This window comes from Seonamhaeicola sp. NFXS20 (genome assembly GCF_049132085.1).
Lineage (GTDB): Bacteria > Bacteroidota > Bacteroidia > Flavobacteriales > Flavobacteriaceae > Seonamhaeicola.
In genome coordinates, this window is the sequence record NZ_JAFMPU010000001.1 from 519,043 (window position 1) to 576,713 (window position 57,671).

Below are 57,671 nucleotides of genomic sequence, written 5' to 3' on the forward strand. Positions count from 1 at the left end.
TATAGTTTGGGTAATAAAGACGCTGTAAAACCGTATGCAGACTGTGCTGTTTTAGCCAATAATTTAGGTTTGGGTATTAATGCAGGGCATGATTTGTCATTAGATAATATTCAATTTTTTAAAGAAAATATACCTGGGCTTTTAGAGGTTTCTATAGGGCATGCCTTGGTAGCAGAAAGCTTATATTTAGGTGTTGAAAATGTTATTCAAATGTATTTACATAAGTTGAAATAAATGATTCTATATTCAAATATTATAGGTGAAGGAAAACCATTTATTATTCTTCACGGGTTTTTAGGAATGAGTGATAACTGGAAAACACTTGGACGACAATTTAGCCAGCAAGGGTTTCAAGTACATTTAGTAGACCAACGTAATCATGGACGCAGTTTTTGGGATAATAATTTTAATTATGAATTACTTGCAGAAGATTTAAAAAACTATTGTGAAGCTCATAATTTAAATGATGTTGTTCTGCTTGGTCATTCTATGGGAGGTAAAACAGCTATGATGTTTTCTGCACTCTATCCAAACCTTGTTTCAAAGTTGTTAGTAGCCGATATTTCACCAAGATTCTATCCTGTACATCATCAAACCATATTAGAAGGCTTAAGTGCTTTAAATTTTGATGACATAAAAAGCAGAGGAGAGGCCGATAAAGTTTTAGGTGCATATGTAACTGATTTTGGAACTCGACAATTTTTACTTAAAAATTTATATTGGGTAGAAAAAGGAAAATTAGGATTACGTATTAATTTAGAAGTTTTAAAAGCCGAAGTTGCCGAAATTGGAGAAGCATTGCCATCTTATTTAAGGTTTGAAAAAGACGTATTATTCTTAAAAGGAGACCGTTCAGAATATATAGGAGTAGAAGATACACAACTAATATTAAACCAATTTCCAAACGCAAAAATTGTTACTATAGCCAATTCTGGTCACTGGCTACATGCCGAAAACCCTAAAGACTTTTTTGAGGCAGTTATAAAATTTGTTGGTTGATATTTTGTAACTTGTAAGAATTAAACATAATTCTATGAAACTCATTATTAAACTTTTATTAAATGCCTTAGCAGTATTTGTTTTAGCGCATATTTTATCGGGTGTAACGGTAAATGACTACGTTACAGCAATAATTGTAGCAGTGGTTTTATCGGTTTTAAACCTCTTTGTAAAACCAATTTTAGTAATTTTTACATTGCCAATAACCATTGTAACATTAGGGCTATTCTTACTTGTTATTAATGCTTTAATTATTTTATTAGCAGACAAATTAATTGATGGTTTTTCGGTAAGTAGCATTTGGGTAGCCATACTTTTTAGTATACTACTTTCAATATTACAATCAATACTACATTCACTTTTAAAAGAAGATAAAAAATAGCCTTATAATCAGGGTGTTAAAAACTTTGTTGGGATGCAAAAATGTATTACTTTTGCGTCCCAATTTTAGTTATACTAATTAGATTATTTAAAATGAATATTACAAGAGAAAACCTTGACGCATTAAATGCTGTTGTAAAAGTAGATATTGCTAAAGAAGATTACAGCGATAAAGTAGAGAAAATCTTGTCAGATTATCGTAAAACAGCAAATATTCCTGGATTTAGAAAAGGGCATGTGCCAATGGGGATGGTTAAAAAACAATACGGAAAAGCTGTATTGGTTGATGAGGTGAATAAATTACTTCAAGATGCGTTGAATAAATATTTAACCGAAGAAAAATTAGATGTTTTAGGGCAACCGCTACCAAAACCTCAAGATGATATAGATTGGAATGCAGACGGGTTTACTTTTGAATTTGAGTTAGGTTTAGCACCAGAATTTGAAGTAAATTTAAAAAGTAAAAAAGCCATTACCCACTATAACATTATTGCTGATGATAAAATGATTGATGAGCAAATAGAGCGTATTCAAAAGCAATATGGTAAATTAGTATCTCAAGACACTGTTGAAAAAGACAGTGAAATTACGGGTACTTTTAAAAACGAAGAAAAAGAAATAGAGAATACTGTAACCATTACCTTAGATAAATTTAAAGGAAAAACTACCGAAAAACAATTTATAGGAGCTAAAGTTGGTGATGTAGTAACTTTAAAAACTAAAGGACTTTACAGTGATGAGCATGAATTAATGCACGCTTTAAAATTAGGTCATGATGAGGTTCATGGTTTAGATATTGAAGTAACCTTTACAATTACTGAAATTAATAAACGAGAATTAGCAGATTTAGACCAAGAGTTATTTGATAAACTTTTTGGGAAAGACGTTGTAAAAACCGTTACAGAATTAAAAGCTAAAATAAAAGAAGATGCCGAAAAACAATTCGTTCAGCAATCAGACCAAAAGCTTTTAAATGATGTTACAGAGTATTTAATTGAAAATACAAAGTTTGATTTGCCTGCTGAGTTTTTAACAAAATGGATGGCAACTGCAGGAGAAAAAGAAATGGACGAAGCTCAGGCTAAAGAAGAATATGAAAAGTCTGAAAAAAGCTTACGCTACCAGTTAATAGAAGGTAAATTAATTGAAGAAAACGATATCAAAGTAACTATGGATGATATTAAAAATCATGCAAGAGAAATGATTAAAGGTCAAATGGCACAATTTGGTCAAATGAACCCTTCAGATAAAGAGTTAGATGACATTGCAGCAAGAGTATTATCTAACCAAGATGAAGCTCGCAGAATTTCAGAACAATTAGTTAGCCAAAAATTATTAGAACTTTATAAAGAAAAAGCCAATATTAAAGTAAAAGAATTAAGTTACGAAAACTTTGTTAAAGAAGTGTACGGAGACAAATAACTAAAAGAATATTCATTATATTTAAGCGCTTAATCATTAGGGTTAAGCGCTTTTTTATTCAAAAAGAATGTCTTAAAAAACCAATTTTGGTTTTATTTTGATGTATATCAAGGGATTAACAATATAAAGTATCAAAGAACAACTATGGATTACGCAAAAGAATTTGAGAAATTCGCTATAAAAGACCAAGGTATTAGTAGTACATATTACAATAAAATAATTAGCAGTATGTATCCTACTAGCTTAACACCTAATATTATAGAAGAGCGCCAAATGAACATCGCTATTTTTGATGTATTTTCTCGTTTAATGATGGATAGAATCATTTTTATGGGAACTGCAATAAATGATCAGGTGGCAAACATAATACAAGCTCAATTATTATTTTTAGAAAGTACAGACCCTAATAAAGACATTCAAATCTACATTAATTCACCAGGAGGTAGTGTATATGCAGGTTTAGGAATTTATGACACAATGCAGTTTATAAAGCCAGATGTAGCAACCATTTGTACAGGTATGGCGGCATCAATGGGTGCTGTATTATTATGTGCAGGAGCTAAAGGAAAACGTAGTGGTTTAACACATTCTAGAGTTATGATTCACCAACCATTAGGCGGAGCCCAAGGACAAGCAAGTGATATTGAAATTACAGCTAGAGAAATTTTAATTTTAAAAGAAGAACTTTATAAAATTATAAGTAAGCATACGGGGCAAGATTACGACAAAATATATGAAGATAGTGATCGTGATTACTGGATGAAAGCCGATAAAGCCAAAGAATATGGCATGATTGACGAGATTTTATCAAGAGATTAAATAAAAATTTGTAATTTTAATTAATTGTTATGAAGGGATTTACAATTAATTATTCTTAAAATTGAATTAGATTAATGGCAAAAGAAGAGTTAGAATGTTCGTTTTGTGGTAGAAAAAAACCAGAAACCAACCTATTAATAGCAGGTTTAGATGCTCATATCTGTGATAGATGTATAGAGCAAGCACATGGTATTGTGTTAGAAGAATCTAAGCAAAACGACAGTAGTGATTTATCAGCAGAATTAAAACTTCGTAAACCACAGCAAATTAAGTCGTTTTTAGATGAGTATATTATTGGGCAAGACACTACTAAAAAGGTAATGTCTGTAGCAGTATACAATCATTATAAGCGTTTATTACAACCACCATCTCAAGATGATATAGATATTCAAAAGAGTAATATCATTATGGTTGGGCAAACTGGTACCGGAAAAACATTAATGGCAAAAACGATTGCTAGAATGTTAAACGTGCCTTTGGCAATTGTTGATGCTACAGTTTTAACAGAGGCTGGTTATGTTGGTGAAGATGTAGAAAGTATTTTAACTCGTTTATTGCAAGCAGCAGATTATAATTTAGAAAAAGCAGAGAAAGGTATTGTTTTTATAGATGAAATAGATAAAATTGCTCGTAAAAGTGACAACCCATCTATAACAAGAGATGTTTCTGGCGAAGGTGTACAACAAGCACTACTTAAACTTTTAGAGGGAACCGTGGTAAATGTTCCGCCAAAAGGAGGAAGAAAGCACCCAGACCAGAAATTTATAGAAGTAAATACAGAAAATATTTTATTTATTGCAGGTGGTGCTTTTGATGGAATTGATCGTGTTATTACTAAACGTTTAAATATGCAAGCTGTTGGTTACAGTGCTTCAAAGTCTGATGACATTATAGATCCTGATAATTTATTGCAATATATTATTCCAAAAGATTTAAAAGACTTTGGATTAATACCAGAAATTATAGGTCGTTTACCTGTTTTAACACACATGGATCCTTTAGATGCTGATACGCTTAGAGCTATATTAACAGAGCCCAAAAATGCCATTATTAAGCAATATAAAAAGTTGTTTGCAATGGATGATATTGACTTTTCAATAACCCCAGGGGCGTTAGATTTTATTGTAGAAAAGGCTATTGAGTATAAGTTAGGAGCAAGAGGATTACGTTCACTATGTGAAGAAATTTTAACAGATGCTATGTTTGAATTACCGAGTTCTGAGGAAAAGAGTCTTAACGTTACAAAAGCATATGCAGAAGATAAACTAACCAAAACTACATTAAAGAAGCTTAAAGCGGTTTCTTAACTCAATTAAATACAGTCATAAAAAAACCACGCTTGTAGCGTGGTTTTTTATTTTTATGGATGTGTTAATTAATAATAAACATTATGGATAAGTTCCAATATTTCATTTAAGATACTTTAAAAGTATATTTATTTATTAGTGCATCAAAATGAATTTTTGGCTTTTAGATGATTAGACAAAATACTCGTTTAAAACCTTTTTTTACTTGTATTTAGTCGAATTAGCCTTTCATCTATTCTAAAATAATAAATTCTACTCTTCTATTAGTTTGGTGTTCATCATTAGAACATTTTTTAGATTTACAATCAATTAATGGTTTAGATTCACCAAATCCTTTAGAAATTAATCTGTCTTTTTCAATACCAAGGTTGGTTAAATAATTCAAAGCAGACCAAGCACGTTTATTAGATAGTTTTAAATTGTAAGCGTCATTTCCTCTAGTATCAGTGTGTGCGTTTATGGAGATTTTCATTTCAGGATGTTCTCTAAGAACTTTTACAATCTTATTTAATGAAATGGTAGACTCTTCCTTAATACTGTACTTAGCGTAATCAAAATATATATTCTCTAAAACAATATGCATTCTATCTTTAACTTTAGCAATAACAGGCTTTGTTGTGTTTAGTTTGTATTTTTCATTGTAAGTAGTGTCATAACCTCTGTTAGCTAAAAATTTAAAAGTTTCATTTTTAAATCCATCCTTTTTTGTGGTTATAGTATATGTTTCAAAAGGTTTAATGTTGTTAAATTTAAATTCGCCAAATTCATTAGTAGTTTGTCTAGCTATTTCAATATTGTCTTCATCTATAAGAACAACTAGGGTGTTTGGTAATTTAATATTGGTCTCTAAATCTAAAATAGTTCCTTTTAAAGATTGTGATATGCCTTTGTTTTCTACTGTATAAATATCAAAACCACCTTTGCCATTAGGTTTATTAGATGATACATACCCTTTGTTTTTAGTGGCAAAAAAGAAAGCTACTTCATCATAAGGGGTATTAATAGTATTTCCTAAATTTCTAGGAGCTTTATATTGGTTGTTGTTTAGTATTTTGCTAACAAATAAATCATGACCTCCAAGTCCTTCATGTCCTTTTGAAGAAAAATATAACTCTTTCCCATCTACAGAAATTGATGGGTATTTTTCATCGGCTGCGGTATTAATTGTAGGGCCTAAATTTACAGGAGTATCTAAATTACCATCTTCAGTTATTTTAGAAACATAAATATCATATCCTCCATAGGAGCCTTCCATATTAGATGAAAAATAAACTTTTGTTCCACTTGGGTTTATGTATGGAGTTTCTATTGATATGCCATCAGCATTTATACTTAATAATTGGTTGTCAACCCAATTACCATGTGAGTTTTCCTCTAGAGTAGCTTTGTAAAGCTTATATTCCATAGAGTTTTCTTTACTGCTTCTAGTATAATATGCGGTTTTTTCGTTACGGGTAAATGTAAGTTGTCCTTCGCTATTGTTGGTGTTTAAAATTCTAGAAAACAATAGAGGATGACTTAACTGACCATTTTGTGAAACATCTAAACAAAATAAATCTTTAAAAGCTTCATTGGTGTTTGGGTCTATTTTAGCTAATCCGCCAATTTTTTTTGAAGAAACCATAATAAATTTATTCATAAAAAAACCAGAGCCAAATTCAGAAAATTTAGTGTTTATACCAGCGTCTAAGACTTCAAAATTAAAACCATTAGTACCTATTGTGGTTTCTGATTTAGAAGAAATACTAGTTAAAATAGAGTTGTTTTTGATTGTGTTGTTGGCTACAATGGCACTTTGAGAGATTACAAAATTTGTAACCAAGCATACAGTAAGTAGTAGCTTAGCTTTCATTTTTTGAGGGTGTTTTGAATTAATTAGCGGTTTAAATATAAGCTAGAAATTATATATGAAAATAATTTCTTAGATGAAATGTAATATAAATCGTTAAGCAATTTCTTATAATTTAACCTTTAGCCATTTAATTTTAATAGCTCCTCTAAATAGTCTCTAGAATTAGAAAGTCTAGGTACTTTATGTTGACCACCTAATTTGTTATTTTGCTTTAACCAGTCGTGAAATAATTGGGTACGTGCAACGTTTATTTTAGGCTTGTTTAGTGTTATGTTATTGTAACGTTTTGCTTCGTAATCTGAATTTAAAGCTTTTAGCGCATTATCAAATAATTCATTAAAGTAGTTAATGTCTTTGGGGTGGGTTTTAAACTCAATTAACCACTCATGAGCTCCTTTTTTATTGCCTTCCATAAAAATGGGAGCAGCTGTAAAATCTACAATTTCAGATTTTGTACGTTTACATACTCTTTTTAGTGCTTCTTCAGCGTTTTCAATAATGAGTTCTTCTCCAAATACATTTATATGGTGTTTGGTTCTACCAGAAATTTTAATTCGGTATGGGTTTAATGAGGTAAACCTAACGGTGTCTCCAATTTTATAGCGCCATAATCCAGCGTTGGTAGTGATAATAACCGCATAGTTTTTGTTAAGTTTAACTTCGCTTAGTGGTATTGCTTTTTCTTCTGGAGTAGCATATATATCCATAGGAATAAACTCGTAGAAAATACCGTAATCTAACATTAGTAGTAATTCGCTAGAGTTATTTTGATCTTGAATAGCAAAAAAACCTTCGGAAGCATTATAAGTTTCGTAGTATCTAAAATCGTGCTTCGGTAATATTTTTTTGTATTGGTCTATGTAAGGTGTGAAACTAACACCGCCGTGAAAATAAACTTCTAAATTTGGCCATACATCAATTAAATTACCTTTTCCTGTAGTTTCTAGTACGTTATTAAGTAATACTAACATCCATGATGGTACACCAGCTAAACTGGTTACATTTTCGTTAATAGTTTCATTAACAATGGCTTGCATTTTATATTCCCAATCGCTCATTAAAGATACCTTATTGCTAGGGGTGCTGCTAAATTCTGCCCAAAAGGGCATATTATCAATTAAAATGGCAGATAAATCGCCAAAAATAGTTCCGTTTTCTTTGTATAATTCTTTGCTGCCACCCAAACGTAAGCTCTTACCGGTAAATAATTGAGAGTCTTCATTGTTATTTAAGTACATACACAATAAATCTTTACTAGCTGCATAATGACAGTCTTCTAAAGATTCTGTGCTTACAGGAATAAATTTACTTTTGGCTCTGGTTGTACCACTAGATTTTGCAAACCATTTAATAGGTGTAGGCCAAAAAATATTATTTTCACCACGTCTAGAGCGTTCAATAACATCTTGCCAACCGTCGTAATTTTTTATAGGGATTCGTTCAGCAAAGGTTTTATAGTTTTTAATAGATGAAAAATCATATTGCTTGCCAATTTCGGTATCTTTTGCAATTTCTAAAAGATCTAAAAGTAATTCGTTTTGGACTTCATTGGGATATTTTAAAAACAATTCAATTTGATGGAAACGTTTTTTAAGAAACCAAGATGCAATAGAATTTACTAAAGGGAATGCCATATTTATTCTATCTTTAAGGTTTTAAAAATAATACTTTTTTTCATGTTCTACCAAGGTGTTTTAACAAAAATGAAGACAGAATTTTCAAACCCTATTCAGTATTATTTAGAGTTTGAAAACGATTTTATTAATATGAATCAATTGCTAAGTAAAACTATTACTATGCAATTTGTTAAATATCAATGCTTAAATTGTGGCTTAGACAAAACTATTTACAGACAAGGGTTTTGTAAAAGTTGTTTTTTTGATATTCCACAAGCAGCAGATTGGATAATGAGACCAGAGCTTAGTAAAGCACATTTGGGTATAGAAGACCGTGATTTGGAGTATGAAAAGAAAGCTCAATTACAACCTCATATTGTGTATTTAGCAAATTCTAGTAATGTTAAGGTAGGGGTTACAAGAAAAAGTCAACTACCTACAAGATGGATTGACCAAGGGGCACATGAAGCTATTGAAATTGTTGAAGTACCTAACAGGTATTTAGCAGGAGTTACTGAGGTAGCTTTAAAGGAACAAGTAGCCGATAAGACCAATTGGCGTAAAATGCTTAAAAATGATATTGAAGACGAAAACTTAGTAGAATGGCGAGACCGATTAAAAGATTTTATTCCCGAAGAAACAAGAGATTATTTTATAGAAAGTAATACAGAAACCAATTTAGAGTTTCCTGTAATTGCATATCCTGAAAAACCAAAAAGCTTAAATATTGTAAAAACTCAATCTTATACTGGTAAATTAGTGGGGGTTAAAGGGCAGTATTTAATTTTTGAAGATCAAACCGTTTTTAATGTTAGAGCTAATGAAGGTTTAGTTGTTAAAATTACTATTGAATAAAAAAAATCCACATTTTAAAATGTGGATTTTTTTTTTATGATATAAAGTAGAATTCTAAAATTCTTCTTGGTCTCTTAAGTTTTGTATATAAGCAGCCTTTTGAATTTCTCTGCGTCTTTTAACTGATGGTTTTGTGAAAAACTGATTTTCTCTTAAATTCTGCATCACCTGTACATTTCTGTGCTTTCTTTTGTAGCGTTTTAATGCACGTTCAATGTTTTCACCATCTTTTATAATAATTTTAATCATATGGAGTTTTTTGAGTTAATCCGCCTTTTAGGGTCTTCCTAAACGCGATTGCAAAAGTTAAGCTTTTTATTAGAATAACCTAATAAATACCATATTTTATTAAATAAAATGCTGAAAAACATGTGTTAACTAGTTTTTAGTATCCTTTTTTTTCTTACTTAACAAGCCACCAAGCACATTTTTAATTTCGTCTTTTATTGTTTTTGTAGAGTCTGTTTTTTCTGTGTTGGTTTCATTAATTGAATCTGTGTTTTTTGTGTCTTGGTTACCTAAAATGCCTCCAAGTAAATCTTTTACTTTATCTTTTCCTGTGTTAACCAGTTTTTGTTTTTCAATCTCAATGAGTTGCTTAGTTAGGTTAGAAACAGCACTTTGTAAATCTGTTTTTACAGTAGGAGAGGTATAACTACCACCTATATTTGCTGTAACAGGAATGGAAATATTGTTGGTTTCTTCAGAATTTATTTGTCCTATAAGGCGGTTTACTTCACTGCCTAAATATTTTGCTGGTACATTAAAAACAGCGTTGTAACTTAAAGTTTGGTCAAACTTATGACTACCAGAAACAGTTATAGCAATATCTTCATATTTTAATTCAAAAGGTTTTACATTAACGCCACCATTAGCAAATTCTAATTGGGTTTTAACATCATTTAAATCTAGCTTGTCAAAATCAATAAAGTTTAATGAGCTTTCTAAGGCATTAAATAATTCACCTTTATTAGCATTTACCTTAGTTGTTAATAATTCGGCAAGCGCCATACCAGAAACTGTAGATAATTCTGGTGAAAATTCATCATCTAAATTCCCAGAAATATTAATTGTAGAATTTAATTTTCCTTGAAACAGTTTTGCAACAGGTGCTAAATTTTGTAACAATTCCATATTGGTAAAAGACTGTGCTATATCAAACCCATCAATACCTAAATTTATATCAAAAGTAGGGGTGTCGTTTTGGGTAGATACGTTGCCAATTATAGCTAAAGAGCCATCAAACAAACTAGATGTTACGTTTTTTAACGTAGCTTTTTGGTCTTTAATTACAAGGGTTCCAGATACGTCTTTTAAGTTTAAATTGTCATAAACAACCGTGTTTGCTTTGGCGTTTATAGTGCAATCTAGAAAAGCAGGTATTTTTAAAGATTCTTCTTTTGTAGTTTCATTTTCTTTGGAAGCCGATTCGTCTTCAGTCATAAAATCACTTACCTTAAATAGGTTTGAATTAAGATTAAAATTACCCTTTAAAGTATTATTGCTTAATAAAAACCCTAGTAGGTTTGTTATTTTACCAGTAGCGTTAATGTCGCTATCACCAGTTTTGGCTTTAAAGTTATTTAACGAAACGGTTTCAGGGCTAAAATTCATATTAGCTGAAGAAATGTGTATGGGGTTTATGACATCTTCTGAAGAAAAAATAAAGTCTGAAATACTAACAGAACCACTGCTTTTTATGCGTTCATAAGCATTGGTTTCTATAGCATTCATATCAAAAGAAGTATTTATATCTCCTTTTAAAATACCGCTTAAAGTTTTATCAAATTCTATAGGATAAACCTTACTGATGTTAGCCAAATTTAAAGAGCCATCAATATGAGCGTTTACCAACATGTTTTTGGTTATATTTTTTAGAGAGGCTGATGATTTAAAAACATCTTCATCAATTTTAAAGTTTAATTTTTCAATATCTACATAGGTATCATCAATATTTCCAGTGGTGTTTTTTATGGAGGTGTTAATTGAAATTTGCTCAACACGTTTTGGTAAGTCAGGATATTTAAATGATGCATTGTTTGATGTAATATTAATGTCTAAGTTAGGAATAGTTTCATCAGAGCTAAGTCCTTTAACAATACCTTTTACATTAAAGTTTCCGGTAGTAACAATATCATCTAAATTTTCGGTATAAGCTTTAGGCATTACTGCAAGAAAATCTTTAAAAGAAGCCTGTGGGTTTTCAAAAGTAATGTCTATTTTCTGGCCATTTTCTAGCAGTTGTACAGAACCGTCAAACTCAATAGGTAATTTGTTTATAAAACCAATATTGTCTTTAAAGGTGTATATGTTTTTTTCTAAATCTAAACCAATAACGGCATCAAGCGTTACAGCATTATTTTGAAGGTAATTAATGCTGTCCATTGTAAAACTAATATTAGCTTCGCTTTGTGTGTCCATTTCAGAGGTTTCTGCTGAAAATGTACCGTTCCCACTATGGTTAAATTCTGACAAGTGAATAAGCATGTTAGAGGCTTCATCTAAATAAGTTAAAGCACTATTTTTTATGCTGTAATCTTCAATGCTAAACGAAAAACTGGCGCCTTCACCTTCATTAGTGCTAGTTTCGGTGCTGTCAGATTTTACAATATCATAATTGGTGTTGCCAAATTTATCGGTTTTTAAAGTTAAAAGGGCTTCATCAATTTTAAAAGAGCTTACAGTAATAGGCTCCTCATCTGCTTTTTTAAAAAGTTCATTAATGGGCATTGTAAAGGCTATGTTTTTTACTGTAGCTAGGGTTTCGTCTTTAAAAGGTTCAAAATTGGTTATAGTTAAATCTGAAACACTAACTCTAGCCTGTGGGAAGCTTTTAATAAAGCTAAGGCCTACATCATTAAATTCAACTTTTGCATTAAGACTTTGGTTGATATAGCGTTTAACTATCTCTGTTATTTGAGATTGAAAAGCAAATGGAATAGCAATTAAAAGCGCTATGACAATGAGAATGATAATTCCGAAAATTTTTAAAGCTTTCTTCATATAAGTTCTTTTTATAAATATACGTTTCTAATAAAGATTTAGTTGAAATAAATAAAAAAATAACTCAAATTTAATCCTAGCTATAGTAAGTTAATTTCTTCGTTTACCTTTAAATTAAAACGTTTTTTAAATAGGTAAACACCCAAATAAAGAAAAGGGGTGTCAGAAGCGGCTACTAATACTTTAAATAAAAAACCAGATATTAATAGCCCAAGAAATTTGTCCCAAGCAATAATGTTGAATAAACATAAAAGGCCTACTACGGTAAAGGTATCTACAAATTGAGAGAACCAAGTAGAAAAATTATTTCTAAGCCATAGATGTCTTCCTTGAGTTAATTTTTTCCAGAAATGGTAAATTTGAATGTCTACAAACTGGGCAAATAGGTAAGCCATCATACTAGCAAATACAGCAAGTATAGTATTACCAAAAACAGTATTAAAGGTGGTGTTGCTTACAGGAGACCATGGCGTTGCAGAAACCAAACTAGCCACAGAAACAATTAATAATGAAAAAAACGAAGCAAAAATACCTGTTACCACAACTTGGTTAGCACGTTTTTTACCATAAATTTCACTAATTAAATCGGTAATTAAAAAAGTGATTGGGTAAGGTAAAATACCTACCGAAATTTCAAAAAGTTTGCTGCCAAAAATTTCTACATCTACCGGATACCAGTAAAAAAATTTTTGAAAAATTAAATTTGAAACCACCAACGAAGTGATAAATAGTGCTCCTAGAAGCATATAAATTCTTTGGGCGGCTAGTTTGTCTTTAAGTTCCATGCTTATTGTGAATAAATACCTTTTGTAAATATAAAAGAAACCATTTACTTTTTATTATTTTGCTTTTTCTATGATGCAACCAACTACTTTTTACATTGCTTTAGGGAGCAATAAAGGCGATAAACTTAAAAATCTGCAACAAGCAGTGGATGCTATACATGCAAATGTGGGTAATGTTAAGTTGATTTCTAAAGTTTATAAATCGCCTGCGTTAGGTTTTAAAAGCGATGATTTTTTTAATGCTTGTTTGGTGTTAGAAAGCTATTTAAAACCTCAAAAAGTATTAAAAACTTTATTGAAAATAGAAAAACAGTTGGGGCGTACTAGGAAAAAAGGTAGTGGTTATGAAGCAAGAACAATAGATTTAGATGTTGTTTTTGCAGGTAATGAAGTTATTGATACTAAGGCATTACAAGTACCGCATCCTGAAATGCATAAACGTAAGTTTGTATTACAGCCACTTAATGATATTGCCTCAAAACTAATACACCCAATATTTAACAAAGCAGTGTCTGTTTTATTAGAAGAATGTGAAGACCAATCTGTTTTAGAGCCTATAAAAATATGGTTAAAAAACCCGAGGAAAGCTTACAATTTTTCTAAATATAATTATATAGCTATTGAAGGAAATATTGGTGCAGGTAAAACTAGTTTAGCTACTATGATTTCTCAAGATTATAATGCTAAACTTATTTTAGAACGGTTTGCAGATAACCCGTTTTTGCCTAAATTTTATAAAGATGCAAGTAGGTATGCTTTTCCATTAGAAATGTCTTTTTTAGCAGATAGGTATCAGCAAATTTCTGATGATTTATCACAATTAGACTTGTTTAAAGATTTTATAGTAAGCGATTATGATGTTTTTAAATCGCTTATATTTTCAAAAATAACTTTGCAAGAAGATGAATTTAAATTATACCGAAAGTTATTTTATTTAATGTACAAAGACATTTCAAAACCAGAGTTGTATGTGTATTTGTATCAAAATACTGAACGCTTACAAGAAAATATTAGAAAACGCGGACGTAAATATGAACAGAATATTGAAAGTGACTATCTAGAAAAAATAAATGAGGGCTATTTAAACTTTTTAAAAACGCAACCAGAATTTAACGTTAAAATAATTGATATATCAAACAAAGATTTTGTTAAAAATAGAAACGATTATTTATCTGTTCTAGATGAAATATGTGGTTAAAAAGAGGTTTCTTAGTCTTCTTTTTTCTCGTCTTCATTATGAGTTTTTAACCATTCTTCGCCATCTTTATCTATAAAGAAATCCATCCAAACATAGTACATTTCTTTGTTGGTATCTACGCTAACAGAGTGGCTAGAACCTAAAGGAATATGGAGTAACGAATGTTCAGGAAAATCAACTTGAGCATCATCTGCATATACTATAGTATGGTTGTCTGCAAGCCCTAAAAATAACTGTTCTAACATAGCATGAACATGTGCGCCTACTGCATCTGGTCCAATTGTTCTTACTGTGCCCATAGCAACTCTTGGAATATATTTGTTTGGTAATATGGTTCTACTGGTGGTTTGAGGACTTTTTATAGGTTCTGTATATGATTTACAATCTGTAAACTTCTTAAAATAGATGGTTTCTGTGTTTTCCTTAGGAAATGTTTTTATGTCTTTTTTATCTAATTCTGTTTGTAAAACAGCTATTTTAATATAGTGAAGTGTGTCATTTTTAACAGGTTTAAAGGTAATGTCTTCAACAGTATTTGGTAGCATAATTGTTTCTGGAACAATATCATAAGTTTTGCCTCCAGAAAAAAGCGTTCCATGTCCTTTTATAAATAAATACACGAATTTATGAGTGTTATTAATATTTACTTTTTGAGTAACATCACTAGTAATAGTTATGTGTGTTGTGCTTACACCGTTTATTTCGTTCTGTAGTATATCTTTACTTCGCTGTTGCAAACCTGGTTGTAAATCCATTTCAAAATATTCAATAGGTATTTCTTGAGCAACAATAGTTATTGAAAATAGAGAGGCTACTAAAAACGAGAGAACAAATTTTAAAGACATAATAAGTGTATTAAACGGCATAAAAACCTATGTGTAAATAGAATGTATAAATTTAATGTTTTTAAATAGATTTTAGAAAAAATTAGATATTTAATTATTGGTTAAAATACTTTATACAACGTTGTTACAATTTGGCTTTTCTTGTCTTCAAAAATATATTTGTCAATTATTTTTTCTTCTTTAAATTTAAAATTGAAGGGGGTTTTAGCTAAGTTAACACCACTGTTAAATTTAGTTCTATTGCCTTGTCCAGAAATAATGTCTTTGTTTGGTGTAAATAAGCCTGTTGGTAAATGTTCTGTTAAAATAATGTACTTATAAGCGTAAAGTTTTTTAGTAATTTTTTCTATTTCAGCATTAGATAAATGTTGTAATACTTGTCTTAAAATAACGCAATCTCCTTTTGGAATGTTATCTTTTGAAATATCTAAACAATGAAATTCTAAATGCTTATGTTTAAATAATTGTTTGTTTCTTGTAATAAGGGGTTTTACAATATCAATAGCAATATATTTTTTAGCATGTTTAATAAAATGCTTGCCTATATTAAAGTCGCCACAACCTAAATCGCAAACTACCAATTGCGGATTAAAAGATGAGAGGAATTTTACAATTTCTACTATATAGGGATTTATAATTTTTGAATTGTGAGATCCGCTTCCAGAATAAAAGTCAAAACCTAAGCCTCCCCATAGATGTTTTTCGTAAACCTGATTCATAACATCTTTAGTAGGCCAGGGCTTTTTTGCTTTTTTTGTCACCTTTTATGCGATAGCTTTGTTTAAACAATTGTTAACAAGCTCAAGACCTTCTTGGTTTTCAGAAAGAATTACTAAAACATCATGAGGTTCAATTACCGTAGATCCGTTAGGAGTTAAATATTTATTGTTTCTTTTTATTAAGGCTATAATAGCGTTTTTAGGAAAGCCTAAATCAACAATTTTTTTGTTTACTGCATAACAGTTAGATGTAATTTCAAGTTCTTTCATGGCTGTTTTAGGAAAATCAGATAAAAACTTATCTCTTTCGGTTTGAATTTTTTCCGGCAACCCAACATTAAGCCATTTAGCAAAAACGGATAAAGTTGTTCCTTGAATTAAAATAGAAGTAACTGAAATGAAAAATACAATATTGAAAATCATATTGGCTTTTTCTACACCAGCAATTAAGGGGTAAGTAGCAAAAACAATAGGAACAGCACCACGCAAACCAACCCACGAAATGTAAAAACGACGCCTAAGTTTCATTTTAAAAAATATTAAGCTAATAAACACCCCAACAGGTCTAGCTATAATTATTAAGAATAATGAAATTAGTAGCCCTACGCCAGCAATGGGAATAATTTGAGAAGGAAATACCAGTAAGCCTAATGTTAAGAATAGTACAATTTGCATTAACCAAGCTAAACCATCATACATTTTTATAATGGTTTTTTTGTGAATTAAATCTTGATTACCTAAAAAAACAGCACATATGTAAATAGCAAGGAAACCATTGCCTCCAATAAAATCGGTTGCAGAAAAAGTTATAAACATTAAAGCAATAGTTAAAACAGGATAAAGACCTTCAAAATCAAGTTTAATTTTGTTAATTATTAATTTGCTTAACTTACCAAATAAAAAACCAGCAAAACAACCAATAGTCATTTGTTGTAAAAACAAAGGAATTATAGAGTAAATACTTTGGTCTTGATTAATAACTAGCATTAAAAATGCTAAAGTTAAAACATAGGCCATGGGGTCGTTACTACCACTTTCAAGCTCTAAGGTGGGTCTTAAGTTGGTTTTAAGGGCTAAATTTTTAGACCTTAAAACAGAAAATACAGCCGCCGCATCTGTTGAAGATACAATAGAACCCAATAGCATGCTTTCATAAATAGTAAAATCTGTTATGAAATAAACAAAACTACCTATAGAAATGGCAGTTAAAAACACGCCTAAGGTAGAGAGTGCAATGCCTTCTTTTAAAACAGGTTTTATACTGTTCCAGTTGGTGTCTAGTCCACCAGAAAACAGAATAAAATTAAGAGAAACTATACCAATAAATTGTGCTATTTTAGGGTCATCAAACATAATACCACCAACACCTTCAGAACCCGCTAGCATACCAATAGATAAAAACAAAATAAGTGTAGGAACCCCAAATTTGTATGATGTTTTGCCAGCAATTATACTTGCAAATAGTAATAGGGAGCCAACTAATAAAATGTTTTCAATGGTTAAATTCATAAGCTTGTATTATGGCTAAATTTAGACAATTTTGTAAACACATCCCAAATTACTACCCCGCAACTTACAGAAATATTCAAAGAGTGTTTGGTGCCAAATTGCGGAATTTCAATAACATGGTCACTAGCACTAACAACCTCTTGCGATACACCTTTAACTTCATTGCCAAAAACAAGCGCGTATTTGGTGTTAGAGTCTACCGTAAAATCATTTAACATAGTTGCGTTTTCGGCTTGTTCAATAGCGCAAACCTTAACTTTTTCTTGTTTTAGTTTTTCAACTATATCAATGGTGTTTTCGATATATTCCCAAGTCACAGTATCTGTGCTACCAAGCGCTGTTTTATGAATATCTTTATGAGGTGGTTTTGCGGTAATGCCACAGAGGTAAATTTTTTCAATTAAAAAGGCATCGCTTGTTCTAAAAACAGAGCCTATGTTATTCAAACTTCTTATGTTATCTAAAACAATAATAAGAGGTGTTTTTTTAGAATTTTTAAAATCTTCAACACTTAAACGGTCTAGTTCACTGTTTTTAAGCTTGCGCATTTATTTTAATTTTTGAGTTTTTGTGAGGGTTAAAATTGTAACCATTTAATTTAAGATGTTTTACATCACATATAAAAACCAAGTGGTATTGTTGAAATCTCATTTGAATTGTAGATAACTTGTGTAATAACAACTTCGAAAAACATGAAATTAATAGTACATTGCATGCTACAATTTTTGTCAAAAATAACATTTAAAAATCACTTAACCATTGGCTAAAAAAGCAAAAAAAGAAACCCCGTTAATGAAACAGTATAATGCTATTAAAGCAAAGTATCCTGATGCACTGTTACTGTTTAGGGTGGGCGATTTTTATGAAACTTTTGGCGAAGATGCTGTAAAAACTGCGGGTATTTTAGGTATTATTTTAACCAAACGGGGTGCCGGTAGTGAAAGTGAAACTGAATTAGCTGGTTTTCCACACCACTCATTAAACACGTATTTGCCTAAGTTGGTTAAAGCTGGAGAGCGAGTGGCTATATGTGATCAGCTTGAAGATCCAAAACTTACAAAGAAAATTGTAAAACGCGGAGTAACAGAGTTGGTAACTCCAGGAGTGGCCTTAAATGATGAGGTGTTGGTTTCAAAATCTAACAACTTTTTGTGCTCGGTATATTTTGATAAAAAGTATATAGGTGTTTCGTTTTTAGATGTATCTACTGGCGAGTTTTTAACTTCGCAGGGTAATGCAGAATATATTGATAAGTTACTTCAAAATTTTAATCCTAGTGAAGTACTAGTTTCAAAACAAAAACGCAGTTTGTTTACTGAAACTTTTGGAGATGATTTCCATACCTTTTATTTAGAAGATTGGGTGTTTCAAACCGATTATGCTTATGAAACACTTATAAAACATTTTAAAACTAAAACTCTTAAAGGCTTTGGTATAGAAGATTTGTATGAAGGTATCATAGCCTCAGGTTCTATACTTCATTATTTAGGTGAAACCCAACACCATAAACTGCAACATATTACATCTATTTCTAGAATTGCAGAAGATGATTATGTGTGGATGGATAAATTCACTATCAGAAATTTAGAGCTATATAATTCTACCAATAATAATGCGGTAACCTTACTTCAGGTAATAGACAAAACTATTTCTGCCATGGGGGGGCGCATGCTAAAACGTTGGTTGGCACTTCCTTTAAAAAGATTAGATAAAATAAAGCAACGCCATGAGGTGGTTAGTTTTTTAACGAAAAATAATGAGGTACTACAAAAAGTACAACATCATATAAAACATATTGGCGATTTAGAACGGTTAATATCAAAAATTGCTACAGGAAAGGTGAATCCGCGTGAGGTCATTCAACTTAAAAATTCGTTAGAAGCCATTGTGCCTATAAAAGCGTTAGCATCAAATTGTGATAATGAATCTCTAAGAATTATTGGCGATAAGCTTCAGAATTGCGATGTACTTCGTGAAAAAATTAAAGAAACATTAAATGAAGATGCACCCGTAAATGTATTAAAAGGAAATACCATTGCAACTGGATTTTCGTCAGAATTAGATGAATTACGTGGTTTGTCAAAATCTGGAAAAGACTATTTAGATGATATGTTACAACGCGAAAGTGAGCGTACAGGCATTCCATCTTTAAAAATAGCCTCAAACAACGTATTTGGGTATTATATTGAAGTTAGAAATACCCATAAAGATAAGGTGCCAGAAGAATGGATACGCAAGCAAACCTTAGTAAGTGCCGAACGCTATATAACCGAAGAACTTAAAGAATACGAAGCCAAAATTTTAGGTGCCGAAGATAGAATTCAAGCCCTAGAACAAGAATTGTTTACCAATTTGGTGGTGTGGATGAATCAATACATAAAAGCAGTACAACAAAATGCTTTCTTAATTGGGCAACTAGATTGTTTATGTGGTTTTGCGCAACTAGCAAAAGATAATAATTATAGTTATCCTGAAATTGATGAATCTTTTGATTTAGATATTAAAAATGGTAGGCATCCTGTAATAGAAAAACAATTGCCGCTTGGTGAAGCTTATATAACCAATGATGTATTTTTAGATAGAAGTAGCCAACAAATTATTATGATTACGGGACCTAACATGTCTGGTAAATCCGCTATTTTAAGGCAAACGGCTCTAATAGTATTATTAGCTCAAATAGGAAGTTTTGTACCTGCAGAATCTGCTAAAATAGGAATGGTAGATAAGATTTTTACCAGAGTAGGTGCCAGTGATAATATTTCCATGGGTGAATCTACCTTTATGGTTGAAATGAATGAAACGGCTTCTATCCTTAATAATATTTCAGACCGAAGCTTAGTGTTGCTTGATGAAATTGGCAGGGGCACAAGTACTTATGATGGTATTTCAATTGCTTGGGCTATTAGTGAGTATTTACATGAGCATCCTGCAAAACCAAAAACGTTATTTGCAACACATTATCATGAGCTTAATGAAATGACCGAAACTTTTGAGCGTATTAAAAACTTCAATGTTTCTGTAAAAGAGTTAAAAGACAATGTGTTGTTTTTAAGAAAACTAGTAGAAGGTGGTAGTGCCCATAGTTTTGGTATTCATGTAGCTAAAATGGCAGGTATGCCACAACAAGTATTGCGAAAAGCTAATAAAATATTGAAGAAATTAGAGCAGTCTCATTCTAGTGAAGAGCTAACAGATAAAGTAAAATCGTTAAATGACGAGATGCAACTAAGTTTTTTCAATTTAGACGACCCTTTATTGGAAAATATTAAAGAAGAAATATTACATACTGATATTGATACACTTACGCCGGTTGAGGCGCTCATGAAACTCAATGAAATAAAACGAATGTTGGTAAAGAAAAAACAAGCTTAAAATAATTTTCATTTATTTTAAGAAAAGGCTTTGCAATTCATAGAATTATTTTAAATTTGCATCCGCAATCGAGAGGTTGTACGTTCATAAACAAAGACTGCGAAAGTAGCTCAGGGGTAGAGCATCACCTTGCCAAGGTGAGGGTCGCGGGTTCAAATCCCGTCTTTCGCTCTGATACTTTCATGAAAATATACCAAAGTTGCTGAAGTGGTGGAATTGGTAGACACGTTGGACTTAAAATCCAATGGACATTTAGTCCGTGCGGGTTCAAGTCCCGCCTTCAGTACTCAAAGCCTTGTTAATCATTTGATTTTCAAGGCTTTTTTGTTTTTGTGTTGCAGCCTTAGCATTCTAAATGCTCTAATAATATACCTTTTAATACAGTTTTTTTCTCAATCTTAAATAATTTTATACTTTAGTTTAACCAATTAAACAAAGTAGTAAAGCTTGTTAAAAACATTATTGAGATAAATAAGATAAAAGAATGATTATAGATTCCCATCAGCATTTCTGGATTTACAACCCTAAAACACATGAGTGGATTGATGACTCAATGGCGGTTATTCGTAGAGATTTTTTACCTTCAGATTTAGATAAAATTTATAAGGAAAATGATGTAGATGGTTGTATAGCAGTACAAGCAGACCAAACTATTAAAGAAACAGAATTTTTAATAAAACTTTCTCAAGAAAACAGCTTTATAAAAGGTGTTGTTGGTTGGGTAGATTTAAGAAGTGAAAATCTAGAAAAAGATTTAGATAACTACTCAAATATTAATATTGTTAAGGGATTTAGGCACATAGTTCAAGGAGAACCTGATTGTAATTTTTTGTTGAGACCAAGTTTTTTAAAAGGAGTTTCAGCGTTAGAAAAATATAATTACACGTATGATATTTTGGTTTACCCTCATCAATTAGGAGCTACACTAGAGTTTATAAAACGGTTTCCTAAGCAAAAGTTTGTTATAGACCATATAGCTAAACCTTATATAAAAGATGGTTTTTATGATGGTTGGGCAACATTAATGCAAGAAATAGCTAAACACGAAAATGTGTATTGTAAAGTATCAGGAATGGTAACTGAAGCTGATTTTGATAACTGGACGCCAGAACAAATAAAGCCCTATTTAAATTTAGTATTTAAAGCTTTTGGAACTAGCAGGGTAATGTTTGGTTCTGATTGGCCCGTGTGTTTGGTTGCAGGAAATTATAAAGAAGTAAAAAACTTAGTTACAGATTTTATAGCAGATTTATCTGCCAATGAACAAGCTAATATTATGGGCCTTAATGCCATTAAATTTTATAACTTATAGAAAAATAAAAAGACGTGAAGTTAAAAAGATATTGTTATTCTTGCGATTTAAAGGAGAACCCAAAATTAATAGAAGAGTACAAGGCATACCATGTAAAAGGTAAGGTATGGCCAGAGATTACAAAAAGTATAAAAGATGCTGGTATTGTAGATATGCAAATTTATTTAATAGGCAATAGAATGTTTATGATTATGGAAGTTGATGAAACTTTTGATCCTGTTAAAAAAGCCGAAATGGATGCCAGTAATCCGAAAGTTCAGGAATGGGAACGTTTAATGTGGAACTATCAGCAAGAATTGCCTTGGGCTAAACCAGGAGAAAAATGGATTGCTTTAGAAAAGATTTTTCAATTAGACGATTAAGAATCTTTTATAAAAACAAAAAGCAGCCATTGGCTGCTTTTTTTAAGGCTTTATGGTTAATTAGTTTCCTACAGCCTCATTAACTTTTTCTTTAGCAGCATCAGCAGCTTTATCTACTGCATCGCCTGCAGCTTCTTTTGCGTTATCTACAGCTTCACCTGCAGCGTCAACAGCATCCTCAGCTGCATCTTTAACAGTTTCTGTAGCATCTTCAACAGCATCCCCTGCTGCATCAACCGCATCTTCAGCTGCTTCTTTAGCAGATTCTGCAGCCTCTTCAACAGCATCACCCGCCTCTTCTACTGCGTTTTCAACAGCATTAGCAGCGTCTTCGGCTTTTTTTGTGTCTCTACAAGAAGTGAAAGATAAACTTAGTGCTAATAAAATAGCAGTACTAAAAATTAGTTTTTTCATGATAATTGTTTTAGTGTTAATTTAAAAAGTTTTAAAAAACTGATTACTAAAGTAATAGATTTTGGTTTAGATTAAAATTAAAATGTTAAAAATTTTAACATTCTTTTGAAAATCTAAGTTATATACGTAAGAAATCTAAAATTTGGATGACGCCCCCTTTATTTTCTTTAATATATTCTGAGTTTTTTGACCCACTTTTTATACGAAACACACTTTCTTTAACTAATTTGTTTAAAATAAGATTAAATTCGTTCTGGTTTTTTATTGAGAACATACCTCCCTTATTAATCATAGCTTGGGCTTCTGGGAATTTTCTATGATTATTTCCAATAATAATAGGAACCCCAAAAACAGCGGGTTCTAAGGTGTTGTGCAATCCTGTATTGCCAACAGCGCCACCAACATAAGCAATATCGGCGTAGTTATATATTTTAGAAAGTATGCCAATAGTATCAATTATAAAAACTTGAGCTTCACTAAGCGATTGGTTTTCTTTGTTTGAAAATAAAACCACATTTACATTTAGTTTTTCTTTTAAACTGTTTATTTGGTTTGATTTAATATTATGAGGGGCAATAATGAATTTTACATTTTTATGCTTATTGGCATTTATAAATTCAATGAATAAATTTTCTCCTTCGGGCCATGTACTCCCTGCTACTATACAAAGTTTATTGTCTTTAAATTCTTCAACAAAACTTAAAGTATTGTCTTGTTTGAGTTGGCTATAAACTCTATCAAAACGAGTGTCTCCAGAAATAGTTACGTTATTATAATTAATAGATTTTAATAATTTTTTAGAATGATTGTTTTGAACAAAAATGTGCTCAAAGGCAAATAAGGCCTTTCTTAAATAGTTACCATAAAACTTAAAATAAGATTGATTTTCTCTAAAGTTTGCAGAAATTAAAATAGCTTTTAAATTTCTAGCTTTTAATTCGTTTAAAAAATTAGGCCAAATATCGTACTTTACAAAAACGGTAAGCTCTGGGTTTAAAATGTTTAAAAACTGTTTCGCGTTCTTTTTAAAATCTAAAGGGAGGTAAACTACCAAATCTGCAATAGGAGCGTTTTTTCTAATTTCATATCCAGACGGAGAAAAAAAACTTAATATAATTTTATGGTGTTTATAATGGTTTCTTAACTCTTTAAAAACAGGTAGTCCCTGTTCATATTCACCCAAAGAAGCACAATGAAGCCATAGGGTTTTATCATCATTATTTAAATTGTTTTTTAAAATATTAAATGTTTGGGCACGCCCTTGTACACCAAGTTTAATTTTATGGTTAAAAAGAGCTAAGCATTTTAGTGTAAAATGCGTTAAAATAATACCAATGTTATAAAGAAAACTCAATATTGTTTGTTTGTTGCTAAAATACATTTCTTTGAATAAATTCATTGGTTTAGCTAGGTGATTTTTTGTAATTTCGTAGAGTATAAACTCAAATAAATACGAGTTGTAATCTTTTCAAATGAAGAAAATTCAAATGGTTGACCTAAAAGGTCAATATAGCGGTATAAAAGACGTTGTAAATCCTTCTATTCAAGAAGTAATTGAAACTACATCATTTATTAACGGACCCAAAGTTCATGAATTTCAAAAGAATTTAGAAAATTATCTTAATGTAAAGCACGTAATACCATGTGCTAATGGTACAGATGCGTTACAAATAGCTATGATGGGCTTAGGTTTAAAACCAGGCGATGAGGTAATAACTGCCGATTTTACATTTGCCGCAACGGTTGAGGTAATAGCATTGCTTAAACTAACTCCGGTTTTAGTAGATGTTAATGAAGATGATTTTAACATTAATATTGAAGCTGTTAAAAAAGCCATAACTCCAAAAACAAAAGCCATTGTGCCAGTACATTTATTTGGTCAGTGTGCTAACATGGAAGCTATTGTGGAGTTGGCTAAAGCCCATAATTTATTTATAATTGAAGATACTGCCCAGGCCATAGGAGCTAATTACACTTTTGCAAATGGTGAAAAAGTAAAGGTTGGTACTATTGGAGATGTTGGAGCTACATCATTTTTTCCTTCTAAAAATTTAGGGTGTTATGGTGATGGAGGCGCTATTTTTACAAATAATGATGAGTTAGCACATACCATTAGAGGTATTGTAAACCATGGCATGTATGAACGTTATCATCATGATGTTGTTGGAGTTAATTCTCGTTTAGATAGTATTCAAGCAGCTGTTTTAGACGTTAAGTTGCCGCTTTTAGATAGTTATAATGAAAGTAGAAGATTAGCCGCAAATAAATATGATAAAGCTTTTGAGAATATTGAGAATATTGAAACGCCGTATAGATACGGAGCAGAAGATAATCATGTGTTTCATCAATATACTTTAAAAGTAAAAGGGGTTGATAGAGATGCTTTAGCCAAACATTTAAACGAAAAAGGCATACCTTGTGGTGTTTATTACCCAATTCCGTTACATAAACAAAAGGCTTATGCCGATGATAGGTATAATGAAGAAGACTTTAAAGTAACCAATACGTTGGTAAAACAAGTTATTTCGTTACCAATGCATACAGAGTTAGATGATGAACAAATAGAGTACATTACATCAACCGTTATAAAATTTGTAAATGGATAAAATATTAGTTACAGGAGGTTTAGGTTTTATAGGATCTCATACCGTTGTAGAGTTACAAGAAGCTGGTTACGAGGTTGTTATTATTGATGATTTATCAAATTCATCTGAGAAGGTGCTAGATGGTATAACAGCTATTACAGGTAAAACACCAATTTTTGAGAAAATAGATTTAAAGGAAAAATCATTAGTTGAAACATTCTTTAAAAAACATAATGATATAAAAGGCGTTATTCACTTTGCGGCTAGTAAAGCAGTTGGAGAGAGTGTTCAAGAACCTTTACTGTATTATGAAAATAACATAAGCACATTAGTTTATTTATTAAAAGAGTTAAAGAAATTACCCGAAGCAAGTTTTATTTTTAGTTCATCTTGTACTGTTTACGGACAAGCCGATGAATTACCAATTACAGAAAATGCCCCTGTTAAACAAGCCGAATCTCCTTACGGAAATACAAAGCAAATAGGAGAAGAAATTATAAGAGATACCTGTAAAGTAGTACCAAGTTTAAAGGCTATTGCATTACGTTATTTCAATCCGGTAGGTGCACATGCATCTACAGAAATTGGAGAACTACCTATTGGAGTACCGCAAAATTTAGTGCCTTTTATAACACAAACGGCTATTGGGATAAGAGAACAACTATCGGTTTTTGGTGACGATTATCCAACACCAGACGGAACTTGTATAAGAGATTATATTCATGTAGTAGATTTAGCAAAAGCACATGTTGTGGCTTTAGAGCGATTGCTTAAAAATAAAAATAAAGACAATTATGAAACTTTTAATTTAGGAACCGGCAAAGGAAGTTCTGTATTAGAAGTAGTGGAAGCATTTGAACGTGTTTCTGGTAAAAAACTTAATTATAAAATAGTAGGTAGAAGAGAGGGCGATATCATTTCTGCCTATGCAGATACTAATAAAGCTAACAATGAATTAGGTTGGAAAACAGAATTAACTTTAGATGATGCTATGCTTTCTGCTTGGAAATGGGAACAGAAAGTTAGAAGTAAATAATAAAATAATTTAAATTTTATTAAAAGCTGATTAAAGAAATTTAATCAGCTTTTTTTATATAATTCTATTTGGTAATTGAGTAAATGTTAATAAAATAGAGTAAATTATTATCGGCAATTACCTTTTTAAGATAGTTTTAAGAAATATCATCAACAATATTTTTAAATTTCATTAAGACTTTTTTAACGAAATCTAAAGTATGCTAAACCAACCAAAAAAAATAGTGTATGCTATATCTGTATTTGTTTTATTAACAAATATTATGTTTGTTTTTGGCATAGATAAAAGTAATGCAGAACCTTGGCAAACTCAGATAGATAGTATTATAAGAGAAAAAAGTATTAACAATGATATGACGCAGTTAGAGTTGCTAGTGCTTTATCAAAACGCTTGGTTACAAAAACATCCAGATTCTGTTAATATTATTAAAAAATTAGCCATATTAAATGCAGAGTTAGAACAACCTGAAGATGCCTTAAAGTTTACCGAAAAATATATTCAAAATACGTTAGATTTTTCTATTCTAAAAAATGGTTCGTACGATGCTATAAAAGATACTGAAGCGTATGAAGTTTTAAGTAATAAATATCTAACAAAAATTACAGTTTTAGCATTTATATACTTTTGTGCCGCTTTAATAGGTTTCTATTTTATGTTTGTAAGTAACTTTATTAAAAGCGATAATAAGAACGCTAAATTATTTATAGGTTTATTTGTTGGAGCCCATTCTTTATTTATTCTAGAGTTTGTTTTATTCATGACAAACTATCAATATCAACTTCCGCATACCTACCGTATTTCTTCAACCGTTGCATTGTTATTTGGGCCTTTATTATTTCTTTATTTTAAGGCTATACTAAAAAATCATAAATTTAAATGGGTAGATTTTTTACACTTTTTACCAGCCATAATTTTTTTGATTTTGTTTCTTCCGTTGTATTTAATGACTTCAGAAGAAAAACTAAAATTAATGATTGAGGTAAACCCATTACATGACACATATGATTTAATCATCTTTATATCAAAAGTAGTTTCATTATGTGTTTATTCATTTTTCATTTGGCAATTATTATTTATAAAATCAGAAAAAATTATAATTAAAAAAGATGATACAAATAAATGGAAAAGAAACATTTTTACGTTGCACATAGCTTATGTTTTTTCGTATTTAATATATGGTGCATCTGTTTTTGAGGTGTTGGGGTCATGGTCTACTTTTATTTATCATTTTCAAATAGGCCTTATGTCTTTAATGGTAGTATATATAGCTCAAATGGCATATGTACAGCCCGAAATTTTTAAGAAAAGCCATTTAAATTATACAGAAAAATATCAAAAATCTGGACTAACTAATGCTTTGTCTAATGAACTAAAAGAGCATTTAATAAAATTACTTATTCAAGATAAAATTTATAGAGAAAATAGTTTAAATCTAGAAAGTTTATCTGATAAATTAAATACTACCAGACATAATACATCTCAAATAATTAATGAGCATTTTGGGATGAATTTTTTTGAACTAATTAATAAATTTAGAATTAAAGAAGCTGTTCATATTTTGAAAAATGATGTTCACGGAAATATGAATATAATAGATATAGCCTATGAGGTTGGGTATAATAATAAGGTAACATTCAACAAAGCTTTTAAAAAAGAAATGGCTATTACCCCTTCAGAGTTTATACAAACTCAAATTAAAAACAACTACAAGTAAAAAAAAGGTAACAAAACGTCGGAAACGTAAACTATTATGGGTCTTTCCGGGTTTTATGGTAATTATTATTTGCTTTATAACTGCAATTGTATAAGGTAAGGCAGTTAAAGAGCTTTACAAAACATAACTTAGAATTCACTAAACTTTAGATTTCAAAATGTAAAGTATAATTTTTTTGAATTAGTCACTTAAAAAAACTTTACTGCCTTCCTTTTTCAATCTGCATTAGACTAACTCACAAAAATAATTATTCATGAAAGCAAAAAAACACAATTTGTTGTTGGTGGTTTTAGCCTTTTTTGTGTCTGTTTCTTTTGCACAAGAAAGAACTATTTCAGGTAAAGTTGTAGATAAAAATAATATACCGCTACCTGGAGCTACTATTTTGGTAAAAAACACATCAACAGGAACATCATCAGATTTTGATGGAAATTACTCAATTAAAGCAAGCCAAGGGCAAATACTTGTTTTTAGTTTTGTTGGTTATGCCTCAACAGAAATTGTTGTAGGTACATCAAATACTATTAACGCTGCATTAAATGAAGATGCTACAACCTTAGCAGAAGTTGTGGTAGTAGCTTATGGTACGCAAACCAAACAATCAATAGTAGGGTCTGTTGGTTTGGTTTCAGATGCTATAATTGAAACCCAGCAAGTAACCTCGCCTTTAAGAGCATTACAAGGTGTTGTGCCTGGTGTTAATATTTTAACTGCTGGCGGGCAACCAGGTAATAATCCTTCAATAAGAATACGGGGCTTTTCCAGTGTAAATTTAGATCAAGAACCTTTAATTGTTGTAGATGGAGCACCATTTAATGGCAACCTTAATTCTATAAGTCAAGATCAAATTGGCTCTATTTCGGTGCTAAAAGATGCCGCGTCATCTGCTTTATATGGTTCTAGAGCTGCTGGGGGTGTAATTTTAATTACCACAAAAAAAGGCAAGAAAAATCAAGCGCCTAAAGTATCGGTGAGGTCGCAAATAGGCATTTCTAATCCAACTATAGGAATTCATGATTTAACAAATCCTGAAGATTATTTAAAGTTAACTTGGAGAGCCTTAAAAAATACCAATCAATATATAAACGGACAGTCTGAAATAGAAGCTGCTGCAAATGCTTCTTCTGGTCTAATAGATTATTTGGGATATAATCCTTATAGTGTTTCTAATCCAATTGATGAAAATGGCAATTTAGTGGCTGGAGCAAATTTATTGTGGCAATCTAATTGGGAAAATGAAGTCATAAGAAAAGACTATTTAAGAGTAAACCACAATGTAAATGTTACGGGAGGGAGTGATGATACCACTTACTTTATGTCTATAGATTACCTTAATGAGGACGGACCAGTTATTCAGTCGGATTTTGAACGCGTTTCTGCCAGATTAAATTTAGCAACTCAAATATCAGATTGGTTTAAAATTGGGTTTAATACTAGCTTTTCTAGGTCTAGTTCTGGCAATCCAGATCAAACATCAGACAATACAATACAAGCTATTTCTTGGATATATGGTTTATCAAGTATTTATCCAATTTATGCACGTGATGCAAACGGCACCTTAATTTTAGACAATGCAGGAGAGCGTATTTTTGATTTAGGTAATGGGATGGTTACAGGACAAGCAGTAAACAGTACAAGACCTGTATATAATGGAGAAAACCTTTTGGCAACTTTATTATTAGGAAAAGAACGTAGAGTTAGAACCAACTATTTAGGAAATGCTTTTGTAGAAATTAATCTGCTAAAAGGTTTAAAATTTAAGTCTCAGTTAAGCTTTGAAAATTATCTTTTTGACTCTTTTAGCTTTGATGATGATATTATTGGTGTTGCTTCAGAAGTTGGAGGACGTGTAAGTCAAGATAGAAATCTCACAACAACACTTAATGCCATTCAGTCGTTAAATTATACCAATAGTTTTGGTAATCATAATATATCAGTAGATGCTATAACCGAAGCTTATACTCAAACACAAGACGATTTACTTTCTCAAGGTACAGGCTTTTTACCTGGTGTAGATAACCTAAATGGTAGTACAGTACCAGAAACCGTAGGAGGAAATATAATTACAGAAAGAATAAACAGTTATTTAGGAAGAGTAAATTATAATTACAATAGAAAATATTTTGCTGAATTTTCAATTAGAACCGATGGTTCTACCAGATTTTCAGAAGACACTCGTTGGGGTACTTTTATGGGAGGAGGTGCTAGTTGGGTAGCTTCTCAAGAAAAATTTTTAATTAATAATAGCACATTAACCTATTTAAAATTTCGTGGTTCTTATGGTGAACTAGGAAATAATAGAACCACAAGTTTATTCCCATATCAATCTGTTTTTCAAACCGGATTTGTAAATGAGGGTAATTCAGGAATTTTATTAGAAGGCGTGTCAGACCCCAACTTAAGATGGGAAAAAATAGAGTCTTTAAATGTTGGGGTAGATTTTGAATTCCTTAATGGAAAACTTTCGGGTACCATAGATTACTACAATAAAGAATCAGTCGATTTAATTTTAGAAAAACCTATTGCATCTTCATTAGGGGTTAACAAAATTATTACAAATATTGGCTCTATACGTAATTACGGTTGGGAGTTCTCATTAAAGTCAATAAACATTAGTACAGATAATTTAATGTGGACTACCGGATTCAATTTTTCTTTAGATAAAAATGAGTTTACCAAGTTACCACAAGATGAAATTATTAACGGATCTAAACTCTGGAAAGTTGGAAATTCAATTTTCGATTTTTACATAAGAGAATGGGCTGGAGTAGACCCAGGTGATGGTAGAGGTATGTGGTTTATGGATGAGTTAGACGCCAATGGAGAAGTAATAAGCAGGGTAACAACCAAAAATTATGATGAAGCCACCAGATATGAACAAGGAAAAACCTCATTGCCAGATATACAAGGAGGCTTTACATCATTCTTACAATACAAACAATTTGATTTAAATGTATTATTCAACTTTAGTTTTGGGGCTTATTTACTAGATACAGATTATTCTAGGCTAATCAATCCGTTTGAAAGCCCAGGTTCTAGTGCGCACCCAGATAATTTTAATGCGTGGAGTGCCCCTGGAGATTTGGTAGATATCCCGTTGCTTTTAGCAAGTAATAATGATCACGCATCAAGATCTACAAGATTTTTATTTAAAAATGATTATGTAAGGCTTAAGAGTTTAACATTGGGTTATAATGTGCCAGAAAACACATTAAGCAGAATAGGACTTAGTAAATTAAGGCTATTTGTGCAAGCCGATAACATGCTTACATGGCAATCTCACAAAGGTATAGAGCCAGAGCAGGCATTTAATGGAGTAACAAATAACAGATCGCCATTATCAAAAACAATAACATCTGGTATTCTTTTAGAATTTTAAAAAATTAAGAAAATGAAAATAAAAAATATAATAATCAAGGCAATTCTATTCACAGCTGTTGTGGTGATGTTTAGTTGCTCTAAAGAATTTTTAGATGAACCCCAAAATACGGCAGGTCTTTCAGAGTCTGTAGTGTTTTCAGATAGAAGTATTGTGCAATCTTTTGTTACAGGAATTTATGATAGGTATAAAGGGCAATGGGATGATGATTTAACAGACGGCGTTAACAACTCTGATGTAGATACTGGTGGTTTGTACGCTATGTATTTTGCTAGAACTATAAAAGGAAACGACTTAATACAAGCACCAAGTGTTTTTTTATTTGATTATGCTCATGAAAACAGAGGAGCTTCTTTTAGAAGGGTAGATTTTACCTGGAAATTTAATTATGAAATAATAAATTATGCTAATGTTTTAATTCAAGGGGTAGATAATAGTAGCGATTTAGATGAAGCCACAAAAAAAGAATTTATTGCTATAGGGAAGGTTCACAGAGCATTTCATTATTTTCAATTAGCTTTAGAGTTTGCACCAAATTATAACAATGATAGAAGTATAGCAAGAATACCTATTTACACAGAACCAGCAACAGGAGCATCAGAAGGCAACCCACCAAGTCCTTTAAGTGATGTTTACAATTTAATTTTATCAGATTTAAAAGAAGCTATCCCAGATTTACCAGAAGAGCGCTTAGGTAAAAGTTACATAAATAAAGCAGTGGCTAATGGTATTTTAGCTAGAGTTTTATTGGTAACTCAAGATGATTGGTCATTGGCTTCTTCATCGGCAAGAGCAGCCTATGGTGGTAATGCATCAAGTGCTGTTGTGTCATCAAATTGGGGCAATGGTTTTGATGATTTATCAGATCAAGATTGGTTATGGGGGCATTTTCAAGATGGTTCTAATGAATCTAACTATTACTGGATGTCTCCACATGTGGTAATGGATCATTTAACGTTATCCTATCAGGCAACTTATGTAAACACGCATTTTAGAGACCGATTTTCCGATACTGATAAAAGGAAATTATTCTTTAATTATTATGGGTCAGCAACACCTTACAGAGAGTTTATAACCAACAAGTTTGCGTTTTCATTTGAAGCAGATGTACCTCTTATGAGAAAATCTGAAATGGTACTAATTGATGCCGAAGCACAGTATCACTTAAGTAATGAAGATGATGCAAGAACACTCCTTTTTGCGCTTCAAAGTGATAGAGACCCAAATGCTGTTATGTCAACCAATACAGGGCAAGATTTGTTAGATGAAATTCTTATAGAACGAAGAAAAGAGCTATATGGTGAACTTGGTGTAGAATGGTTTGATGCCAAAAGGTACAGACTTCCTATAATTAGAGATCCAGAACATAGAGTGCCTCTAACAGTTCCAGCAGATAGTGAATTATTTTACCTAAACATTCTACAATCTGAAATTGATGCCAACCCTAATATGGATGATAGCATAAATAACTAGCGTAGAATTTAAAAAGTTTAATTATGAAAAAACAACATATTATACCAATTATATTTACGCTGTTTATGTTTCTAAACTGCGAAAAAAATGAAGACCAAATAACGGTTAGTAATATTAATTATGTTTCTTTTGAACCTGCTTTTGAGTTTGGTGTAGACCCTACAGGAACAGCTGTAGAGCAAATAAGTATCTTTACATCAACCGTTTTAAGTACATCAAAAACTTTTAATATAGCTGTAGTTGAAGATCAAACAACAGCAGATCCTACAGGTTATTCAATATCTTCCTCAGTAATTACAATTCCGGCAAGTTCTAATGAAGGGTCTATAGAATTAAGTGTAACAGGTTCTAAAATAGATCCAGATGGCAGTGTATTGGTGTTAGAAATAACATCAGAAACGGGTGTGATAATTGGAGAGCCATTAGTAATAAACTTATCACAAGTTTGCCCATACCCCGAAACCATTTTAAATATACTTTTTGATGATTATCCAGAAGAACAGTATTGGGAGCTATATGATGCTAATGATGTCCTCCTTTTTGAAGGCGGTCCGTACCCAGATCAAACGTCATTAGAAAAAGCACTTTGTTTACCAAGTGGTTCTTACCAAATTTTTATGGGCGATTTATATGGCGATGGTGGAGGTACTTATACTTTAACTTACAACGGAAATGTAATTCTTGAAAGAGGTGGCGATTATGGTACAGGAGAAACTATTTCGTTTCAAATAAACTAAACAGCAACTAACTATATATGCTATTTTTTATTAGCCGAAGTGTTTTCACTTCGGCTAATATTATTTTGTAGATTTCTTCTTCTTAAAAAAAGTGAAAAATACCAGTATTATCATACCAGTGCTAACAAATACATCGGCAACATTAAAAATACCAGTTCTAAAAACACCGCCTAAATCAATATGCCAAAAATCGGTAACACTTCCGTACACAAAACGGTCATAAACATTAGCAATTCCGCCACCAATAATACTAGCAAAAGCAAAAAGCGACCAATTACCTAAACTTTTATCTTTAAAAACATATCTAAGTACAAAACCTAACACTACAACAGGAAGTATAAGTAGTAAAATAACTCTAAGCGTTTCATTTAAATCGCTTCCCATACCTAAAAAGGCACCAGTATTTTCTACGTTATGTAGCGTAAAGTATTTACCAATAATTTCAGATGAACTCCCAGGTTTTACATTAGTTCTAATCCAAACCTTAGAAATTTGATCAATAGCAATACTAGTAATAATAGTTATGATAATAAATGCCGAACGACGCGATAGTTTCATTATAAGTTACCTTCAAAAGTTGCAGAAGCTGTCTCAGAAGCTCTGTTAATTTTTTTAACTAACCCTTGTAACACTTTGCCTGGGCCTACTTCAGTAAACAACGTAGCACCATCGTTAATCATTTGTTGCACAGACTGTGTCCAACGTACAGGAGCTGTTAATTGCGATATTAAATTGGTTTTAATAGCATTTTCATCTGTAACGGCATTAGCTGTTACATTTTGATAAATAGGGCAATTAGGTTTGCTAAAGGTTGTACTTTCAATAGCAGCAGCTAATTCTTCGCGTGCAGGTTCCATTAATGGCGAATGAAATGCCCCACCAACAGGTAATACTAAAGCTCTTCTAGCACCTTCTTCTTTTAAGGTTTCGCAAGCTTTATTGACAGCCTCTATTTCGCCAGAAATTACCAATTGACCTGGACAATTGTAGTTGGCAGCAACCACAACACCATCAGTAATAGCACAAACTTTTTCAACTACATCATCATCTAAACCTAAAACAGCAGCCATAGTACTTGGTTGTAATTCGCAAGCTTTTTGCATAGCTATAGCACGTTGCGAAACTAGTTTTAAACCATCTTCAAAATTTAAAGTGCCGTTAGCAACTAAGGCGGAAAATTCACCAAGCGAGTGTCCTGCAACCATATCTGGTTTAAAGCTATCGCCTAAAGTTTTGGCTAAAATTACTGAGTGTAAAAAGATAGCAGGTTGAGTTACTTTGGTTTGCTTTAAATCTTCAGCAGAACCTTCAAACATAATGTCTGTTATAGCAAAACCTAAAATATCATTTGCTTGTTCAAATAACTCTTGTGCTGTGGCAGAGTTTTCATAAAGGTCTAAGCCCATTCCAGAAAATTGTGCGCCTTGACCAGGAAATATATATGCATTCATTCTAATTCGTTTTTAATGTGGCAAAAATAGGAATAATATCGTTTATGATTGCAACTTACTATAAGTATTGATTTTTTACTTACAGAGTAACTTAATTATTTTTTTATTGTTACCGTTATAAGTAATTTCTAAATAAGCTTTATTGTTTTTATTTTCTGAAAGATGTTTCACTTTTAACATAAAGTCGCTATTAGCATCAATTAATATAAAGTTTAAATTAGATTCTATTTTGAAAGCAGAAGTATCTTTTCCAATCAATTTAACAGAAGTTATAAAACTACCCGTATTACCTCCTTCGTTTTTTATTTTAAATAAAGTTGAAGTGCCTTTAGCAATCTTAACTTTTTTAGGAGCTGTTAAATGAGATGCTGTTAATTTGTTACCGCTAGGTTTATCTTCATTGTAAACTTCCATATTTAGTTGTCTGCCACCACCTCTTTTAGGAGAGCCCGCAGCAATATAAATGCCTTTTCCAGAACGTATGGCTTGGGTACCATGTCTGGGATGGTGCATATTTGCTTTTTTAGTCCATTTTCCTGTTTTAGGATTGTAAGCTTCAACAATGTTATAAGCGGGTCCTTTTTGTGTGCCTTCGCCACCCATTACTAGTAATTCATTATTAAAAACGGCAATACTTGGAGCAGCACGTGGAGTTGGTATGTTTTCTTTTAAAACAGACCATGTTTTGGTATTAAAATCATAAACATCTACTACGTTTACCAAAGGAGCAAATACACCGCCTTCACCACCAGATTGTCTGCCTGCTACAGCATAAAGTTTATTGTTAATAACAGCAGCACTAAAATGGTCTCTGGCTTGTGATGCGTTTTCTAAAACTGTCCATGTATTGGTTTTTGGGTTGTATTCATCAAACCAATTAACATAACCACCATTGTGCCCCATAGTGTTACCTCCAATTAAGTAAAATGTATCATTGTAAACTACAAGTCCTGCACCACCACGTCTTCTGTTTTTAGGAATTTCAGGACCTTTTATCCAAGTATCAGTTGGTGGAAAATACAGCCATATGTTTTCTTCAGGAATTTCTCTGGGAAAAGTATTGGTTTTAAAAGCACCAATTATCCAAACAAAACCTTTGTAAAACGTAGCTTGAAAATGGTTAAATTCTTTTGGAGCTAAGTTTTTAGCTTGTGTCCAAGTATTGGTTTTAAAATCGTAAATATCAAGTTTTTGAGCCGATTCTCTGCCACCAAACATAATAAACTTATCACCCGCTTGTACAAAAGAACACTCATGGCGTGCGGTATAGTTTTCGTCTTCATTTTTATCAATCCACCGGTCTTTAATTTGAGCGTTTAAAACACAAGAAAAAAAGATAAAACAAAGGCAGAAACATTTCATAAATCTATTTTCTCACATATGTTAAAAAAGAAAATTCATGCTCATGTACAGCATCTTTAGTGTGGAAAATATTACTAGTTTCTTCCCAAATATTGGGGTCTATTTCTGGGAAAAAGGCATCGGCTTCAAAAGATTCATGAACTCTAGTAAGTTCAATTTTGTCGGCAATAGCCATAGCTTGTTTATATATTTGGCCACCACCAATAATAAACGGTTGTGGGTCTGCTTTAGCAGCTTCAATAGCAGCCTCTAAACTATGAACCACAATAACGCCTTCTGGTGCTTTATAGTTTGGTTGTCTGGTAATAACAACGTGTGTTCTGTTAGGTAATGGCTTAGGGAAACTTTCAAACGTTTTTCTACCCATAATAATATGGTGCCCATTTGTTAGCGTTTTAAAGCGTTTTAAATCATCACTTAAATGCCAAATAAGTTTATTGTCTTTGCCAATAGCCTCATTTTCGGCAGCGGCAACAATAATAGTAATTTCAGAAGCCTTGTTTTTAATAGCTAGTTCTTCATTATAAACCTCGGTTTCAGCAATAATAGGTGCTTCTTTTTTTAATTCATTTTTTAGTTTTTCAATTCTAATTTTTTGTTGTGCCACTAATTTTTCTAATTGCTTTTGTTCCCAAGCTTTACCTAAAAATTTGTTGGTTACAAACACATTAAAAGTGTGGTATAACAAAAAGAAAAACCAAATAAAAATGGCAAACACAAACCAGTCTATTTGAAAAAATTGCACACCTTTACCAATGCCTAAAACGGTGTTGGCAATAATTAAAAAAATGGCACCTAATAAAAACAGTACAAAGTGCATATATAAACGCTTTTTTTGCTTTATACGTTTTTGTGCATTTTCAATTAATTCTAACTGATCTTTATCTATTTGAGGTATATTTTTCTTTTTTCCAAACATGCATTTATATTAAGTTTTGTAAAGTTAAAGATTTTTAACGGATGTTTATATAAGACGCTGTTTAAGTAGAAACTTCTCGAAAACGATTTAGCTTAAAACCCTCTGATAATCAGCGAAAAAGATGTTTTTAAAGGTTGTTAAAATCATATTTTTTTATTTGTTTTTTTTCTATTCATTAAAATATTGTTTATATATATTACTAAATTGATAATTCTTGGTGTTTTGTAGATTTAGATGCAAACATGTAGGAATTTGTTTTATAAATTTGCCCTATAAAACAACACACAAAAAATTAAATTTATGGCTATTAAAAAACAATTCTTAAAAAGTAAGCCAGTATGCAAGGTTACTTTTTCTATTGAAGCAGAAGATGCAAAAAAAGTTTCTGTAATAGGAAGCTTTAACGATTGGAATGCTAAAAAGGCACCTCTTAAAAAATTAAAAAACGGAACCTTTAAAGGAACGGTTGATTTAGATGTAGATAACTCTTATGAGTTTAAATATTTAGTAGATGGCGAGTATGTAAACGATTCAGCAGCAGATTCTTATGTGTGGAATGATTTTGCAGGTGCCGAAAACAGCGTTGTAACGGTATAGGTTAAAATATATTTATAAAACTAAAGCGCTTTCATGTTTTGAGAGCGTTTTTTTTATGCCTTATTTTTAGTGAAAAATTAATTTGGGCGTTCCCCAGTAGAGGTTGGGCTTTCGGCAGTCGCTCCCTCCTTCGTCGGGGAGCTTCAACAAATGCCTCCAAGATATAACGCCTTAAAAGTATTATCCAAATTATGACACGTATTGACTGCTTTTGACACCTATTGACTACTATTGACATGTTTTGACATCTATTGACATCAATTGACTACTATTGACATCTATTGACCTATTTTTAGCAAATTTTAGGGGTTTTGTTCGAGTTTTGTTCGAGAATTGTTCGTCTCAGCTAAGGGTTTATTTTTTTAAAATGGATTTTTGAGGGAGAAAGGTGGGAGAAAACTACTCCCTAGTTATTGCGAACCTTTCAACGAGGCTCAAGACAAGCTGAAGTGAAGCAATCTCATCACGTCATTGCGAACGCAGTGAAGCAATCTCTAAGTCGTTTAGGCTATACATTAATGAGACTGCTTCGTTCCTCGCAGTGACGGATGGCGTCATTGCGAAGCCAATAGGCTGTGGCAATCTCATCACGTCATTGCGAACCTTTCGTCTATCGCTCAAGACAAGCTGAAGTGAAGCAATCTCTCGGCTAATCAATAGAAAGATTACTTCGTCGTGCCTCCTTGTAATGAGGGTATGGAGTTTATTTCCTTATTCACATGTAGTTATTGTTAGTAACTTCACAATCTAAAAGTTTTATAAAAATTTACTACCTTAATGCATCAAAAAAATAAGGTTATGAAAGTAGATTTAAAACAACAATTACTAAAACACCGAAACAAACACCTTACCGAAGCCGATATTTTAAACCAAGTGCATGCTGTTTTAAACCAAGACACACAGCACGAAGAAAACATAAACAAAGCCATTACAAACGGAACTACAGGAAATACCAATACGTTTAATGTAGATTTGTTAGAAACCGATAGGATATTTCATATCAGCCATATTCAATCCATTTGTATTACTTACCGCTTACGGTTTTTAAATAGTAATTTGTTTAAAGCCGAAATCCCTCAAGAGGCTATTAACAACATAAAACAGTTAGAAAAAGTACACCAAACCACCCTTTCTGGTTTTAAAATAATGGCCCCCAGTAAACTGTTTAAACTAGAAAATTATGACGACCCCTTACTGTTTGCGCCCATAGGTAATGGCTATTATTACTTAATTCATAAATGGGGGAATGATTTAAGCGTATGGCGCAAATGGCTCATGTACCCCTTTAGAAATTTAGATACTATTATTGTTAGTGCCGTAGTAGCAGCTATTTTAATAGCTCTTAGTTTTCCAGAAAGTTACTACCACCCTAAATACAAAACCACACAGTTTATATTTTTATGCTTTTTTATGTTTAAAACTATAGGCTTTTGCCTCATCTTTTTTGGTGTAAGCAAAGGCAAAAACTTTAACTCAGCTATTTGGAATAGTGGGTTTAGGGAGGGGTAGAGGAAGAAGTTTTTTATATTTTTAAATCAATACTCTTAATTTAGTTTGATTTCGATTTGTTTCACAATATCTTTTGATTACGTCAACAGGTAAGGAAAATCCACTTGCTAATTCAAAATCTGAATAAGCTAATTCGGTTTTGTGCATTGCATATCCTTTGCGGAATAATTCAGGTGTATCGATATAAACATCAAATCCCTCGTCTTTTTTTAGACCCTTTCTACTAAACTCGATATTAAGATAGGTGTAGGTTTCTTTAGTAATACAACCTAAATCTTTAGACCTTCTTAGAATTGATGCCATTGAAGTTAGCCAATATCTTTTGAGTTCAGACAAATAAGAAAGTTTTATGTTATAAAGAGAATTCTTAATTGCTTCTTTAGGCATTAAAAATTCAGAAGCGAAAGTGTTAGCTTCATTTTCTAATTCTTTCTCTCTGTGCTTTGGAATAGCAGGATTATTAACTGAATGCATAAGCAGATGTCCTAATTCGTGCGCAATTGTGAATCTTTTTCTATCATTACTGAAATTTTTATTTATAACTATGACAGGGTAGTTATTATCGGATACAAAGGAAACACCATCAAATTTTTCAATAGTGTCTAATTCTACAATAATAATTCCATTAACTTCTAAATGATTGCAAATATCTCTTACTGGTTCGTTAGGTTTTAAACCTAAAAATTTCCTTGTATATGATGCAATATATTCAGGTGTGTAGCCATCTTCAATATCTAATGTTTTAAAGTTGAGTTCAGGCCACATCAAAGAGTCTGCCATTTCGTCAATCAAATAACCAATTAGCTTATAACTATGCTCAATATTCGTTCTATCCTTTTTTGATATTGTTGTTCTTTTTCGGTAGTGCGCAGTCTCTGATTCATTTGATATGTTTTTAGTCAAAAATTCAAATGGAAAGTCTAAAAAAGAAATAATTTTAGATAGTAATTCATCAGATAATGTGCTTAACCCTTTTTCAAATTTTGACAAGTTTGGTTGAGACAACCCATCAATCAATGAAGATAAATCTGTTTGAGAATACCCTCTATATTCTCTCGCAAATGTCAACTGTTTGTGATTGATTTTCATTTTTTTTATTTTGTTTAATATATAAAATAATCGGTCGTACACGATTGAGTTAATAATTAGCCAGCTTTTTTGTTGCCTTCTTTTCCTTTTCTTAAAATAGGAGTAGCAACTTTTTGAGTTTTTGTTGGAAGCTCTATTGATTTGTCAATTCTGATATCATCAGCAGTAACTACCCACTTAACTCGTTCTTCGTCTAGATAAACCAATTTTGGTTCAGAAATATTCCCAACACTATTCTTTTTGTAACCAAAGAACAAGATAGGTTCTTCAATAAAATTTGCATCATTAAATAACGGCAATGATAGTTGATGAGAAATCGCCTCTACCGATTTGGTTTTAATATTCATTGGTTTATCATATCTATCCAATTTCTTGAATAAAACTATATAACCATTCGTTCGAAGTGTAAACCTTTTATACTTCCCGAACTTCCAGTTCATAGGGAAATATTTTTGAACACATTGTATCATTTTTGAATTCAACAATGATGCTTCAAATCCTCTAGCTCTTGCTTCAGGAGGTGTTTTTATGATTTCACTTTCGTAAAGTTCATACGCTTCTTTAAATGCTTTAAACATTAGTGGAAGCTCATTTTTCAAATCGAATTTCACAGCGTCTATTGTCGCAAGACGTCTCTTATTTTGACGCGAATTCGAATTATTTTTGTACATTTGTACCATAAGAAAAAAATATTTAAAAATCGGTACGACCGAAAGTTTAGTATCTCTGTTGGCGCAGAGATATTTTTTGTTTTACAAATATATAAAAAATAAATAATATTGTATTTTTAGTTATATAATATTTTAAATTAATTGTATGTTAATGTAAGGCTCTTTATTCAAAAATCTTTATTTTGACAATGTTGAAAGACATGATATAATTTAAATAATAAAAAGGGAAGTGACTTTCGTTAAAAATAAAATTAACATCCTCAAACCTAAACCGCCACAACCCCTTTAATATGCGGGTGCGGATTGTAGTCTACCAAGGTGAAATCTTCAAATTTAAAATTGAAAATATCTTTAATTTCTGGGTTTAAAATCATTTTTGGTAGTGGTCTTGGGTCGCGCGAGAGTTGTAACTCTAACTGCTCAAAGTGGTTGCTATAAATATGGGCATCTCCAAAGGTGTGTATAAATTCTCCAGCTTCATAACCGCATACCTGTGCCATCATCATGGTGAATAGGGCATAAGAAGCAATGTTAAACGGTACACCTAAAAAGATATCGGCGCTACGTTGGTATAGCTGACAAGACAGTTTACCATTAGCTACATAAAACTGAAAAAAGGCATGACACGGTGGTAAAGCAGCTTTACCGTTAGCTACATTTTCGGCAAAACTTTTACTAGTATCTGGTAACACTGATGGGTTCCACGCCGAGACTAACATTCTACGGCTATTGGGGTTGTTTTTTAAGGTGTCTATCACCTCTTTTATTTGGTCTATTTCATCGCTGTTCCAGTTGCGCCATTGGTGTCCGTAAACAGGTCCAAGGTCGCCATTGTCATCAGCCCATTCGTTCCAAATTCTAACACCGTTTTCAGTAAGGTATTTTATGTTAGTATCGCCTTTTAAAAACCAAAGCAATTCATAAATAATAGATTTTAAATGCAGTTTTTTGGTGGTTACCATAGGGAAACCTTCGCTTAAATCAAATCGCATTTGATACCCAAATACACTTTTTGTTCCTGTTCCTGTACGGTCTCCTTTTTCATTGCCATTCTCTAAAACGTGCTTTACTAAGTCGTGGTATTGTTTCATTTCGATTTAATTTTTTTGCGGAATTAAAAATATAAAAAAGCCTAAAAAATTATGCTTAAACACAAAGATGTTATAAGAAAGTTATTAACTAAGAGCAGAGAAATTTATAAATGGTTAATGTGTTGTGCTGTCTTTTTAACCAATAATCATACCGGCAATTGTTGCTGATAATAACGAAGCTATAGTACCTCCAATTAAGGCTTTAAGTCCAAACTCTGATAAGGTTTTACGTTGCCCCGGAGCTAATGAACCAATACCCCCAATTTGAATGCCTATAGAAGCAAAATTAGCAAACCCACAAAGCATGTATGTAGCCATAATAACCGATTTTTCATTGGCAAGATGCAGTGCATTACCAATATCTTTTAGTTCTGCTAGTTGTATATATCCTATAAACTCGCTGGCTACTAATTTAACACCTAATAATTGTCCCATAAGGGCAATGTCTTCTGAAGCTACCCCAATAAGCCACATAAGTGGAGCAAATAAATAGCCTAATAAAAATTCTAAAGAAAAACTTTTATAAACGGTATTACTAGCTATCCAAGTGTTTAACGTAGTTACGTTACCAACCCAATCTAAAATACCATTAAGCATGGCTATAAATGCTAAAAACACCAATAACATAGCGCCCACATTTACGGCTAGTTTTAAACCTTCGGTTGTTCCGTTAGCAATGGCATCAAGTATATTAGACCCAATGTTGTCTTGAGTTACTTTTATTTCAGAATCTATTGTTTCGGTTTGAGGATAAAGCATTTTAGAAATAACCACAGCGCCAGGGGCAGCCATTACAGATGCTGCAAGTAAATGTTTAGCGTAAAAGATTTCCATAACTGGGTCTCCAGCTCCAAGAAACTTAATATAGGCAGCAAGAACACCACCAGCTACGGTTGCCATACCACCAATCATTACTAAAAGAATTTCAGAACGATTCATCTTTTCTAAATAGGCTTTTATCATTAAAGGTGATTCAGTCTGACCTAAAAAGATATTACCAGCAACACTTAAGCTTTCTGCACCAGATATTTGTAATAGTTTGGTTAATAACCAAGCAAGTCCTTTTACTATTTTTTGAATGATTCCAAGATAAAATAACACCGATGTTAAAGCAGAAAAGAATATAATAGTTGGAAGAATACTTACAGCGAAATTAACCAATGCGTTTTCTAATTTATTGGTTATAAATGAGTTAAATAAGAACTCGGTTCCGGCCATTGTAAAGTTTAATATATTTACAAAAATGCCACCTACCCACTCAAATATAGCTTGAATAAAAGGTACTTTTAAAACACCTATGGCTAAAAATAATTGTGCTGCTAGCCCTAAACCAACGGTTCTCCAGTTAATAGATTTTCTACTTTTGCTAAGTAAAAACGAGATAATGAGTAAGACTAGCATACCCAGAATACCACGCCATAAGCTATTAAAGGAAAATCCTTTACTTGGATTTATTGGGGTGTTTATTACTTGAGACGCTGTTGTTGTAGTTTCAACAGAATGGTCTGTTAGGGTAGTGTTAGATGTGGTGTCAGTACTAATTTTTTGAGCATCAATAGTGGTTTCTTGGGGTGGTGTTTTTTCTGTTTCTTGAGCAAATATTGGAGTTGTAAAAACTAATGAGATAGCTAGAAAATACAGAAAAAGTTGATGCTTCATAATGGGTGTTTATTGTCGTTTGGAAATTTCATCTCTAATGTGTGCCGCCTTTTCATAGTCTTCATTTGCCACTGCTTCATCAAGCATGTTTTGAAGTTCTTGTATGGTTTTACCTTGGTAGTTTTCACGTTGTGGTGCACTAGGTTCCATTTCGTTTGCTAGTAAATCATCAACTAAAATACTATCTTCTTTAGGCTCGTCTTCTTCATCTTTAGCAGGATTTACTTTTAGGTAAATACCGGCTTTATCAAGTATGTTTTTATAGGTAAAAATAGGTGCATCAAAGCGGAGCGCTAAGGCAATGGCGTCACTAGTTCTGGCATCAATTATTTCTTCAATTTTATCGCGTTCACAAATTAAACTGGAATAAAAAACACCATCTACCAATTTATGAATGATGACTTGTTTAACTACAATGTCAAATCTATCGGCAAAATTTTTAAATAAATCGTGAGTTAAGGGTCTTGGAGGTCTAATTTCCTTTTCTAAAGCTATGGCAATAGATTGTGCTTCAAAAGCGCCAATAACTATGGGGAGTTTTCTGTCTCCTTCTACTTCGTTTAATATCAATGCATAAGCGCCATTTTGGGTTTGGCTATATGAAATTCCCTTAATATTTAATCTTACTAAACTCATAATTTATGAAAAGACAAAGAACCGTTTAAATTCGGAATTTACCAACTGCCTAAGGCAGATTTAATATAATTTATGCCAAATTAAACAGTTCTTAGAAAATACAAGTTATAAAAAAATTATTGATTAGCTTTAAAAGCTTTTAATTTTTCTATGAGTTCTGGAACTACAGTAAAAGCATCACCAACCACACCGTAATCTGCCGCTTTAAAGAAAGGGGCTTCGGGGTCTGTATTAATAACTAATTTTACTTTTGAGGCATTTACGCCAGCTAAATGCTGAATAGCTCCAGATATACCAATGGCTATATAAAGGTTAGAGGCTACAGGTTTTCCGGTTTGCCCCACGTGTTCGCTATGAGGTCTCCAACCTAAGTCTGATACGGGTTTAGAACAAGCAGTTGCTCCACCAAGTACATTGGCTAATTCTTCAATCATGCCCCAGTTTTCTGGTCCTTTTAAACCACGTCCACCAGATACAACAATATCGGCATCGGCAATGGTTACTTTATCGGTTACTTTATCAACCGATTGAACTTTTACATCAGATGCTGTAATTGAAGGCGAAAAATCTTCCGCGGAAGCGTTGCCGCTAGTTTCTACCAATCCGAAAGCGTTACTAGAAACACCAATAATTTTAATTTCGGTGTTAATTTGAGATACTTCAAAGGCTTTGTTAGTAAAAGCGTTTCTTTTTACTGTAAATGGCGATGTACTGCTAGGAGCTTCAATAACATTGGAAGCATAACCTGCATTTAAGCTAATTGCTAAAAGCGGTGCTATATATTTACTGTCTGCGCTTGAACTTAAAACAACCACTTGCGAACTTTCTTTTTCTGCTGCTTGTTTTATAACATTGGCATATATTTTGGCGTCAAATGCTTTTAAAGCGTCGTTTGAAATGTTTAAAACTTTATCAACACCATATTTTGCTAGTTCTGATGTGTTATTGGCATTTATAGCTACGGCAGTAACTGATGTTCCTAACTTATCGGCAACGGCTTTGGCATAAGACGCTACTTCTAAAGCACCTTTTTTTAATGTGCCTTGATCTGATTCTGTATATACTAAAACTGACATGTTTTTCTTTTTAAAATTGATTAAATTACTTTAGCTTCGTTATGAAGTAAGTTAATTAACTCGTCTAAATTATCTTCTGAAACTAATTTAACCGCGCCTTTAGGAGCAGGTTTTTCAAACTTAACAGATGTGGTTTCAGGATTAGCTTCAACAGGTTCTACCACTGTTAAAGGTTTTTTACGCGCCATCATAATACCACGCATATTGGGGATACGTAAATCACTTTCTTCAACTAAACCTTTTTGGCCTCCAATAACCAGAGGTAATGAAGCAGAAATGGTTTCTTTACCGCCATCAATTTCACGGGTAGCTGTAGCAGTGGCACCTTCAACGTCTAAACTAATACAGTTGTTTACAAAATTGGCGTTAATTAATCCAGCTATCATACCAGGAACCATACCACCGTTATAATCAATAGATTCTCTTCCAGCAATAATTAAATCATAGGCACCATCGGTTGCTACTTTAGCTAATTGTTTTGCTACGGTAAAACCGTCTGTTGCTTCTGTGTTAACACGTATAGCAGCATCTGCGCCAATAGCTAAAGCTTTTCTTAATGTAGGTTCTGTTTCTGGGCCTCCAACGTTTACAACGGTAATGTTAGCACCTTGTTTTTCTTTAAACCACATGGCTCTGGTTAAACCAAATTCATCATTTGGATTAATAACAAATTGTACACCGTTAGTATCAAATTTGGTATCACCATCGGCAAAATTTATCTTTGAGGTAGTGTCTGGAACATGACTAATACACACTAATATCTTCATAATCTCTAGGTTTAGATGGAAAATTTTTAACGGCTACGAAGGTAATTATTTTATTTTGAAAAAGTACTATGCATGCATAATAAATTTTAGACAATTCTTATTTCAGCTTAACGCTTTTATTGTTATTTTTGCTTTCTCAATAAAATAATTTTAATGAAGACAATTCAATTTAGAGAGGCTGTTTGTGAAGCCATGAGTGAAGAAATGCGCAGAGATGAAAGCGTGTATTTAATGGGTGAAGAAGTAGCAGAATATAATGGTGCCTATAAAGCATCTAAAGGAATGTTAGATGAATTTGGGCCAAAGCGTGTTATTGACACACCAATTGCAGAACTTGGTTTTGCAGGTATAGCAGTGGGGTCTACTATGACAGGAAATAGACCAATTGTTGAATACATGACTTTTAATTTCTCATTAGTTGGAATTGATCAAATTATAAACAACGCAGCAAAGATTAGACAAATGTCTGGAGGTCAGTTTAAATGTCCTATTGTGTTCCGCGGCCCAACTGCTTCTGCGGGTCAGTTAGGTGCTACGCACTCGCAGGCTTTTGAAAATTGGTTTGCTAACACACCTGGTTTAAAGGTAGTGGTGCCGTCAAATCCAGCCGATGCGAAAGGATTATTAAAATCTGCTATCCGTGATGACGATCCAGTTATTTTTATGGAAAGTGAGCAAATGTATGGTGATAAAGGTGAAGTGCCAGAAGGAGAGTACTTAATACCAATTGGTGTTGCTGATATTAAAAGAAAAGGAGATGATGTAACCATTGTGTCTTTCGGTAAAATTATTAAAGAAGCTTATAAAGCTGCTGATGAATTACAGAAAGAAGGTATATCTTGTGAAATTATCGATTTACGTACAGTGCGCCCAATGGACAGAAAAACTATTATAGAATCTGTTAAAAAAACAAACCGATTAGTAGTTTTAGAAGAAGCATGGCCTTTTGGTAGTGTAGCTACAGAAATTACGTATTCTGTTCAAGCAGAAGCGTTTGATTATTTAGATGCACCAGTTGTTAAATTAAATACAGCAGATACTCCAGCTCCGTATTCTCCAGTATTGTTAAAAGAATGGTTACCAAACCATGAAGATGTAATTAAAGCAGTAAAGAAAGTATTATACCAATAAAATAATTCTTTTTACGTTATATAAACTTCATTAGTAATTATTGCTGATGAAGTTTTTTATATTATGAATATTAGACTACTTAATTTATTATTTTTTTTCGTTTCTTTTATAGCACTTTCTCAAACCAAAGTTAGTGGCTATGTGTATGATGAATATAACGAGCCCGTATCTTTTGCTAATGTAATTTTTCAGGGCTCTACTATAGGTACAACTACCAATGAAAATGGAAAATTCTATTTAGAATCTGACGAAACTTGGGAGGCACTTACTATTTCTTTCATAGGTTATGAAACCCTTATTATTCCTCTTGAAAAAAAAGTAAATTACAATTTAAAATTTATTTTAAAAGAAGAAGCAGCCCAATTAGATGCGGTTGTTTTAATGACAGGTAAACAATCTAAAAAAAATAATCCTGCTATTGATATACTTAGAAAAATTTGGGAGCATAAACGTGATAACGGGTTAAATCGTTTTAATCAATATCAATATGATAAATACGAAAAAGTAGAGTTCGATATTAATACCATAGATAGTGCTTTAATAAAAAGTAAGCTCTTTAAAGGGATGGAGTTTGTGTTTAATGAAGTAGATACCTCACGCGTTACCGGTAAAACCTACCTCCCAATGTTTATTAATGAGGCGGTTTCTAGCGTTTATGGAGATAATACTTTAAATAAAGAAAAAGAAGTACTCAAAGGAAATAAAAACTCTGGATTTAGCGATAACCAGGTAATTATAGATTTTGTAGACGATTTGTACTCAGATTTCAATGTGTATGATAACTATTTAAAGTTTTTTGATAAAAGCTTTGTGAGCCCCTTATCCAGAACCGGAATTAACACCTATAATTACGTGTTAACAGATAGTGCTTACATTGATAATAAATGGTGCTTCAATATTGTATATTATCCGCGTCGTAAAAATGAACTAACGTTTAAAGGCGATTTTTGGGTAGCAGATACCACTTATGCAGTTAAAGAAATTAATCTGCAAGCATCAAAAAGTGCCAATATAAACTGGGTAAAAGAAATTTATATAGAACAAGAGTTTGAAGTACTAAATGATTCTATTTTCTTGGTAAAACGAGATTATATGCTTAGTGATTTTGCCTTTAACAAAAAGGAACAATCTAGAGGTATCTATGGTAAGAGAACCACGCTATACGATAATTACAAATTTGATATTCCAAAGGATAAAAAATTCTACGACAAAGAAGTATATAATTATAGCGAAGATGTTTTTGATAGAGACGATGAATTTTGGGAAAAGAATAGATTAGAAGCCTTAAATAAAGACGAAAAAGGGGTGTATAAAATGTTAGACACCTTAAAAACCGTTAAAAAATTTAAGCGTTTGTATAACTTAGGAAGTATTTTGGCATCGGGCTACATTGAGTTTAACACCTTGCCTTTAGACTATGGACCTATTTTTTCAACCTTTGGGTTTAATGACGTTGAAGGTTTACGTTTAAGAACCGGAGGTAGAACTTATTTTGGAAGAAATGATTTATGGAGATTAGAAGGTTTTTTAGCTTATGGTTTTAGAGATGACAAATTTAAATATGGTATTTCAGGAAAATGGTTGTTAGATAAAAAGAGCCGACTGATAATTTCTGGAGGAAACCGTAGAGATGTAGAACAAATAGGCGCTAGTTTAACCACTTCTACCGATGTTTTAGGAAGAAGTTTAGCTTCATCGGCAGTAGTAGGAACGGGATCTAATGACAAATTAACCACTATTAATCTTAGTAGTTTTGCTATAGAAGCAGAACCTTTTAGAAATTTGGTAGTACGTTTAGGAGGAAATTACCGTACGCTAGAATCGGCGTCGCCAACTTTTAGTTTAGACTATAACATTCCAGATGGGGTGGAATCTGAAATAAAACAATATGAAACCACCTTTTCAGTAGCCTATTTTCCAGGAAGAAAAATGACAGGGTTTGGGGTTGAACGAAGGCCTGCTAACGATGACTTTGCACGTTTGTTTGCTCAAATTAGTCGTGGAGATAAAGGTATGTTTAATAGCGATTTTAATTATACCAAAGTACAATTGTCTTATTTGCAACCTTGGCAATTGGGTGGTTTTGGTAGGTTAACATCATCTATAGAGGTTGGTAAAACTTATGGCGAAGTACCTTTAGGGTTATTAAATGTTATTCCAGGAAACCAAACGTATTTCTCCATTTATAATACCTTTTCGCAACTAGATTTCTATGAGTTTGTTTCAGATCAGTACGCTTCGTTTCATTTAGAGCATAATTTTAACGGACGCCTACTCTCTCGCATTCCGTTTTTAAGAAAACTTAATTTGCGTGAAATTATAAGTGTTCGAGGGGTTATGGGAAGTATCTCAGATGAAAATATAGCACTAAGTAATGTTCCTAGTAATCCTGCTAATTTAGAATTAGAGGCGCCTCATAATGAACCATACTACGAATACAGTTTGGGTATAGGTAACATTTTTAAAGTGTTTAGAATAGACTTTAATTTCCGCGGAAATTATAAAGACGAAACCCTATATCCTAATGCCCGAAAATTTGGTGTTACAGGTAGTTTTGGGTTTTATTTTTAAGGAATTTGTTCAGCGGTTGTGCTAAGCATATAATGGAGATAAGGAGGTTTTGTTTCCGTCTACATACAAAGCTAAAACTTGTTTTTTATGTTTTGTTTACCACGCTTTATTTCAGTTTCTTTTTTGCCAATTCTATAAATACAAATAGTTCATTAACTTTTAAATTTAATTCAGTATCACTAACTTCTTCTGGTTTATGAACTAATTTATTTCGAAACTCAACTATACCTCTTAAAACAGAATCTTCGCTATTTGATAAATGGAATAGTTCTTTAAAATTCTTTTTACCAAAAATTTTGGGACCTTGATTAACAATTAATTTATTGAAGTCCGCCCAAACCAATAAAAAATCATCGATTCCATATTTTTTGTCACCGATTTCAATTTTTTCGCCAAATAAATTTTCGAAAAGTATTTTAGCTATACTGGAATAGGCAATTACTTTTTCCTTTTCAACGGTAATTCCATTCCCGTCGTGATATAATTGATTTCTAATTCTATGATACCATTCTATTTCACCTAGTTCAACCCCTACAAGTTTATCTTTTGCAAACCTGTCCATTGTATCAATTAAACTTGCAAAGTTTTTAGTTGCTTCGGCATATATTTTGCGGGTTACACCTTCAAGCTTTGTAATCCGTTTTGGTAAGCCCAAATAGGTTTTCATCATTAATTCAACAGAATTGTCAATGACAATCATTCCCATTCGATAATCAAAGTCAGTTTCGAGAGATAAGTGCTCAAGACCATGCTTTAATAATTCCTTTGGTCCCGATTTCCATGGTTCGTTTTTCATTTAGTTTTAAAATGTGGTGCAACTAAAAGATGCTTTTAGTGTTTACTGAAATCAGTATAAAGTTCTGTATAGGTAAACGAAGGTAGTTGAAAAATTCTACAAAATCAACTCCAAAAAATCCTGTAAAATAGGATTTCTATTGTTTCTATTCCAAACCACCGAGAGTGTGGTTTTTTGTTTTATTCTTTCTAATTTAATAAACTTTATATTTTTATTTTCCGTTGTGGTTAATGATTCTGGTACAATAGAAATGCCAAAACCATTTTCAACTAATTTATATATAGAACCTGCATGAATGGTGTTGTGTGATACGTTGGGTGTAAATCCGCTATCATCAAATATTTGCATCACTTTTTCAAAGTAAGAGGCGCTGTATTTGGGATCAAAAAGAATAAAGGATTCATCTTTTAGTTGCGAGATCGATTTAAAACTTTCTTGGGTTACAGCATGGTTTTTTGGTAGCACCAAACAAAACGATTCCTTTAAAATAGGTTTTAACTCTAATCCTTTAGGAACACGTTCCAGTCGTACAAAACCTAAATCTAAATTAAACGACAATAACTCCTGTATTTGGGTGTCGTTATCTAATTCTTTTAAATTAAAAACAACGTTAGGGTGTTTTGCTTCAAAAGCTAACAATAAATTCGGAATTACGTTTTGCATAGCCGAACCAACGTAGCCTAATTTTAAATCGCCTTTTTTACCATCATGTAGTAATTTTGCATATTCTAAAGTTTGGTCTAAATTTTTTAATGTAAGCAAAAGCTCTTTTTTTAAATATGCCCCAGCTTTGGTAAGTTGTACTTTGCGGTTATGGCGCTCAAAAAGTGTAACGCCCAAATCGTCTTCCATCTGTTTTATTTGTCGGCTTAATCCTGGTTGCGAAATAAACAAGCGTTCTGCGGCTCGCCTAAAGTGTAATTCTTCGGCTACAGCTAAAAAATATTTAAGATGTCTTAACTCCAATTGATTACTCATGGTTATCAAATATTGACTAAGATAGTCTTTTTAAGCATTAAAAATAAAAATAACTTTGGTTAAGTAAAATACGAATAGAAATGAGTTTTAAATACGGAATAGATACACTAACAGTACATAAAGTTATAGATATTGCTAATGGTAAACTACAGGCAGAAATTACTCCCGAGGCAAAAGGAAAAGTGATTGATAGCCGACGAAAAGTTGATGCCATTGCCAATGCTAAAAAACCAGTTTATGGAATAAATACTGGCTTTGGACCATTGTGCGATGTGCAAATTACCCCCGATGAAACTAATAAACTTCAAGAAAACCTATTACTAACTCATGCGGTAGGCGTTGGACATCCTATTGATAAGCAATTATCAAAAATCATGATGATTTGCAAAGTGCATGCCTTATGCCAAGGCTACTCTGGGGTAAGATTAGAATTGATTGAACGCATTGTGTATTTTATAGAGAATGATTTAATACCAGTAGTGCCAGAGCAAGGTTCTGTAGGGGCTTCGGGTGATTTAGCTCCTTTATCACACTTATTTTTACCGCTAATTGGCAAAGGTGAGTTTTGGGCTGGTAAGGAAACCAAACCCGCCAAGGAGGTTTTAAAAGCTCATAAACTGAATCCACTAGAATTAAAAGCAAAAGAGGGACTTGGTTTAATAAACGGTACACAATTTATTTTGGCGCATACCATTGTTGGGTTACATAAAATGACATATTTATTAGACTTAGCCGATGTTGCGGGTGCCATGAGTATTGAAGGTTATCAAGGAAGTTTTTCGCCATTTAAAGATGAATTACACAAAATAAGACCCTACAAAGGCACTATTGAAGTGGCAGAACGTATGTTTATGTTGCTTTACAGGTCTCAGAATGTGGATGCACACCAAAATTGCGGTCGTGTGCAAGACCCTTATTCTATGCGTTGTATACCGCAGGTGCACGGGGCGTCAAGAAATGCCTATTATCATTTAAAAGAATTGGCCGAAATTGAAATGAATTCGGTAACCGATAATCCCATTGTTTTAAGTGAAACCGAAGCCATTTCTGGTGGAAATTTCCATGGACAACCGTTAGCTATGGCTTTAGATTATAATTCAATCGCTGCAGCGGAACTGGGTAATATTTCAGATAGACGGTGCTATTTATTATTAGAAGGGAAGTATGGTTTACCCAGATTATTAACTACAGGTGGAGGCGGATTAAATTCTGGGTTTATGATTCCGCAGTACACCACAGCAGCATTGGTAACTGAAAATAAATCCTTGTGTTTTCCGCCCTCGGCAGATAGTATTCCTACATCATTAGGACAAGAAGACCATGTGTCTATGGGAAGTATTTCGGGTAGAAAATTCAATCAGATACTTGACAATCTGGAAAAAATTTTAGCTATAGAATTAATGTATGGTGCACAGGCCTTAGAATTTAGAAGACCAAACACGTTTTCTGATATTATTGAAGAAAATTTTAAAATCATTAGAAACGAAGTACCAAAACTGGAGGACGATAGAGCATTAAAAGCTGATATTGATAAAATGATAGATTTAGTAAAACGAAGAGCATTCAACTTAAGATAATTAAAAAAATGACCTTTAAAGAAGCAATATTACAAGGTATTCCCGCCGAATTACCACCTAAACGACCCTATCCAAAAGGGGTAAACAGCGCACCTAAACGAAAAGATATTTTAACGGTTGAAGAAAAGCAATTAGCTATAAAAAATGCTTTGCGGTACTTTCCTAAAGATTGGCATACAACGCTTGCCGAAGAATTTGCTGAGGAGCTGCAATTGTATGGTAGAATTTACATGTATAGGTTTAAACCCAATTATAAAATGTATGCACGCCCCATTGTAGAATATCCTGCAAAAACGGTTCAAGCCGCGGCTATTATGCTCATGATTCAAAATAATCTAGATCCTGCTGTGGCACAACACCCCGAGGAATTAATCACCTACGGAGGTAACGGCGCCGTATTCCAAAATTGGGCACAATACCTGTTAACCATGAAATATTTGGCTACTATGACTGATGAACAGACCCTGCATATGTATTCGGGTCATCCAATGGGATTATTTCCTTCGTCTAAAAATGCACCAAGAGTGGTTGTTACTAACGGGATGATGATTCCTAATTATTCCAAACCTGATGATTGGGAAAAATTTAATGCTTTAGGAGTTACGCAATACGGACAAATGACGGCAGGTTCGTTCATGTATATTGGTCCGCAAGGTATTGTGCACGGTACTACTATTACGGTAATGAATGCCTTTAGAAAGATTTTAAAATCAGGCGAATCTCCTAACGGAAAAATATTCTTAACCGCTGGATTGGGCGGTATGAGTGGTGCGCAACCTAAAGCAGGTAATATAGCTGGTTGTATCACCGTGTGTGCCGAAGTAAACCCGAAGGCTGCCACAAAACGTTACGAGCAAGGTTGGGTGGATGTTTTGGTTGATAATTTAAATGATTTGGTAAACCGTGTAAAGCAGGCGAAAACTAAAAGTGAAGTGGTTTCTATAGCATACATTGGAAATGTGGTGGATGTGTGGGAGCGTTTTTATGAAGATGATATTTTTATTCATGTGGGGTCCGACCAAACATCGTTACATATTCCATGGACGGGTGGTTATTATCCAGTTGGCGTGCCGTATGAAGCATCCAACAACATGATTAGAGAAGAACCAAAGCTTTTTAAAAAGAAGGTTCAAGAGTCTTTAAAACGACATGCGGCTGCCATTAATAAACATGCTAAAAAAGGCACTTATTTTTTCGACTACGGTAATGCGTTTTTGTTAGAAGCTTCACGTGCAGGGGCAGATGTTATGGCAGAAAACGGAATTGATTTTAAATACCCATCATATGTGCAAGATATTTTGGGACCTATGTGTTTCGATTATGGTTTTGGGCCATTCCGTTGGGTGTGTACCTCAGGAAAATCGGAAGATTTAGATAAAACCGATGCTATAGCTGCTGAGGTTTTACAAGAGATTATGACACATGCTCCAGCGGAAATAAAACAGCAGATGCAAGATAATATTGCCTGGATAAAAGACGCTAAGAAAAATAAAATGGTTGTGGGATCTCAAGCACGTATTTTATATGCCGATGCCGAAGGTAGAGTGAAAATAGCAAAAGCCTTTAACGATGCCATAGCAAAAGGAGAGATTGGTCCTGTGGTTTTAGGTAGAGACCATCATGATGTAAGTGGTACCGATTCGCCGTTTAGAGAAACCTCGAATATTTACGATGGTAGTAGGTTTACCGCAGATATGGCTATTCAAAACGTTATAGGTGATAGTTTTAGAGGTGCTACTTGGGTGTCTATTCACAACGGTGGAGGCGTTGGTTGGGGCGAAGTAATTAATGGTGGTTTTGGTATGGTGCTAGATGGCTCTCTTGAAGCCGAAGAACGTTCAAAAAGCATGTTGTTTTACGATGTAAATAATGGGATAGCACGACGAAGTTGGGCTAGAAATGATGAAGCCATATTCGCTATTAAACGAGAAATGGAACGCACCCCTAATTTAAAAATAACTTTGCCTAACTTAGTGGATGATAAGATTATTAATAATTTGTTTTAATGGCAGTAGTATTCAAAAACATAAAAGAATTACTTCAAGTTAGAAATGAACCCGTTCAGTTTGTTTCAGGAAAAGACATGGCAGTTTTACCAACCATAAAAAATGCCTTTTTGGTGGTTGAAAACGGACGTATTTCCGATTTTGGTGGCATGAGTTCTTGTCCTAAAGGTGAATTTAAAGAGGTTATTGACTGCACAGGTAAAATGCTTATGCCCACATGGTGCGATTCGCACACCCATTTGGTATACGCAGGCAACAGAGAAAGCGAATTTGTAGACAGAATAAAGGGTTTAAGCTATGAAGATATTGCTAACAAAGGTGGTGGTATCTTAAATTCGGCTAAAACATTACAAGATACTTCTGAAGAAGAATTGTACAATCAAAGTAAGGTAAGGTTAGAAGAGGTTATTACCTTAGGCACTGGAGCTATTGAAATTAAATCGGGATACGGCTTAACTAAAGCAGCCGAATTAAAAATGTTGCGGGTCATCAAAAAACTAAAAGAGAATTATCCCATTGAAATTAAAGCCACGTTTTTAGGTGCGCATGCTTTACCAAAGTCATTCAAAACCACAGAAAGCTATATTGACTATGTGATAAAGGAAATAATGCCAATAGTTACCAAAGAACAACTAGCCGATTATGTAGATGTGTTTTGCGAAACCGGTTACTTTTCGGTAAGAGACACAGAGCGACTATTAGAGGCCGGTAAACAATACGGTTTAATTCCTAAAATTCATGTAAACCAATTTACAGCTATTGGAGGGGTGCAAACAGGTATAAAATATAATGCCTTATCGATTGATCATCTAGAAGAAATGCGAAATGAAGATATTGAAGCGTTAAAAAATACCAAAACCATGCCTGTGGCTTTACCAGGTTGTTCATTCTTTTTAGGAATTCCTTATACACCCGCTAGAAAAATGATAGATGAAGGGTTACCCTTGGCTCTAGCAACCGATTATAACCCTGGGTCTTCACCTTCTGGAAATATGAATTTTGTAGTGTCTGCAGCCTGTATTAAAATGAAAATAACACCAGAAGAAGCTATAAATGCGGCTACAATCAATGGAGCCTATGCTATGAGGCTTCAAGATGAAGTAGGTTCCATAACAAAGGGGAAATTGGCTAATTTAATAGTTACTAAACCAATTAATTCGTACGGATTTATACCATATGCTTTTGGAGAAATTAAGGTTGAAAAGGTGTATTTAAAGGGAGTAGAAGTTTATTATTAAACTAATAGGTGAATATTTTATTAAGAATTTAGAATATCAGAATTATAAAATAAAATATAGATAAGTTTTTTACAAAAGCATGTTTTATTTTATGTTTTGATTAAGCTTTTGTAAAAAGATAAAAATGTACGAATTTATTGTTGTTAATAGCATATCTCTTCAGTACATTTGTAGCCCAAATATATATTATATTATGAGTAAGAAAAACGACTTAACATTTGATGTTTTAATTGAAATACCTAAGGGAAGTAGAAATAAATATGAATATGATTTTACTTTGAATAAAATTCGTTTTGATCGTACATTGTTTTCCTCAATGATGTATCCGGGTGATTATGGTTTTATTCCAGAAACCTTAGCTTTAGATCATGACCCATTAGATGTTTTAGTTTTATCAACAGAGCCATCTTACCCAATGGTGGTAATGGAAGTAAGACCAGTAGGTGTGTTTCATATGACCGATGAAAAAGGACCAGATGAAAAAATAATTTGTGTGCCAGTTTCAGATCCTGTTTGGAGTCAACGAAGTGATATAGCAGACTTAAACCCTCATAGGCTAAAAGAAATTGAGCATTTCTTTCAGGTTTACAAAGACTTAGAGAAAAAGAAAGTAGATGTTGGAGGATGGGGAAATGCCGCAGAAGCTATAAAAATCTACAAAGAATGTGTGGATCGTTATGATAATAGTGAACACAAAAGGAAACGCACTTTCGTAATCTAAAATTATTAGATTTAAAAATAACCTTCATAAACCAAAAGCCATCTTAAAATTTTAAGATGGCTTTTGGTTTTTTAATAGGTTAATGCACCAACAATACCTGTTTTAACATGCTATTTTTACTGAATAAACAAA

Annotated in this window: 49 protein-coding genes and 2 tRNA genes (1 of these 51 running past the window's edge); 27 read left to right on the forward strand and 24 right to left on the reverse strand. The window is 32.6% G+C overall.

Annotation, left to right across the window (positions count from 1 at the left end; genetic code table 11):
• The 6 genes from J1D01_RS02315 to clpX form a co-directional block, all read left to right on the forward strand.
• Positions 1 to 234, forward strand: partial view of a pyridoxine 5'-phosphate synthase gene (locus J1D01_RS02315; protein ID WP_421149679.1) — the end only. The gene continues 480 nt to the left of window position 1, outside the view; the window shows 234 of its 714 coding nt (coding positions 481-714); the start codon falls outside the window, past its left edge; it ends in the stop codon at positions 232 to 234.
• A complete protein-coding gene (locus J1D01_RS02320) occupies positions 235 to 999 on the forward strand; it encodes an alpha/beta fold hydrolase (RefSeq protein ID WP_421149680.1) in 765 nt (254 codons plus the stop codon). It begins immediately after the preceding gene.
• Between the two features lie 34 nt (positions 1,000 to 1,033).
• Complete coding sequence (locus tag J1D01_RS02325) at positions 1,034 to 1,381, forward strand: phage holin family protein (RefSeq protein WP_421149681.1); 348 nt, start codon at positions 1,034 to 1,036, stop codon at positions 1,379 to 1,381.
• 92 nt (positions 1,382 to 1,473) lie between these two features.
• Positions 1,474 to 2,802 (forward strand): trigger factor, encoded by a 1,329-nt coding sequence (gene tig, locus J1D01_RS02330; protein WP_372935911.1) that lies wholly within the window; start codon positions 1,474 to 1,476, stop codon positions 2,800 to 2,802.
• A 144-nt stretch (positions 2,803 to 2,946) separates the two neighbouring features.
• Positions 2,947 to 3,621: an ATP-dependent Clp endopeptidase proteolytic subunit ClpP gene (clpP, locus tag J1D01_RS02335; RefSeq protein WP_372935913.1), complete on the forward strand. Its 675-nt coding sequence runs from the start codon at positions 2,947 to 2,949 to the stop codon at positions 3,619 to 3,621.
• A 74-nt stretch (positions 3,622 to 3,695) separates the two neighbouring features.
• On the forward strand, positions 3,696 to 4,928 hold the full coding sequence (gene clpX / locus J1D01_RS02340) for an ATP-dependent Clp protease ATP-binding subunit ClpX (RefSeq protein ID WP_421149682.1): 1,233 nt from the start codon (positions 3,696 to 3,698) through the stop codon (positions 4,926 to 4,928).
• A gap of 232 nt (positions 4,929 to 5,160) precedes the next feature.
• Here the strand turns inward: clpX and J1D01_RS02345 are convergent, their stop codons facing one another.
• Positions 5,161 to 6,780 (reverse strand): OmpA family protein, encoded by a 1,620-nt coding sequence (locus J1D01_RS02345; RefSeq protein WP_421149683.1) that lies wholly within the window; start codon positions 6,778 to 6,780, stop codon positions 5,161 to 5,163.
• Between the two features lie 119 nt (positions 6,781 to 6,899).
• Positions 6,900 to 8,414: a GH3 auxin-responsive promoter family protein gene (locus J1D01_RS02350; RefSeq protein WP_421149684.1), complete on the reverse strand. Its 1,515-nt coding sequence runs from the start codon at positions 8,412 to 8,414 to the stop codon at positions 6,900 to 6,902.
• Between the two features lie 42 nt (positions 8,415 to 8,456).
• Between J1D01_RS02350 and J1D01_RS02355 the strand changes: the two genes are divergently transcribed.
• Positions 8,457 to 9,251 carry a DUF2797 domain-containing protein gene (locus J1D01_RS02355; RefSeq protein ID WP_421149685.1) on the forward strand — a complete coding sequence of 265 codons (795 nt, stop codon included), beginning with the start codon at positions 8,457 to 8,459 and terminating at the stop codon, positions 9,249 to 9,251.
• Positions 9,252 to 9,305: 54 nt separating this feature from the next.
• Here the strand turns inward: J1D01_RS02355 and rpsU are convergent, their stop codons facing one another.
• The 3 genes from rpsU to J1D01_RS02370 form a co-directional block, all read right to left on the reverse strand.
• Entirely contained in the window at positions 9,306 to 9,500 is a 195-nt protein-coding gene (rpsU, locus tag J1D01_RS02360; protein ID WP_372937667.1) for a 30S ribosomal protein S21, read from the reverse strand.
• A 129-nt stretch (positions 9,501 to 9,629) separates the two neighbouring features.
• Positions 9,630 to 12,254: an AsmA-like C-terminal region-containing protein gene (locus tag J1D01_RS02365; RefSeq protein WP_421149686.1), complete on the reverse strand. Its 2,625-nt coding sequence runs from the start codon at positions 12,252 to 12,254 to the stop codon at positions 9,630 to 9,632.
• 80 nt (positions 12,255 to 12,334) lie between these two features.
• Positions 12,335 to 13,039: a queuosine precursor transporter gene (locus J1D01_RS02370; RefSeq protein ID WP_372937669.1), complete on the reverse strand. Its 705-nt coding sequence runs from the start codon at positions 13,037 to 13,039 to the stop codon at positions 12,335 to 12,337.
• Positions 13,040 to 13,109: 70 nt separating this feature from the next.
• Between J1D01_RS02370 and folK the strand changes: the two genes are divergently transcribed.
• On the forward strand, positions 13,110 to 14,237 hold the full coding sequence (gene folK / locus J1D01_RS02375) for a 2-amino-4-hydroxy-6-hydroxymethyldihydropteridine diphosphokinase (RefSeq protein WP_372937670.1): 1,128 nt from the start codon (positions 13,110 to 13,112) through the stop codon (positions 14,235 to 14,237).
• 11 nt (positions 14,238 to 14,248) lie between these two features.
• Here the strand turns inward: folK and J1D01_RS02380 are convergent, their stop codons facing one another.
• The 4 genes from J1D01_RS02380 to J1D01_RS02395 all read right to left on the reverse strand — a co-directional run bounded on the left by J1D01_RS02380 (position 14,249) and on the right by J1D01_RS02395 (position 17,858).
• Positions 14,249 to 15,082: a hypothetical protein gene (locus J1D01_RS02380; RefSeq protein ID WP_421149687.1), complete on the reverse strand. Its 834-nt coding sequence runs from the start codon at positions 15,080 to 15,082 to the stop codon at positions 14,249 to 14,251.
• A 101-nt stretch (positions 15,083 to 15,183) separates the two neighbouring features.
• A complete protein-coding gene (locus J1D01_RS02385) occupies positions 15,184 to 15,843 on the reverse strand; it encodes a class I SAM-dependent methyltransferase (RefSeq protein WP_421149688.1) in 660 nt (219 codons plus the stop codon).
• A gap of 3 nt (positions 15,844 to 15,846) precedes the next feature.
• Entirely contained in the window at positions 15,847 to 17,310 is a 1,464-nt protein-coding gene (locus tag J1D01_RS02390) for a potassium/proton antiporter (RefSeq protein ID WP_421149689.1), read from the reverse strand.
• Complete coding sequence (locus tag J1D01_RS02395; protein ID WP_421149690.1) at positions 17,307 to 17,858, reverse strand: RNA methyltransferase; 552 nt, start codon at positions 17,856 to 17,858, stop codon at positions 17,307 to 17,309. Before J1D01_RS02395 ends, J1D01_RS02390 begins: the two co-directional genes overlap by 4 nt.
• A gap of 211 nt (positions 17,859 to 18,069) precedes the next feature.
• Here J1D01_RS02395 and mutS point away from each other — a divergent pair, with 211 nt between their 5' ends.
• From mutS to J1D01_RS02420, 5 genes are all read left to right on the forward strand, one after another.
• A complete protein-coding gene (mutS, locus tag J1D01_RS02400) occupies positions 18,070 to 20,682 on the forward strand; it encodes a DNA mismatch repair protein MutS (protein ID WP_421149691.1) in 2,613 nt (870 codons plus the stop codon).
• 99 nt (positions 20,683 to 20,781) lie between these two features.
• Positions 20,782 to 20,853 (forward strand) — tRNA-Gly (locus tag J1D01_RS02405).
• A gap of 30 nt (positions 20,854 to 20,883) precedes the next feature.
• Positions 20,884 to 20,968, forward strand: a tRNA-Leu gene (locus J1D01_RS02410).
• Between the two features lie 198 nt (positions 20,969 to 21,166).
• A complete protein-coding gene (locus tag J1D01_RS02415; RefSeq protein WP_421149692.1) occupies positions 21,167 to 21,994 on the forward strand; it encodes an amidohydrolase family protein in 828 nt (275 codons plus the stop codon).
• 14 nt (positions 21,995 to 22,008) lie between these two features.
• Entirely contained in the window at positions 22,009 to 22,356 is a 348-nt protein-coding gene (locus tag J1D01_RS02420; protein ID WP_421149693.1) for an L-rhamnose mutarotase, read from the forward strand.
• Positions 22,357 to 22,416: 60 nt separating this feature from the next.
• Here the strand turns inward: J1D01_RS02420 and J1D01_RS02425 are convergent, their stop codons facing one another.
• Both J1D01_RS02425 and J1D01_RS02430 read right to left on the reverse strand, forming a co-directional pair.
• Entirely contained in the window at positions 22,417 to 22,770 is a 354-nt protein-coding gene (locus J1D01_RS02425; protein ID WP_421149694.1) for a hypothetical protein, read from the reverse strand.
• A gap of 118 nt (positions 22,771 to 22,888) precedes the next feature.
• A complete protein-coding gene (locus J1D01_RS02430; protein ID WP_372937664.1) occupies positions 22,889 to 24,169 on the reverse strand; it encodes a 3-deoxy-D-manno-octulosonic acid transferase in 1,281 nt (426 codons plus the stop codon).
• Between the two features lie 73 nt (positions 24,170 to 24,242).
• On the opposite strand from J1D01_RS02430, the gene J1D01_RS02435 reads away from it, so the two are divergent.
• From J1D01_RS02435 to J1D01_RS02460, 6 genes are all read left to right on the forward strand, one after another.
• Positions 24,243 to 25,376 carry a DegT/DnrJ/EryC1/StrS family aminotransferase gene (locus J1D01_RS02435; protein WP_421149695.1) on the forward strand — a complete coding sequence of 378 codons (1,134 nt, stop codon included), beginning with the start codon at positions 24,243 to 24,245 and terminating at the stop codon, positions 25,374 to 25,376.
• The gene (gene galE, locus J1D01_RS02440) at positions 25,369 to 26,391 is read left to right on the forward strand and encodes a UDP-glucose 4-epimerase GalE (RefSeq protein WP_421149696.1); all 1,023 of its coding nucleotides are present in this window, start codon (positions 25,369 to 25,371) and stop codon (positions 26,389 to 26,391) included. The genes J1D01_RS02435 and galE overlap by 8 nt, the downstream gene beginning before the upstream one ends.
• A gap of 199 nt (positions 26,392 to 26,590) precedes the next feature.
• Positions 26,591 to 28,105 (forward strand): helix-turn-helix domain-containing protein, encoded by a 1,515-nt coding sequence (locus tag J1D01_RS02445; RefSeq protein ID WP_372937661.1) that lies wholly within the window; start codon positions 26,591 to 26,593, stop codon positions 28,103 to 28,105.
• Positions 28,106 to 28,358: 253 nt separating this feature from the next.
• Complete coding sequence (locus tag J1D01_RS02450) at positions 28,359 to 31,484, forward strand: SusC/RagA family TonB-linked outer membrane protein (protein WP_372937660.1); 3,126 nt, start codon at positions 28,359 to 28,361, stop codon at positions 31,482 to 31,484.
• A 12-nt stretch (positions 31,485 to 31,496) separates the two neighbouring features.
• Complete coding sequence (locus tag J1D01_RS02455; protein ID WP_421149697.1) at positions 31,497 to 32,957, forward strand: RagB/SusD family nutrient uptake outer membrane protein; 1,461 nt, start codon at positions 31,497 to 31,499, stop codon at positions 32,955 to 32,957.
• Positions 32,958 to 32,980: 23 nt separating this feature from the next.
• Positions 32,981 to 33,694 (forward strand): hypothetical protein, encoded by a 714-nt coding sequence (locus J1D01_RS02460; RefSeq protein ID WP_421149698.1) that lies wholly within the window; start codon positions 32,981 to 32,983, stop codon positions 33,692 to 33,694.
• 60 nt (positions 33,695 to 33,754) lie between these two features.
• On the opposite strand, the gene lspA is transcribed toward J1D01_RS02460, so the two are convergent.
• The 4 genes from lspA to J1D01_RS02480 form a co-directional block, all read right to left on the reverse strand.
• Positions 33,755 to 34,252 carry a signal peptidase II gene (lspA, locus tag J1D01_RS02465; RefSeq protein WP_372937943.1) on the reverse strand — a complete coding sequence of 166 codons (498 nt, stop codon included), beginning with the start codon at positions 34,250 to 34,252 and terminating at the stop codon, positions 33,755 to 33,757.
• The gene (gene fabD, locus J1D01_RS02470; RefSeq protein WP_421149699.1) at positions 34,252 to 35,145 is read right to left on the reverse strand and encodes an ACP S-malonyltransferase; all 894 of its coding nucleotides are present in this window, start codon (positions 35,143 to 35,145) and stop codon (positions 34,252 to 34,254) included. Before fabD ends, lspA begins: the two co-directional genes overlap by 1 nt.
• A 75-nt stretch (positions 35,146 to 35,220) precedes the next feature.
• Complete coding sequence (locus J1D01_RS02475) at positions 35,221 to 36,507, reverse strand: Kelch repeat-containing protein (RefSeq protein ID WP_421149700.1); 1,287 nt, start codon at positions 36,505 to 36,507, stop codon at positions 35,221 to 35,223.
• 4 nt (positions 36,508 to 36,511) lie between these two features.
• A complete protein-coding gene (locus J1D01_RS02480) occupies positions 36,512 to 37,426 on the reverse strand; it encodes a dihydrofolate reductase (protein WP_421149701.1) in 915 nt (304 codons plus the stop codon).
• A gap of 300 nt (positions 37,427 to 37,726) precedes the next feature.
• Between J1D01_RS02480 and J1D01_RS02485 the strand changes: the two genes are divergently transcribed.
• A complete protein-coding gene (locus J1D01_RS02485; RefSeq protein WP_372937939.1) occupies positions 37,727 to 38,023 on the forward strand; it encodes an isoamylase early set domain-containing protein in 297 nt (98 codons plus the stop codon).
• Between the two features lie 798 nt (positions 38,024 to 38,821).
• Complete coding sequence (locus tag J1D01_RS02490; protein ID WP_421149702.1) at positions 38,822 to 39,532, forward strand: hypothetical protein; 711 nt, start codon at positions 38,822 to 38,824, stop codon at positions 39,530 to 39,532.
• A gap of 21 nt (positions 39,533 to 39,553) precedes the next feature.
• On the opposite strand, the gene J1D01_RS02495 is transcribed toward J1D01_RS02490, so the two are convergent.
• From J1D01_RS02495 to J1D01_RS02525, 7 genes are all read right to left on the reverse strand, one after another.
• Complete coding sequence (locus J1D01_RS02495) at positions 39,554 to 40,621, reverse strand: helix-turn-helix domain-containing protein (protein WP_421149703.1); 1,068 nt, start codon at positions 40,619 to 40,621, stop codon at positions 39,554 to 39,556.
• Between the two features lie 56 nt (positions 40,622 to 40,677).
• Positions 40,678 to 41,199, reverse strand: coding sequence for a hypothetical protein (locus J1D01_RS02500; RefSeq protein ID WP_421149704.1), 522 nt, complete (start codon positions 41,197 to 41,199; stop codon positions 40,678 to 40,680).
• A 359-nt stretch (positions 41,200 to 41,558) separates the two neighbouring features.
• Positions 41,559 to 42,383 (reverse strand): thymidylate synthase, encoded by an 825-nt coding sequence (locus J1D01_RS02505; RefSeq protein WP_421149705.1) that lies wholly within the window; start codon positions 42,381 to 42,383, stop codon positions 41,559 to 41,561.
• Positions 42,384 to 42,518: 135 nt separating this feature from the next.
• Positions 42,519 to 44,042: a NupC/NupG family nucleoside CNT transporter gene (locus J1D01_RS02510; RefSeq protein WP_421149706.1), complete on the reverse strand. Its 1,524-nt coding sequence runs from the start codon at positions 44,040 to 44,042 to the stop codon at positions 42,519 to 42,521.
• A gap of 9 nt (positions 44,043 to 44,051) precedes the next feature.
• On the reverse strand, positions 44,052 to 44,678 hold the full coding sequence (locus J1D01_RS02515; RefSeq protein ID WP_372937769.1) for a bifunctional nuclease family protein: 627 nt from the start codon (positions 44,676 to 44,678) through the stop codon (positions 44,052 to 44,054).
• Between the two features lie 116 nt (positions 44,679 to 44,794).
• Entirely contained in the window at positions 44,795 to 45,754 is a 960-nt protein-coding gene (locus tag J1D01_RS02520; protein WP_421149707.1) for an electron transfer flavoprotein subunit alpha/FixB family protein, read from the reverse strand.
• A 20-nt stretch (positions 45,755 to 45,774) separates the two neighbouring features.
• Entirely contained in the window at positions 45,775 to 46,521 is a 747-nt protein-coding gene (locus J1D01_RS02525; protein ID WP_372937771.1) for an electron transfer flavoprotein subunit beta/FixA family protein, read from the reverse strand.
• 153 nt (positions 46,522 to 46,674) lie between these two features.
• Between J1D01_RS02525 and J1D01_RS02530 the strand changes: the two genes are divergently transcribed.
• Complete coding sequence (locus tag J1D01_RS02530) at positions 46,675 to 47,652, forward strand: pyruvate dehydrogenase complex E1 component subunit beta (protein ID WP_372937772.1); 978 nt, start codon at positions 46,675 to 46,677, stop codon at positions 47,650 to 47,652.
• Between the two features lie 63 nt (positions 47,653 to 47,715).
• A complete protein-coding gene (locus J1D01_RS02535; protein WP_421149708.1) occupies positions 47,716 to 50,223 on the forward strand; it encodes a DUF5686 family protein in 2,508 nt (835 codons plus the stop codon).
• A 106-nt stretch (positions 50,224 to 50,329) separates the two neighbouring features.
• On the opposite strand, the gene J1D01_RS02540 is transcribed toward J1D01_RS02535, so the two are convergent.
• Both J1D01_RS02540 and J1D01_RS02545 read right to left on the reverse strand, forming a co-directional pair.
• Positions 50,330 to 51,019, reverse strand: coding sequence for a hypothetical protein (locus J1D01_RS02540; RefSeq protein ID WP_421149709.1), 690 nt, complete (start codon positions 51,017 to 51,019; stop codon positions 50,330 to 50,332).
• A 96-nt stretch (positions 51,020 to 51,115) separates the two neighbouring features.
• Positions 51,116 to 51,997, reverse strand: coding sequence for a LysR family transcriptional regulator (locus J1D01_RS02545; RefSeq protein ID WP_421149710.1), 882 nt, complete (start codon positions 51,995 to 51,997; stop codon positions 51,116 to 51,118).
• A gap of 80 nt (positions 51,998 to 52,077) precedes the next feature.
• Here J1D01_RS02545 and hutH point away from each other — a divergent pair, with 80 nt between their 5' ends.
• The 4 genes from hutH to J1D01_RS02565 all read left to right on the forward strand — a co-directional run bounded on the left by hutH (position 52,078) and on the right by J1D01_RS02565 (position 57,539).
• Positions 52,078 to 53,574 carry a histidine ammonia-lyase gene (hutH, locus tag J1D01_RS02550; RefSeq protein WP_421149711.1) on the forward strand — a complete coding sequence of 499 codons (1,497 nt, stop codon included), beginning with the start codon at positions 52,078 to 52,080 and terminating at the stop codon, positions 53,572 to 53,574.
• An 8-nt stretch (positions 53,575 to 53,582) separates the two neighbouring features.
• Positions 53,583 to 55,580: a urocanate hydratase gene (locus tag J1D01_RS02555; protein WP_421149712.1), complete on the forward strand. Its 1,998-nt coding sequence runs from the start codon at positions 53,583 to 53,585 to the stop codon at positions 55,578 to 55,580.
• Positions 55,580 to 56,818 carry an imidazolonepropionase gene (hutI, locus tag J1D01_RS02560; RefSeq protein WP_421149713.1) on the forward strand — a complete coding sequence of 413 codons (1,239 nt, stop codon included), beginning with the start codon at positions 55,580 to 55,582 and terminating at the stop codon, positions 56,816 to 56,818. Before J1D01_RS02555 ends, hutI begins: the two co-directional genes overlap by 1 nt.
• 193 nt (positions 56,819 to 57,011) lie before the next feature.
• Complete coding sequence (locus tag J1D01_RS02565) at positions 57,012 to 57,539, forward strand: inorganic diphosphatase (RefSeq protein WP_421149714.1); 528 nt, start codon at positions 57,012 to 57,014, stop codon at positions 57,537 to 57,539.
• Positions 57,540 to 57,671: the final 132 nt, after the last annotated feature.

Coding starts and splice junctions, on each gene's coding strand:
- J1D01_RS02320 (WP_421149680.1), top strand. CDS start 235: ATGATTCTATATTCAAATATTATAGGTGAAGGAAAACCATTTATTATT.
- J1D01_RS02325 (WP_421149681.1), top strand. CDS start 1,034: ATGAAACTCATTATTAAACTTTTATTAAATGCCTTAGCAGTATTTGTT.
- tig (WP_372935911.1), top strand. CDS start 1,474: ATGAATATTACAAGAGAAAACCTTGACGCATTAAATGCTGTTGTAAAA.
- clpP (WP_372935913.1), top strand. CDS start 2,947: ATGGATTACGCAAAAGAATTTGAGAAATTCGCTATAAAAGACCAAGGT.
- clpX (WP_421149682.1), top strand. CDS start 3,696: ATGGCAAAAGAAGAGTTAGAATGTTCGTTTTGTGGTAGAAAAAAACCA.
- J1D01_RS02345 (WP_421149683.1), bottom strand. CDS start 6,780: ATGAAAGCTAAGCTACTACTTACTGTATGCTTGGTTACAAATTTTGTA.
- J1D01_RS02350 (WP_421149684.1), bottom strand. CDS start 8,414: ATGGCATTCCCTTTAGTAAATTCTATTGCATCTTGGTTTCTTAAAAAA.
- J1D01_RS02355 (WP_421149685.1), top strand. CDS start 8,457: ATGTTCTACCAAGGTGTTTTAACAAAAATGAAGACAGAATTTTCAAAC.
- rpsU (WP_372937667.1), bottom strand. CDS start 9,500: ATGATTAAAATTATTATAAAAGATGGTGAAAACATTGAACGTGCATTA.
- J1D01_RS02365 (WP_421149686.1), bottom strand. CDS start 12,254: ATGAAGAAAGCTTTAAAAATTTTCGGAATTATCATTCTCATTGTCATA.
- J1D01_RS02370 (WP_372937669.1), bottom strand. CDS start 13,039: ATGGAACTTAAAGACAAACTAGCCGCCCAAAGAATTTATATGCTTCTA.
- folK (WP_372937670.1), top strand. CDS start 13,110: ATGATGCAACCAACTACTTTTTACATTGCTTTAGGGAGCAATAAAGGC.
- J1D01_RS02380 (WP_421149687.1), bottom strand. CDS start 15,082: ATGTCTTTAAAATTTGTTCTCTCGTTTTTAGTAGCCTCTCTATTTTCA.
- J1D01_RS02390 (WP_421149689.1), bottom strand. CDS start 17,310: ATGAATTTAACCATTGAAAACATTTTATTAGTTGGCTCCCTATTACTA.
- J1D01_RS02395 (WP_421149690.1), bottom strand. CDS start 17,858: ATGCGCAAGCTTAAAAACAGTGAACTAGACCGTTTAAGTGTTGAAGAT.
- J1D01_RS02415 (WP_421149692.1), top strand. CDS start 21,167: ATGATTATAGATTCCCATCAGCATTTCTGGATTTACAACCCTAAAACA.
- J1D01_RS02425 (WP_421149694.1), bottom strand. CDS start 22,770: ATGAAAAAACTAATTTTTAGTACTGCTATTTTATTAGCACTAAGTTTA.
- J1D01_RS02430 (WP_372937664.1), bottom strand. CDS start 24,169: ATGAATTTATTCAAAGAAATGTATTTTAGCAACAAACAAACAATATTG.
- J1D01_RS02435 (WP_421149695.1), top strand. CDS start 24,243: ATGAAGAAAATTCAAATGGTTGACCTAAAAGGTCAATATAGCGGTATA.
- galE (WP_421149696.1), top strand. CDS start 25,369: ATGGATAAAATATTAGTTACAGGAGGTTTAGGTTTTATAGGATCTCAT.
- J1D01_RS02445 (WP_372937661.1), top strand. CDS start 26,591: ATGCTAAACCAACCAAAAAAAATAGTGTATGCTATATCTGTATTTGTT.
- J1D01_RS02450 (WP_372937660.1), top strand. CDS start 28,359: ATGAAAGCAAAAAAACACAATTTGTTGTTGGTGGTTTTAGCCTTTTTT.
- J1D01_RS02455 (WP_421149697.1), top strand. CDS start 31,497: ATGAAAATAAAAAATATAATAATCAAGGCAATTCTATTCACAGCTGTT.
- J1D01_RS02460 (WP_421149698.1), top strand. CDS start 32,981: ATGAAAAAACAACATATTATACCAATTATATTTACGCTGTTTATGTTT.
- lspA (WP_372937943.1), bottom strand. CDS start 34,252: ATGAAACTATCGCGTCGTTCGGCATTTATTATCATAACTATTATTACT.
- fabD (WP_421149699.1), bottom strand. CDS start 35,145: ATGAATGCATATATATTTCCTGGTCAAGGCGCACAATTTTCTGGAATG.
- J1D01_RS02475 (WP_421149700.1), bottom strand. CDS start 36,507: ATGAAATGTTTCTGCCTTTGTTTTATCTTTTTTTCTTGTGTTTTAAAC.
- J1D01_RS02480 (WP_421149701.1), bottom strand. CDS start 37,426: ATGTTTGGAAAAAAGAAAAATATACCTCAAATAGATAAAGATCAGTTA.
- J1D01_RS02485 (WP_372937939.1), top strand. CDS start 37,727: ATGGCTATTAAAAAACAATTCTTAAAAAGTAAGCCAGTATGCAAGGTT.
- J1D01_RS02490 (WP_421149702.1), top strand. CDS start 38,822: ATGAAAGTAGATTTAAAACAACAATTACTAAAACACCGAAACAAACAC.
- J1D01_RS02495 (WP_421149703.1), bottom strand. CDS start 40,621: ATGAAAATCAATCACAAACAGTTGACATTTGCGAGAGAATATAGAGGG.
- J1D01_RS02500 (WP_421149704.1), bottom strand. CDS start 41,199: ATGTTTAAAGCATTTAAAGAAGCGTATGAACTTTACGAAAGTGAAATC.
- J1D01_RS02505 (WP_421149705.1), bottom strand. CDS start 42,383: ATGAAACAATACCACGACTTAGTAAAGCACGTTTTAGAGAATGGCAAT.
- J1D01_RS02510 (WP_421149706.1), bottom strand. CDS start 44,042: ATGAAGCATCAACTTTTTCTGTATTTTCTAGCTATCTCATTAGTTTTT.
- J1D01_RS02515 (WP_372937769.1), bottom strand. CDS start 44,678: ATGAGTTTAGTAAGATTAAATATTAAGGGAATTTCATATAGCCAAACC.
- J1D01_RS02520 (WP_421149707.1), bottom strand. CDS start 45,754: ATGTCAGTTTTAGTATATACAGAATCAGATCAAGGCACATTAAAAAAA.
- J1D01_RS02525 (WP_372937771.1), bottom strand. CDS start 46,521: ATGAAGATATTAGTGTGTATTAGTCATGTTCCAGACACTACCTCAAAG.
- J1D01_RS02530 (WP_372937772.1), top strand. CDS start 46,675: ATGAAGACAATTCAATTTAGAGAGGCTGTTTGTGAAGCCATGAGTGAA.
- J1D01_RS02535 (WP_421149708.1), top strand. CDS start 47,716: ATGAATATTAGACTACTTAATTTATTATTTTTTTTCGTTTCTTTTATA.
- J1D01_RS02540 (WP_421149709.1), bottom strand. CDS start 51,019: ATGAAAAACGAACCATGGAAATCGGGACCAAAGGAATTATTAAAGCAT.
- J1D01_RS02545 (WP_421149710.1), bottom strand. CDS start 51,997: ATGAGTAATCAATTGGAGTTAAGACATCTTAAATATTTTTTAGCTGTA.
- hutH (WP_421149711.1), top strand. CDS start 52,078: ATGAGTTTTAAATACGGAATAGATACACTAACAGTACATAAAGTTATA.
- J1D01_RS02555 (WP_421149712.1), top strand. CDS start 53,583: ATGACCTTTAAAGAAGCAATATTACAAGGTATTCCCGCCGAATTACCA.
- hutI (WP_421149713.1), top strand. CDS start 55,580: ATGGCAGTAGTATTCAAAAACATAAAAGAATTACTTCAAGTTAGAAAT.
- J1D01_RS02565 (WP_421149714.1), top strand. CDS start 57,012: ATGAGTAAGAAAAACGACTTAACATTTGATGTTTTAATTGAAATACCT.